We start from the raw sequence: 57,671 nt of genomic DNA on the forward strand, positions 1-57,671 counted from the left end.
GGATCAAACTCTCCAATAAAGTTAGTTTGTCTAGCATCTAAAAATAAAAATTGACGTTTCACGTTGTTTGTTTCGTTTAGTTTTCAAAGTTCAATATCGCGTTTCAGCGACTTTCATAATATATCATAGTATATTATTTTCGTCAACAAGTTTTTCAAGATAACTTGTATCTCTCATTTGCTGACTCTGCCTATTATATATAGTTTCTTATTGCTATGCAAGTATTATTATAAAAAAATAAAGAGAAGGGAGAATCCCCTCTCTTATTCTTCAGAAGAAACCTCTTCACTAGTTTCTTCTTCTTCATCCTTTTGCGCTTTTGCTACTGTTGCTACCTCTTGCTCATCCTCTAATCGAATTAGACGAACACCTTGTGTATTACGTCCCATTTGAGAGATTTGATCAACCGGCATACGAATAATAACACCCGCGGCTGTAATTAACATAATGTCTTCTTCACCTGTTACAGATTTAACTGCTACTAATTTACCGTTCTTATCTGTAATGTTACAAGTTTTCAGACCTTTACCACCACGACTTTGTAGTCGATATTCTTCAACTGGAGTACGCTTACCGTACCCGTTTTTCGTTACGATTAAGACATTCGTATCTTCTTCAACAATTTCCATACCTACTACTTGGTCCTCTTCGCCTAGTGTAATAGCTTTTACACCAGCTGCATTACGGCCCATAGAACGCACATCTTGTTCATTGAAGCGAATTAACATACCGTTGCTTGTCCCTACGATAATATCTTTATCGCCAGATGTTAAACGTACAGAAATCACTTCATCTTCTTCACGAAGCGAAATTGCAATTAAACCGTTCGTACGTATATTTGCAAATGATGAAAGTGGCGTTCTCTTAGAAATACCTTGTTTCGTTGTAAAGAATAAGAACTGGTCATCACCAAACTCACGAATTGGAATAATGGCATTGATCCACTCACCCTTATCTACCCCTAATAGGTTAATAATCGGTAGCCCTTTCGCAGTACGGCTATACTCTGGAATTTCATATCCTTTCGTACGGTATACTTTACCCTTGTTTGTAAAGAATAAAATATGATCATGAGTGGACGTTGTTAATAATTGTTCAACAAAGTCATCATCATTCGTACCCATTCCTTGTACACCACGTCCCCCACGGTTCTGTGTTTTGTACGTAGAAGCTGGCAACCTCTTAATATAACCGTTATGAGTTAACGTAATCGCAATGTTTTGCTCAGGAATTAAATCTTCATCTTCAATAAATTCCATACCGCCAATTGTAATTTCTGTTCGTCTCTTATCATTGAAACGTTCTTTTACTTCTATTAATTCTTCACGAATAATCTCAAGAACTTTCTCTTCATCTGCTAAAATCGCTTTTAATTCAGCAATTAACTGCATTAAGTCTTGATACTCTTGCTCGATTTTTTCACGTTCTAATCCAGTTAAGCGTTGCAGACGCATGTCTAAAATCGCTTGCGCTTGTTTCTCACTTAAACCGAAACGTTCCATTAAGCCCTGCTTTGCAATATCTGCCGTTTTTGAACTACGAATTAACGTAATAACTTCATCAAGATGATCTAAAGCAATTCGTAATCCTTCTAAAATATGAGCACGTGCCTCTGCTTTTTCTAATTCATAAGCAGTACGTCTACGGATTACTACCTTCTGGTGCTCCAAATAATGATATAAGTTTTGTTTTAAATTTAGTACTTGAGGCTCTCCATTTACAAGAGATAACATATTAATACCAAAACTTGTTTGAAGCGCTGTATGTTTATATAAATTATTTAATAGTACATTAGCATTAGCATCACGACGTACTTCCATAACGATACGCATACCATTACGATCTGATTCATCACGTAAATCTGTAATGCCTTCAATTTTCTTATCGCGAACTAATTCTGCGATTTTTTCAATTAATCGTGCCTTATTAACTTGATAAGGTAGTTCCGTTACGATAATAGATTGTTTACCGTTTGACTTCTCTTCAATTTCAACCTTAGCACGAAGCATAATAGAACCGCGACCTGTTTCGTAAGCTCTTCGAATTCCACTTCGCCCTAAAATTAAACCTGCCGTCGGAAAGTCTGGTCCAGGAATATATTCCATCAATTCCGCGATAGTAATATCAGGGTTATGACTTAATGCCAGCACACCATCAATTACTTCGCCAAGCTGATGCGGCGGGATATTTGTTGCCATACCAACAGCAATACCTGTCGTACCGTTTACTAATAAATTAGGGAAACGCGCTGGTAATACAATCGGCTCTCTTTCCGAACCATCGTAGTTATCTTGATAATCAATTGTATTTTTTGAAATATCACGTATTAATTCCATAGAAATCTTAGACATTCTTGCCTCTGTATAACGCATTGCCGCTGCTGAATCTCCATCTACAGAACCGAAGTTACCATGCCCATCAACAAGCATATAACGTTGACTGAAATCTTGCGCCATACGTACCATCGTTTCATAAACAGCTGAATCACCGTGGGGGTGATACTTACCAATTACTTCACCAACAATACGTGCTGATTTCTTATACGCTTTATCAGCTGTAATTCCTAAATCATTCATCGCATATAAAACCCTACGATGCACAGGTTTTAATCCATCACGAACATCTGGTAATGCACGAGATACGATAACACTCATTGCGTAATCTAAAAATGAGGTACGCATTTCATGACTAATATTAATTTCTCGAATTCGTGCTTGTTGTTGATTGTCTGACATCAACGAGCACCTCCTCTTACATTTCCGTTACACATACATTGATTTATATGTAGAAGACAGGAATACTTAGATTCCTGTCATTACTCATTTAAATATCAAGGTTTTTCACGTATTTTGCATTCTCTTGGATAAAGTTACGACGTGGTTCCACTTTATCACCCATTAAAATTTCAAACGTTTCGTCTGCTTCTATTGCATCTTGAAGAGAAACTTGAAGTAACGAACGTACTTCTGGATCCATTGTCGTCTCCCATAGCTGAGTTGGATTCATTTCTCCAAGACCTTTATAACGTTGAATTCCTGGTTTCGGCTGGGCTGGTAGCTCAGCTAATATCTTTTCAAGTTCTTTATCGTTATAAGCATATTGAATTTTTTTACCTTGTTGTACTTTAAACAAAGGTGGCTGCGCAATATATATATAGCCACACTCAATGATTTGACGCATATAACGATAGAAGAACGTTAATAATAGGGTACGAATATGCGCACCATCAACATCGGCATCGGTCATAATAATAACTTTATGATAGCGTGCTTTTTCAATATCGAAGTCTCCACCGATATTTGTACCGATCGCCGTAATAATTGTACGAACTTCATCATTTGATAAAATTTTATCTAAGCGTGCTTTTTCAACATTAATAATTTTACCTTTCAGCGGTAAAATCGCTTGGAAATGACGATCGCGTCCTTGTTTTGCAGATCCACCCGCAGAGTCACCCTCTACGATATAAATTTCACTAATTGCTGGATCTTTAGAAGAACAGTCTGCCAATTTCCCTGGTAAACTTGAAACTTCTAAAGCACTCTTTCGGCGAGTTAGCTCACGAGCCTTTTTAGCTGCTACACGCGCACGAGCTGCCATCGTTCCTTTATCTACAACTTTACGTGCAACATTGGGATTTTCCAGTAAGAACTTTTCAAAAGCCTCTGAGAATACTGACTCCGTAATCGTTCTCGCTTCACTATTTCCAAGTTTCGTCTTCGTTTGCCCTTCGAATTGTGGATTTGGATGTTTAATTGACACGATTGCTGTTAAACCTTCACGAACATCTTCACCAGTTAAATTACTATCCGCATCTTTTAAAATGTTATTTTTACGGCCATAATCGTTAATCACACGTGTTAGGGCAGTTTTAAATCCTACCTCATGTGTACCACCTTCATACGTATGAATATTATTTGTAAATGAGTAAATATGATTTGTATATCCTTCGTTATATTGAAGCGCAACTTCAACTTGAATACCATCTTTTGAACCCTCTACATATACAGGCTCTTCATGAATTGGTTGTTTTGAACGATTTAAATGTTCAACATATGATTTAATTCCACCTTCATAGTGGAACTCTTTCTTTTGTTTATGTTCACGTTTATCTTCAATCGTTAATTTAATATTACGATTTAAAAACGCCAACTCACGCATACGAGTCGCTAGCGTATCAAATTCATATTCTGTCGTCTCTTTAAAAATTTCTGGATCCGGTTTAAAGCGAGTTATTGTTCCAGTTTTATCTGTATCACCGATGACTTTTAAATCTGCAACCGGAATACCTCTTTCGTATTTTTGGTAATGAATTTTACCGTCACGATGTACAAATACTTCTAGTTCTGTTGACAAGGCATTTACAACAGATGCACCAACACCATGCAAACCACCAGAAACCTTATAACCGCCACCGCCAAATTTACCACCAGCGTGGAGGACAGTCATAATAACCTCAACTGCAGGACGTCCCATTTTTTCTTGTATACCAACTGGGATACCACGGCCATTATCCGTTACAAGAATACTATTATCTTCTTCAATACTAACGTTAATTTCATCGCAATATCCTGCTAATGCTTCATCGATACTATTATCAACAATTTCCCATACAAGGTGGTGAAGTCCTTTCCCACTCGTAGATCCAATATACATACCTGGACGTTTCCGAACTGCCTCTAGTCCTTCAAGTACCTGTATCTGACTTTCATCATATGCATTTTCTTGCATTTGTTTTTGTTCCATTGACACAAAGATCACCTACTTTTCCATTTAAACAGGGGTTTATGCCCTATCTATTTCACAATCTACCGTGCCGTTCGTTACATGAATTGTTTTCGCGTCTTTCAATGTTTCGTGTTCAATTCCGTCGACACTCGTCGTTGTAACAAATGTTTGCACCTTTCCTTGAATTGTATTTAACAGATGTGATTGACGATAATCGTCTAATTCTGATAAAACATCATCCAGCAAAAGGATTGGATATTCTTTAACCTCTGAATAAATCAATTCAATTTCAGCTAATTTTAGGGATAGTGCAGTCGTTCGTTGTTGTCCTTGCGAACCAAAGACTTGAACATTTTTACTATTAACGAAGAATTGTAAATCATCACGATGAGGACCAATTAAAGTCGTACCACGGAAAATTTCACGTTGTTTCACAGATTGAAAACTTTCATAGTATACTTCTTTTATTTTCGACAAATCCATTGATTCTGATACATCTACACTCGGTTTATAAATAATTTCTAATTCTTCTAATCCACGGCTTATACCACGATGAATTGGGGCTGCCCATTCTTGCAGTAAATGTAAAAAATCAAAACGCTTTTGCAATATTTTTGCACCGTGTTCAATCAGTTGCAGTGTAAATACATCCAACATCGTTTCCTCATTTTTACTATTCCCTTGCATTTTTTTTAGCAAGTGGTTTCGTTGCGTGAGCACTTTTTGATATTGACTTAATTCATATAAATAAACAGGAGCTATTTGTCCTAATTCCATATCTAAAAAGCGTCTTCTTACTTGAGGGCTTCCTTTTACAAGATTTAAATCTTCCGGGGCAAACATGACAACATTCATTTCGCCAATATATTGACTCAACTTTTGTTGTTCAAGTTGATTTAATTTTGCCTTTTTACCTTTTTTCGAAATATTTAATTCTAAAGACAAAGAACTATTTCTCTTTTGTAATTTCCCTTTAATTTGACCGAAATCTTCATCCCAACGGATAAGCTCGCGGTCATTGGAGGTTCTATGAGATTTCGCCATCGCTAACACATAAATAGCTTCCATCAAATTTGTTTTCCCTTGCGCATTTTCGCCGATAATTACATTCACTTTATCTTCAAAGGAAAGCTCTAATTTTTCATAATTGCGATAGTTTTTTAATTGTATTTCTGAAATAAACAAAGGGCTCCCCCTTTATGCCTGAACTTGGAAAGTTCCGCTACCCGGAATTTCAATAATATCGTTCGCATATAACTTGCGACCTCTTCTGTTTTCAAGTTCTTGATTCACGTACACTTCATATTCTTGTAAAAACCATTTTACAGCGCCACCTGTATCGATTACATCAGCTAACTTTAAAAATTGTCCTAGTGTAATATACTCTGTTGAAATTTTAATACGTTTCATAAAATCGCTCACTTTCTCAAAGTGTTCATTCTTTCATTGTACTAAATAAACTAGCATTAGGAAAGTAATACCCCAAAATCAAATAAGGGCTACTAGCATCTTTAAACTAGCAACCCTTATTTTCTATCTAGTAAGTACGAACTGGTAAAATTAATTGAGTAATTGAATCATCATTTACTGTACGAATTAAGAATGGTCTCATTGCCCCAGTAAAGCTAATCTTAATCTCTGTACTATCTAAAGCTTTTAATGCATCCATCATATATTTTGCACTAAAAGATATTTTTAATTCTTCTCCATCTACGTTTTCACATTGAACTTCTTCCACTACTTTTCCGATTTCCGGAGAATTAGAAGAGATTTCCAACATTTTTTGTTCTAACGTTGATAATTTTACAACATTATTGCGGCCGTCCCTTGCTAATAGTGAAGCACGATCAATGGCCTGTAGAAATTCTTTTGTATTCACAAAAATATCCGTCTTACTCTCTGCTGGAATTAGACGTGTTGTATCAGGATAATTTCCTTCTAACAATCTTGAGAAGAATAATAAATGTTTTGTACGGAATAATACTTGATACTCCGTAATAACGATATCTACCATTTCTTCCGACTCATCTAGAATTTTACTTAATTCATTTAGGCTCTTACCTGGAATTACAACATTTGCTTGAAACGCATCTGCAATATTATATCCTTCGATTTTTGCTTTTCGAAGTGCTAGTCTGTGACTATCTGTTGCAATACAAATTAATTCGCTGTTATATACCTTCCAGTTTACACCTGTCAAGATCGGTCTTGTTTCCGAAGTAGAAACTGCAAATACAGTTTGTCTAATCATATGTTTAAGTAAGTCTGTTGGAATCTTAAAAACATGATGCTCTTCAATCTGTGGTAATAATGGATATTCAGCAGAATCTAAACCATTCAAGTTAAACTCTGATTTTCCAGATTTTATTTTTGTCATAAAATGATTTTCCACAGAAATTTCGACAGTGTCTTTCGGTAGTTTTTTTACGATCTCACTAAAATATTTTGCTTGTAAAACAATACTTCCTGATTGTCCGATTTCTACAATCTCTTTTCCGTCCTCTTCGACTGGAATAAACGATTCAATAGAGATGTTTGCATCGCTTCCTGTTAATGTAACCCCTTCTTCAGTAGCGACAACTTTAATTCCTGTAAGAATTGGAATTGTTGTACGAGAAGAAACAGCCTTCATTACATCCTGTACACTTCTTACAAGATAGTCTTTTTGTATTGTAAAACGCATAAAGAAAAACCTCCGGTAAGTATAAGATTTTATTTAATTAATAAAGATAAAAAATAGTAGTAATAGTAATAGGGCTTGTGGATATGTGGATAACCCCGTTAAAAGATGTAAAAACAGTCTATCTACATGTGGATAGACTGTGCGTAAAACAAGGAGAGTTATTCACACTATTCAGCTACTACTTTAAAATATCATTAATTTCTTCGACTTGCTTTTGCAATTGCGTATCCGTTTTTAGTAGCTTAGAAATTTTTTCATGGGCATGGATAACGGTTGTATGGTCACGTCCACCAAATTCTTCACCTATTTTAGGTAAAGAGGAATCTGTAAGTTCGCGTGATAAATACATTGCAATTTGACGAGGAAACGCAACTGATTTTGTACGCTTTTTCGCTTTAAAATCTTCTAATTTTACTTGGTAAACGCCCCCGACAGCTTTTTGGATATCATAAATAGAAATAATTTTTGGTTTAGAATTTGGAATAATATCTTTAAGTGCTTCAGCTGCTAAATCAGCATTAATATCTTTGTTAATTAAAGATGAATAAGCTACAACTCGGATGAGCGCACCTTCTAATTCACGAATGTTTGAATCGATTTGATTTGCGATATACAGCATAACCTCGTTTGGTATATCAAGTCCTTCAGCTTTTGCTTTTTTACGTAAAATCGCAATTCGCGTTTCTAAATCTGGTGGCGTAATGTCCGTAATGAGTCCCCATTCAAAGCGAGAACGAAGACGATCTTCTAAAGTTGGAATTTCTTTTGGTGGCCGATCACTTGAAATTACAATTTGTTTGCTTTCTTCGTGTAATGCATTAAATGTATGGAAAAACTCTTCTTGAGTTTGTTCTTTTCCAGCAAGAAATTGAATATCATCTATCAATAAAACATCTACATTGCGATATTTATTACGAAAATCGACAGCTTTATTATCACGAATAGAGTTAATGAATTCATTTGTAAATTTTTCGGATGATAAATATACAACTTTCGCGTTTGGATTGTGTTCAATTACATAATGACCGATCGCATGCATTAAATGCGTCTTTCCAAGCCCAACGCCCCCGTAAATAAAGAGAGGATTATATGCTTTAGCTGGAGCCTCGGCTACAGCTAATGAAGCAGCGTGGGCAAAACGGTTACCAGAGCCAATAACAAATGTATCAAATGTATATTTTGGATTTAACATGCTCTGTGGTAAATGAGTAGAATCATCTTGTGCTCGATTTTTTTTAATAGGAGGAAGATCGATATCCTCTTCAGCTTGACTTTGGGGAATAATAAAGCGAATAGCCAATTTTGCCCCTGTTAAATCATAAAGTGTTTCCGAAATGAGTTCTGAGTAATGAGATTCTAGCCAATCACGAGCAAATTCATTTGGAGCTGTAATCGTTAATACGTCTTTCTTTAAGTTATGTGCTGTTGTTGACTTCAACCACGTTTCATAACTAGGTTTACTGACCTTTTTTTCAAGTTCTTTTAAGGCACTATTCCATAAATCAGAGATGTTTTCCAAAGGTGTCCCTCCTTTACTAAGATGGTAAAAGAATAAGGTTGCGCAACAAATGTACAACCCAATAAATAGTAAATGTATATTTATACGAAACGTCTTTTAAAACCTAAAAACGTCGTTTGTATATGAGATAGGGTTTTCGACAAAAAAAGCAAATGTGGACAACTATTTACCCACATGTGATTAAAACTGTCCACATGTTATACACAAATTGTGGATAAAATAAACATGTGGGAAACTTATTCAAAGTGAAAACACAACTATAATATCAAAAAAAAGTAGCTATAGCAATGAAATTAAGAAAGTTATCCACAAAATCAATACCTTGTGGAATAAACTTGTCCACAATACGATATACTGTGTAAAAGTAAGAAAAAAGTTTGTGGATATAAAAAACAGAAAAAAACATTTATCCACAAGGAAATATAGGGACTGTGAAAAAGAATGTGAACAGGTTCAAAATGAATATTTGATGAAAATTTCGAGAACCATTGACATTTTCCTAGTTGATTAACTATAATTTATAAGACTGTCTTTAACAGATATTCCTCAGGGAGGTGTCATATAATGAAAAGAACTTACCAACCAAATAAACGTAAGCGCAGCAAAGTACATGGTTTCCGCAGCCGTATGAGCACAGCGAACGGACGTAAAGTGCTAGCAGCTCGTCGTCGTAAAGGAAGAAAAGTATTATCTGCGTAGACCACTGATCGTTCAGTGGTCTTTTTTTCTAATAATAGTGAATTTCCGCTGATGAAATACAGGAGTGTCAATTGATATGAAGAAAAAAAATCGTATAAAGAAGAATGATGAATTCCAGGAGGTTTTTCAAAAAGGAAAATCAAATGCGAACCGTCAATTTGTTGTATACCAACTAAATAAAGAAGAACAGCCAAATTTTCGCATCGGCCTTTCTGTTAGCAAGAAGATAGGAAACGCAGTAGTTCGTAATCGAATTAAGCGTATGATCCGTCAGTCCATTACAGAATTGAAAGATGAGATAGATTCTGGAAAAGATTTTGTTATAATAGCAAGGAAGCCTTGTGCAGAGATGACATATGAAGAAGTAAAGAAAAGCTTAATTCATGTCTTTAAACGCTCTGGTATGAAAAGAATAAAAAAGTAGCGTAAGGAAATGAATTACACTATATACATACCGAAACAAGGAGGAGCAGGCTTTGAAAAAGAAAATAGGTTTACTGGCCATGGTTATTACATTAATGGCAATTGCTACCGGCTGTAGTGAAACGGGTCAGCCGATTACATCGAAGAGCACTGGGATTTGGAATGAATATTTCGTATACCCGCTTTCTCAGTTAATCACGTATTTTGCGACATGGCTTGGTGATAATTACGGTTTAGCGATCGTTATTACGACCCTTATTATTCGTTTTGCATTATTACCATTAATGATTAAGCAAACGAAGAGTACGAAAGCTATGCAGGCGTTACAACCAGAAATGGTAAAGTTAAAAGAGAAATATAGCTCGAAAGACCAAGCAACACAGCAAAAATTACAACAAGAAATGATGCAGCTATATCAAAAAAATGGTGTAAATCCATTAGCCGGTTGTTTACCAATATTTGTTCAGATGCCTATTTTATTCGCATTTTATCATGCGATTATGAGAACATCAGAAATTAGTAAACATACATTTTTATGGTTTGATTTAGGACAGGCAGACCCTTACTATATCTTACCGGTTGTTGCAGCGATTACGACATTTATTCAGCAAAAGCTTGCAATGGCAGGAACTGCTGGTCAAAATCCACAAATGGCAATGATGATTTGGCTTATGCCGATTATGATTTTAATCTTTGCAATTAACTTCCCAGCGGCATTATCACTTTACTGGGTTGTTGGTAATATCTTTGGTATCGCTCAAATGTACTTTATCAAAGGGCCAGAAATTAAGGCTAGTAAGGCTGGAGGATCAGGTAAGTGAGTGTAATTACTGCTAAAGGACAAACAGTCGAGCTGGCAGTAGAAGATGCTTTAAGGCAATTAAACACTTCAAAAGATCAAGTTGATATAAATATTATCGATGAGGGTAAAAGGGGATTCCTAGGCTTATTTGGGAATCGTCCTGCAGTAGTAGAAGTTGTATTGAAGAAAGATCCCATTCAAGAATGTGAAGAGTATTTAAAAAATGTTATTCGCAACATGGGTGTGGAAGTCGAGATTAGTAAAATTGTAAAGGGACGCGAAGTTGAATTTACAATTTCTGGTGATAATGTAGGTGTTTTAATTGGAAAAAGAGGTAATACGTTGAACTCTTTACAGTATTTGACAAAACTTGTCGCGAATCGCCATACGAAACAGTATATTGGTATCACACTAGATGCTGAAAATTATCGTAGTAAAAGAAAAAGTACGTTAGAATCGCTTTCTTATCGATTAGCAAAACAAGTGTCTAAAACGAAAAAAAGAGTTGTTTTAGAGCCGATGCCATCTTTTGAACGAAAAATTATCCATCAAGCATTATCTAATCATCAAGATATCAATACAACTTCTGAAGGAAATGAACCACATCGGCATGTTGTAATATCTTCCAAATGACCGGTTACTCAAATGAGTGCCGGTTTTTTTGAGGGGAAAACAGATGTGGATAACTAAAAACACTAAACTTATCCACTGTGAATAAGTTTAGTGTTTTTTACATGAGGACATAATAAAATGAGTTATTATTCTTTTGTAGATAGGTTCGTTATGGTATTCTAATAATTTAGTGAAGAAAATAATCGTGTTGAAATAGAGATAAATAAGCAAGTGAGGTGAAAGGACATGGAATTTGATACAATTGCTGCGATTTCCACAGCGCTTGGAGAGGGCGCAATTGCCATTGTTCGAGTAAGTGGGGATGATGCGGTTGAAAAAGTTAATCGTATTTTTAAAGGGAAGGACTTAACAGAGGTTCCTTCTCACACAATTCATTATGGTCATATTGTTGATTTAGATACAAATCAAGTTATTGAAGAAGTTATGGTGTCTATTATGCGTGCACCAAGAACTTTTACACGCGAAAATATAGTAGAAATTAACTGCCACGGTGGACTTGTTTCGGTAAATAAAGTATTGCAGCTTATTTTAGCGCAAGGAGTACGACTAGCAGAGCCTGGTGAATTTACAAAACGTGCTTTTTTAAATGGTCGTATTGATTTATCACAAGCAGAAGCTGTCATGGACTTAATCCGTGCAAAAACAGATCGTGCAATGAACGTAGCGATTAATCAAATGGAGGGGCGATTATCTAAATTAATTGGCCGCCTGCGTCAGGACATATTAGAAACGCTAGCTCATGTTGAGGTAAACATAGATTACCCAGAATATGATGATGTGGAAGAGATGACACATAATATTTTAATTGAGAAAGCGACACATGTTCGTGCTGAAATTGCAAAAATATTAGAAACATCGAAGCAAGGGAAGATTTTACGTGAAGGTATTGCTACTGCAATCATCGGTAGACCTAACGTTGGGAAGTCATCGCTATTAAATAGTCTCGTTCAAGAGAAAAAGGCAATTGTAACTGATATTGCAGGAACAACTCGTGATGTTATTGAAGAGTACGTTAATGTGCGTGGTGTACCACTTAAACTTATAGACACAGCCGGGATTCGTGAAACGGAAGATGTTGTTGAACGAATTGGGGTAGAACGTTCAAAAGAAATGATGAGCCAAGCAGATTTAGTGTTAATTGTCGTAAATTATAGTGAGGCTTTAACAAATGAAGATGAAGATTTATTCCGTGCGGTACAAGGAAAAGATTTCATTGTTATTGTGAATAAGACGGATTTACCGCAAGGAATTGATATGGAACGTGTTGCAGAATTGGCTGCGGGAAATCGTGTTATTACAACATCCTTAATCGAGGAGCAAGGAATAGATGAGCTTGAACAGGCGATAGCTGAGCTATTCTTTGAAGGAACAATTGATTCTGCAGATATGACATATGTTTCTAACGCAAGGCATATCGGACTATTAACACAAGCAGAAAAGACAATTGGAGATGCAATTGAGGCAATAGAAAATGGTGTTCCGATTGATATGGTACAAATTGATTTAACGAGAACGTGGGAAATACTTGGTGAAATTACTGGTGATACTGTCCATGAAAGCTTAATTGACCAGTTGTTCTCTCAATTTTGTTTAGGAAAATAATATGGCGATGTTTCAGAAAGATAGAGATTATTAGGAGGAATAAATAATGGGATACAATGCCGGTTCATACGATGTTATAGTAATCGGTGCAGGTCATGCAGGATGTGAAGCTGGTCTTGCGGCAGCACGAATGGGCTCCAAAACATTAATGTTAACAATTAATTTAGATATGGTAGCGTTTATGCCATGTAACCCTTCTGTTGGTGGACCAGCAAAAGGGATTGTTGTTCGTGAAATTGATGCATTAGGCGGAGAAATGGGACGCAATATTGATAAAACGCATATTCAAATGCGTATGTTAAATACAGGTAAAGGACCAGCTGTACGTGCACTTCGAGCACAAGCAGATAAGTTCTCTTACCAACATGAATTAAAGAAAACAATTGAAGAAACACCAAATTTAACTTTGTTCCAAGGAATGGTAGAGCGTTTAATCGTTGAAGATGGCGTATGTAAAGGGGTAATTACGCAAGCGGGTGCTGAATATACAGCAAAAACAGTCGTAATTACAACTGGAACATTTTTACGTGGTGAGATTATTATGGGTGATTTAAAATATTCGAGCGGTCCAAATAATCAGCAACCATCTATTACATTATCTGAGCATTTAGAGGAGCTTGGATTTGATCTTGTTAGATTTAAAACAGGTACGCCTCCTCGTGTAAACAGCAATACAATTGACTACAGTAAAACAGAAATTCAACCGGGTGATGATAAACCACGTGCGTTCTCTTTTGAAACGACGAAATTTATTATGGATCAAATTCCATGTTGGTTGACATATACAAGTACGGAAACACATCGTTTAATAGATGAAAATTTACATCGTTCAGCTATGTATTCTGGTATGATTAAAGGAACAGGACCTAGATACTGTCCTTCTATTGAAGATAAAGTAGTAAGATTTAATGATAAACCACGTCATCAAATTTTCTTAGAGCCAGAGGGACGCAATACGCAAGAAGTATACGTACAAGGTCTATCTACAAGCTTACCAGAAGATGTACAGCGTGACATGCTTAGAACAATCCCGGGGCTGGAAAATGTCGAAATGATGCGTACAGGTTATGCAATTGAGTATGATGCAATTGTGCCAACGCAATTATGGCCAACACTTGAAACGAAAAACATTAAAAATTTATATACAGCAGGACAAATTAACGGAACTTCTGGTTACGAAGAAGCGGCAGGACAAGGGCTTATGGCTGGAATTAATGCGGCATGTCGATCTTTAGGTAAAAAAGAAGTTATTTTAGGGCGCGAGGATGCTTATATTGGTGTCTTAATTGATGATCTTGTAACGAAAGGTACAAATGAACCATATCGTTTATTAACATCTCGTGCAGAGTACCGTCTATTATTACGCCATGATAATGCGGATCTTCGTTTAACTGAAGTTGGTCGTGAAATCGGATTAATTAAAGAAGAGCGCTATGAGCGATTTACAAATAAAAAGTTACAAATTGAACAGGAAAAGGAACGTTTAGGTAGCATTATTATTAAACCACGTCCTGAAGTTCAAGAATTAATTCGTAGCATTGGTGGAAGTGAATTGAAAGACGGAATACGTGCAAGTGACTTATTACGTCGTCCAGAGATGACATATGAGCATATTCATCTTTTAGTACCAAGCGAAGTAGAATTAAGTGATGAAGTTACGGAACAAGTTGAAATTCAGACTAAGTACGAAGGATATATTGAAAAATCATTACAGCAAGTAGAGCGTATGAAGAAAATGGAAAACAAAAAAATCCCTGTGGATATTGATTATGATGCAATTTCTAGCCTTGCTTCAGAAGCTAGACAGAAATTGAAAGATGTTCGTCCACTTTCAATGGGGCAGGCTTCACGTATTTCTGGCGTAAATCCAGCAGATATTTCCATTTTACTTGTGTATATTGAACAAGGAAAAATTGCGCGCGTATCGAACCAATAAATAGTAAGGAGCTATCGCTAGATGAACATAGAACAATTTCAATCTATGCTAGAAGAGAAGGGTATTACCCTCTCTTCTAGGCAGTTAGAGCAGTTCAAAATCTACTTTGAAACATTAGTAGAGTGGAATGAAAAAATGAACTTAACGGCTATTACGGAAAAAGAAGAAGTATACTTAAAACACTTTTTTGATTCTATTACAGCTGCTTTTTATTATGATTTTTCAAAACCATTCTCAATTTGTGATGTTGGTGCAGGGGCTGGATTCCCAAGTATTCCTTTAAAAATCTGTTTCCCGCACTTAAAAGTAACAATTGTAGACTCATTGCAAAAACGTATTAATTTCTTAAATCATTTAGCACAAAAGCTAGAATTAAGTGACGTTGCATTTTGTCACGATCGTGCTGAAACATTTGGGAAAAAAGAAGGTGTACGTGAATCGTACGATATTGTAATGGCACGTGCAGTTGCCCGTCTTTCTGTATTAAGTGAGCTATGTTTACCACTAGTAAAAGTTGGAGGAACATTCATTGCGATGAAGGGTGCAGCAGCAAACGAAGAAATTGAAAATGGCAAGTATGCTTTAGAGGTGCTTGGCGGAGAGTTAAAAGAGATGTCTACGTTCCAATTACCGTTTGAAGAAAGTGAACGTAATATTTTATTAATCGAGAAAAAGCGCAAGACACCAAAGAAATATCCACGCAAACCGGGAACACCCAATAAATTACCTATTGAAAAATAAATCTTATTAGACGTAAGATTAAATTATATAAATGAAAACGTAAATGTTTCATAGGAAACATTTTATGTAGAATAGTCAATAGGCCTAAAAGGTGGTGGAATATGTATGAAAAATACGTTTTCTCGTTTATTTGGCTTTGGAGATAAAGAGAGCGAATTCGAATTACAAGACGAAAGCCATGAAGAAATAGATAAAAAGGTATATGAAGAAATACAAGAAATTCCGATCGTAAATATTACTCCTAATCGTTATCAACCACGAACGGTTTTTGACGATGCACGTATCGACGAGTTGGCATTAACGATTCGTACACACGGGCTCATTCAGCCGATTGTTGTGAGGCAGTATGAGGATGATAAGTACGAGATTATTGCTGGAGAAAGACGTTTTCGCGCAGCAACGAAGTTAGGCTGGGAAAAGGTCCCTGCGATCATAAAGAACTTAAATGATACAGAGACGGCTTCTGTAGCGTTAATTGAAAATTTGCAACGTGAGGAATTAACAGCAATCGAGGAAGCTGTGGCATATCAAAAGCTGATTGAGTTACATAATTTAACGCAAGAAGCATTGGCACAACGACTTGGAAAAGGACAATCTACAATCGCAAATAAGTTGCGATTGTTAAAGTTGCCTGAAGAAATAAAAAGTGCATTGTTAGAAAAAAGTATTACAGAACGTCATGCTCGTGCTCTCATTCCTTTAAAAAATGAGGAATTACAACTGAAAGTTTTACAAGAAATTGTGGAAAAACAACTCAATGTAAAACAAACAGAGGAACGAATCGCGAAATTACTAGAAGAAGTAAAACCGAAGCGCAAGGCGAAGCAAAAAGCAGTAAGCCGAGACGCGAGAATTGCTATGAATACAATTAGGCAATCATTACAAATGGTGGCTGACAGTGGTTTAAATGTTAATTCTGAGGAAGAAGAATTTGATGAGTACTATCAAATTACGATTAAAGTTCCGAAGAAAAAATAATAATGATGTGTTAGAGACCTTATCCTACTGGAGAGGTCTCTTTTGCTATATTTTCTTGTTAATGAAGAAGGAGTTTAGAAATAAATTTTGAAGTTTAATAAGGACGGAAAAGAAAAACTTTTATTTCATGTTACAATAAACGTAATTGTTACTAGAATAAGATAGAAAGGTTGAAAGTAGGTGACATCATGGGAAAAATCATTGCTATTGCTAATCAAAAAGGCGGTGTTGGAAAAACAACAACATCTGTTAATTTAGGGGCTGGATTGGCGCAAGTAGGTAAGAAAGTCCTTCTCGTAGATATTGATGCTCAAGGAAATGCAACGACTGGTGTGGGAATTGAAAAGTCAGAATTAGACCAATGTATTTACAATGTTCTTGTGGAAGATGCAGATGTTCAGGGAGTTATACGGAAAACCGCAACTGAAAACTTAGATGTTCTACCCGCTACAATTCAATTGGCTGGTGCTGAAATTGAATTGGTACCGACTATTTCCCGGGAAGTACGTTTGCAAAGGGCATTACAGCCAGTTCGTGATGAATATGATTACATTATTATCGACTGTCCCCCGTCTTTAGGGTTATTAACGATTAATGCATTAACAGCAGCAGATTCTGTTATTATTCCTGTTCAGTGTGAATATTACGCACTCGAAGGATTAAGTCAGCTATTAAATACAGTTCGACTTGTACAAAAACATTTAAATAAAGATCTAGCAATTCAAGGTGTATTGTTAACAATGCTAGATGCCCGTACAAATTTAGGGATTCAAGTTATAGATGAAGTGAAGAAATACTTTAGGGATAAAGTATACCGTTCCATTATTCCACGTAATGTTCGCTTAAGTGAGGCACCAAGTCATGGGAAACCGATTATGCAGTATGACGCTAAATCAAGAGGGGCAGAAGTATATATAGATTTAGCAGAGGAAGTGATTGCAGGTGGCTAAAGGTTTAGGAAGAGGGATTAATGTGTTTTTTCCTGATTTAGATGTGAAAGAAGAAGAAACGATTCAGGAGATTATCGTAACTGAATTAAGGCCGAATCCATACCAACCGCGTAAGCACTTTAATAAAGCTGCGATTGAGGAATTAGCGGCTTCTATTAAAGAACATGGCATATTACAACCGTTAATTGCTAGAAAGAGTATTAAAGGATATGAAATTGTTGCAGGTGAAAGAAGATATCGTGCTGCCAAAGAGGCTGGACTTGAAAAGGTACCTGCCGTTGTAAGGCAATTAAACGAGCAGCAAATGATGGAATTTGCTTTGTTAGAAAACTTACAACGAGAAGATTTAAATCCGATGGAAGAGGCAATGGCATACCAGATGTTAATGAATGAGCTAAATGTAACGCAAGAACAATTAGCGAAACGTCTTGGTAAAAGTAGACCTTACATTGCAAACTATACTCGGTTATTAAGCCTCCCTTCTTTCGTACAAGATATGATTGCAAATGGTCAACTTTCAATGGCTCATGGGAGAACTTTACTTACAATCAAAGATGAAGAACAATTGAAGTCCTTATTGAAACGCATTGAAAAAGAAGGATTAAATGTTCGTCAATTAGAGAAAATCGTCCAAGAGATTAATCAACACGTTTCACGTGAAACAAAACAAGTGAAAAAAGAGCGAAATATATTTTTCGTAGAACGTGAAACGTTCTTAAGAGAAAAGTTTGGCACAGATGTGAAAATTAAAGAGACGAAAAAAGAAAAAGGTAAAATCGAAATTGAATTTTTTAATAAAGAAGATTTAAATCGTATTTTAGAATTATTATCACATAAAAATTAAAAAGCAAACCATCTTATTATTTATAGATGGTTTGCTTTTTTTAATGCAGATAATTTTTGATCCGTCTCTTTTATACTTTGTGCGATTACATCGGCCATTTTCATCACTAAACTTAATCTCGTATTTTGAAGAACAAAAAACTCCATAAAACCATTTAAATTGACGATGCCGTGTATATGCAAATCACCAACTGCAGGTAATTTCTTATTCATCGCAGCACCAGGTTTACTAGGTCCTTTTCCAGTAGTAATTGAACCGATATTTTGAGACTTTCCTAAACATGCATCAACGGCAATTATAAAGGAAGTAGGATTTTCTTTCTGTATATTTTGAATTTTCTCTTCTAGATTCAGTGCATGCACTGGTTCATCTAGTGTGCCGAACACTTGGAAGTTTTTGATTTCTACTTGTTCTAGCTTAGTGCCAACTAATGGGCCGAGTGCATCACCGGTGGAACGATCTGTTCCGATACAAACGAGAATAAGTGGTATATTAGTTTGAATAGGAATATGGGAAAGCAAGAAGTTACTGATTGTCTCGGAGGCTTCTAAGTCTTGGTGCATAACATTTTGAGTTTCTTTTTCGAAAAAAGGTAAGCGAAAACTTCCAATATTCATGAAGCACCCATCCTTTTAATAAATTTTCAAAATATGTTATATGGCGAATAAAATGGAAAACTATAAGTGCGTACTTTTTGCAAAATGTAAATGAAAACGGAAATAATAGTACTAGTATATATATATTCGTTCCATTTTATACCTGGATAGAAGTTAACAAATGCAATTAAAGTTATAAATTTTTTCAGCAATCAGAGAGACTTCTGATACAATAAGAAGAATAACTAAAAAGAAATTTTGGCTGGAGAGGTAGAGATACATGGATTTATTAACGAAGTGGTTTAATTCTACGAAACAGTATTTATTGGATGCTGATCGTTGGGCTCATATTGGAGTTGCGACATTAAAAATATGTATTATTTTAACAATTGGTGCAGTTGTTGTGCGAGTTGCAAGAGCGGTTGTACGAAATGCGTTTCGCATGGGGAGCCGTTCTCCAATCCAAATTTCAGAACGTCGTACAGTTACGGTAGCGAAATTACTTGAAAATATTGTAGCATACGTTGTTATGTTCATTATGCTAATTGCGATTTTAGGTGTGTTTGATATTAATGCATCAGGTTTATTAGCGGGTGCCGGGGTAATTGGTTTAGCAGTCGGATTTGGTGCTCAAAGTTTAGTGAAAGACGTTATTACAGGTTTATTTATTTTGCTAGAAGATCAGTTTTCAGTTGGCGATTATGTTAAAATCGGTCAATTTGAAGGAGTCGTTTTAGAAATTGGACTTCGTACAACGAAAGTAAAGAGTTGGACAGGTGAAATTCATACTTTACCAAACGGAAGTATTGTTCAAGTTACTAACTACTCAGTTAGTAATAGTGTAGCATTTGTTGATGTATCTATTTCATATGAGGCTGACATTGCGAAAGCAGAGCAAGTTATTGAGGATTTATTAGTAGAGTTACCTGCACAATACGAAAAAATGGTAACGACGCCTCAATTATTAGGTGTGCAAACATTAGCTGCATCAGAAGTTATATTACGCGTTATTGCTGAAGTAGAACCGATGCAACATGCAGTTATTGCAAGAGCACTTCGTAAAGAGATTAAAAATCGTCTAGATTTACATGGAATTGAAATTCCATATCCACGTATGGTTTTATATAATCGTGAAGAACTGGTTAGTGGAAAAGCACTTTAGTATCGAGAGGGGTTTGGAGAGTGGAGCAAAAGGAATATAACTTGTACGACGTTGTGGAAATGAAGAAAGCCCACCCATGTGGTGAGAATCGTTGGAAAATTATTCGTATGGGAATGGATATCCGCATTAAGTGCGAGGGATGTGACCATTCAGTAATGATTCCTCGAAGAGAGTTTGATCGTAAGGTGAAAAAAATACTTGTGAAGCACGAAGAATAGAGAAAAAGTAACAGTTGCAGTAGGTGGCTGTTGCTTTTTTCGTTTGGAGGAAACTTGTCATTTTTTTCGTTACTATCTATAATGATGAAAGATTGAGACATAGGAGTGAAAAATATGGGATTAACGGCTGGGATTGTTGGATTACCTAACGTAGGGAAGTCCACTTTATTTAATGCAATTACACAAGCAGGAGCAGAATCTGCGAACTATCCATTCTGTACAATTGATCCAAACGTAGGAATTGTAGAAGTACCAGATGAGCGTTTAAATAAATTAACGGAATTAGTAGAACCGAAAAAGACTGTTCCGACTGTATTTGAATTTACTGATATTGCAGGTATCGTAAAAGGTGCAAGTAAGGGCGAAGGGTTAGGAAATAAATTCTTATCTCACATTCGCCAAGTAGATGCAATTTGCCAAGTTGTTCGTTGTTTTGAAGACGAAAATATTACGCACGTTTCAGGAAAAGTAGATCCAATTGATGATATTGAAACAATCAACTTAGAGCTAATCTTAGCAGACTTAGAGTCTGTTGATAAACGTATCGAGCGTGTTGCGAAATTAGCAAGACAAAAAGATAAAGAAGCAGTATATGAGCATGAAATTTTAGTGCGTTTAAAAGAAGCTTTCGAAGAGGGGAAACCAGCTCGTACTGTTGAATTTACAGAAGAGCAAATGAAGATTGTTAAAGGCCTTCATTTACTTACAACGAAAGAAATGCTATACGTAGCAAACGTAAGTGAAGATGATATTATGGATCCTTCTGAAAATAAATACGTACAAATGGTAAAAGAATTTGCAGCAAATGAAAATTCACAAGTAATTGTTGTATGTGCAAAAATTGAATCAGAAATCGCTGAGTTAGATGAGGAAGAGAAAAAAGTATTCCTGGAAGAACTAGGCATTGAAGAATCTGGTTTAGATCAGTTAATCCGTGCTGCATATGACTTATTAGGACTTGCTACTTACTTCACAGCTGGTGTGCAAGAAGTGCGTGCATGGACGTTTAAACAAGGTATGAAAGCACCACAATGTGCGGGCGTAATTCATACAGATTTTGAGCGTGGGTTTATTCGCGCAGAAACAGTTTCTTATGATGATTTAATGACAAACGGTTCTATGACAGCTGCAAAAGAAGCTGGAAAAGTACGTTTAGAAGGAAAAGAGTATATCGTAAAAGACGGAGATGTTATGCACTTCCGTTTTAACGTTTAATTTAATATTTCCTAGGAAAAATAAAGATATGAACTTGGCAAATATATTATGTGTTTGCCAAGTTTTTTACGTATTGGTGAGTTGATTCATATAACTTACTATGATATAATCTAAACTCGTGAGTAATTACTATAAATTAATTGCTCCTTGCCCATTATGGGCCGTTTAGACCAAAAGGAGGTGAAAGTGTAATGAGAAAGTACGAAATTATGTACATCATTCGTCCTGGCGTTGAAGAAGAAGCTCAAAAAGCTTTAGTTGAACGTTTTGCAGGTGTTTTAACAAACAATGGTGCAGAAATCATTAACACGAAAGAGTGGGGTAAGCGTCGTTTAGCTTACGAAATCAACGACTTACGTGAAGGTTTCTACATGATCTTAAACGTGAACTCTAACGCAGAAGCGATTAACGAATTCGACCGTTTAGCTAAGATCAACGAAGATATCCTTCGTCATATCGTTGTTAAAGAAGAAGAAAAATAATTGATATATAAGGGAGAGTGGTTCGATTGATGAATCGTGTTATCCTCGTTGGTCGTTTAACTAAGGACCCTGACTTACGTTACACGCCCAATGGTGTTGCAGTAGCTACTTTTACGTTAGCTGTGAATCGCGCATTTGCGAATCAACAAGGTGAGCGTGAAGCTGACTTTATTAATTGTGTAATATGGCGTAAACAAGCAGAAAACGTGGCAAATTATTTGAAAAAAGGTAGCTTAGCAGGCGTAGACGGACGTCTTCAAACTCGTAATTACGATGGACAAGATGGTAAACGTGTATATGTAACAGAAGTTCTTGCGGAGAGCGTACAATTTTTAGAGCCGCGTAATGGCGGTGGGGAGCAACGTGGTTCATTCAATCAGCAACCATCAGGAGCTGGTTTCGGTAACCAAAGCTCTAACCCATTTGGTCAATCTAGTAATTCAGGCAACTCAGGTAACACTGGAAACTCTGGATTTACGAAGAATGACGATCCATTTTCGAATGTTGGTCAACCGATTGACATTTCGGACGACGATTTACCATTTTAATGGTATGAATCAGCTATTTTTAACAAAGAATGGAGGGAATAGACATGGCAGGACGCAAAGGTGGACGTGCGAAACGTCGTAAGGTGTGTTTCTTCACATCTAACGGCATCACTCGCATTGACTATAAAGATGTTGATTTATTAAAACGTTTCGTTTCTGAACGTGGTAAAATTTTACCTCGTCGTGTAACAGGAACAAGCGCAAAATACCAACGCAAACTTACAGTTGCAATTAAACGTGCTCGTCAAATGGCACTTTTACCATATGTTGGTGAATAATAGCGTATGAAATGCACAGTAGAGTCGGACTCTACTGTGCATTTTGCTATGCTTTTCTTTTTTGAAAGAGAGGTTAAATCATGAAACAAACAAAATTTATTACTGAAGGCGCAGCGTTATTAGCTATATACGCGATATTATTGCTTGTGTCTTTATACGTTCCGGTTTTAGGTACAGTTGTAACTTTCGCATTACCATTACCGTTTATATTGTTTACGATAAAATATAGGTTATCCAATGCTTTTATAATTTTTACAGCTGCGCTTTTTATTACCGTTATTGTGAGCCAGCCCTTGAATCTAGTGAAGACAATAATGTTTGGATTGATAGGGATTGTTTTAGGATCCATGTATAAAAAAAGAAAAAAGCCAATAGAGATCTTGATGGCAGGAACCCTTGCATATTTAATTGGTTTTGTGCTCATTTATGTTGCAAGTATAAAGTTTTTTAACATAGATTTAATGAAGCAAATACAAAATATGTTTAATGAAGGTATGGCGCAAAGTGAAAAGATGGTAAGCGCTGCAGGTATGCCAATTAGTAAAGAACAAAAAGAGTTATTTGGACAATTCAATGAGATATTACAAACACTATTCCCGAGTTTACTTGTAATGGTTTCTGTTTGTTTTTCTTGGATTACAGTGCTCCTATCGGGTAGTGTCTTGAGGAAGTTAAAGTATGACGTTATATCTTGGCCTAAATTTAAAGATATACAATTGCCAAAGAGCATTGTCTGGTATTACGTTATATTTATTTTGTTGGCAACTTTTATAAAGGTAGAACCAGCATCATATTTATATATGGTATTTTCCAACCTATATGTCATATTTGCACTATTGCTCGTACTGCAAGGTCTGACATTTATCACCTTTTTAGCGCATAGAAAAGGATTTACTAAAGGTGTTCCTATTATTAGTTTTATTGTATGCATGTTTATTCCGATGATGTTTCCTCTTGTAACAATCTTAGGTATAATTGACTTAGGGATTTCATTGCGTTCTAAAATAGGGGGATAAAATAATATTCCTTATACTATTTTAATCTGTAAAACTAACTGGAAGGTGAGTTAGTTTTACTTTATAGGAGTTGTATACATGCCTGAATTTTATAAGAAACAGTGGTTTTTATATCCTGTTTATGTATTGGCATTTTTTGTATTTGTGCTAATTTCACTCCTCTGTTACTTTCATTTAATTATGGGAATATCATCCTTTTTTATCTTTTGTATTGTACTTTTTGTCGTTATACGATTCGAACTTACTTTCCAAAGAAATTTTGAAAAACATACGACAGATATGATTACAAGGGTAAAGAAAGTGAGTAATGAAGCATTTAACCAAATGCCAATTGGTATTTTGTTATACAATAAGGATTATGGGATTGATTGGGCAAATCCTTATTTATCATCATGTTTGGGACAGCATGCATTAGCCGGTTGGCACCTTTACGATGTATCAGAAACATTACTCCTTTTTATTAAGGGGGAAACTTCTGACGATATAGTTTCTTTAAATAATCGAAAGTTCCGTGTTTTTGTAAGGAAAGAAGAAAAGCTAATTTATTTCTTTGATGTAACGGAACAAACAGAAATTGAAAAGATGTATGAAGATCAACGCACTGTTTTAGCTGTTATTTATTTAGATAACTATGATGAAGTTACACAAGGATTAGATGATCAATTACGTACGAATATAACAAGTCTTGTGACGTCACGTCTAAATGAATGGGCTGTTAAGTATGGCGCTTATTTAAAACGTGCATCTTCAGAGAGGTTCTTCGTTGTACTAAATGAAAGTATTTTAGCACAAATGGAGAAAGGCAAGTTTAACATTTTAGATCAAGTGCGTGAAGAAACATCTAAAAGGAATATACCACTTACGTTAAGTGTGGGTGTCGGATCGGGTGATATGCCTTTATCAGAGCTTGGAGCAATGGCTCAATCTGGTTTAGACCTTGCGCTTGGACGTGGTGGGGATCAAGTAGCTATTAAACAAGCGACAGGTAAAGTTAAATTTTACGGCGGTAAAACAAATCCAGTTGAAAAGCGTACTCGTGTACGTGCTAGAGTTATTTCGCATGCATTGAAGGATTTAGTATTAGAAAGTAGTAATGTCATTATAATGGGACATAGGGCCCCTGATATGGATGCAATTGGTGCTGCGATTGGTATTTTAAAGGTAGCTCAATTAAATGAGCGCAAAGGATATATTGTGTTAGATGAAAATGATTCCGATAAGGGAATTAAACGTCTGATGGATAAAGTGAAACAAAATGAAGAACTATGGTCTCATTTTATTACCCCAGATCAAGCGATGGAATTTGCAAATGATGAGTCCTTACTTGTTGTTGTGGATACACATAAGCCTTCTATGGTGATGGAGGAAAAACTGGTTCGTAAAATTGAAAATGTAGTGGTGATTGACCATCATCGTCGTGGAGAAGATTTTATTGAAGATCCATTACTTGTTTACATGGAACCATATGCTTCTTCGACGGCAGAACTTGTTACAGAATTACTTGAGTATCAACCGAAAAATTTAAAGATGACAATGTTAGAAGCGACGGCATTGTTAGCTGGTATTATTGTTGATACGAAAAGTTTTACGTTCCGGACGGGTGCTCGTACGTTTGATGCAGCTTCTTATTTACGCTCGCATGGTGCAGATACTGTACTTGTACAAGAATTGTTAAAAGAAGATATGAATCAGTATTTACGAGTTGCAAAAGCTATTAAAAATGCGTACATTTATAAAAATGGAATTGCTATTGCAAAAGTTGATAGTGATGACTATTACGATCAAGTGCTTATTGCACAATCAGCGGACACGCTATTAACGATGACGGGTATTATTGCATCATTTGTTATAGCGAAACGTGGGGAGAATTTCATTGGAATTAGCGGCAGGTCTTTAGGTGAAGTGAATGTGCAGCTAATTATGGAGAATCTAGGAGGTGGCGGGCATTTGACGAATGCAGCCACACAAATGAAAAATGTTACAGTAGATGAAGCTGAGGAGAAGCTTCGATTTGTTATTGATGACTATTTACAGGGAGGCACACAATCATGAAAGTAATTTTTCTAAAAGACGTAAAAGGTAAAGGTAAAAAAGGAGAAATAAAAAACGTACCAGATGGTTATGCAAATAACTTTTTACTAAAACAAGGATTAGCTGCTGAAGCGACAAACAGCAGTATGAAAACTTTAGAAGCTCAAAAGCGTAAAGAAGAAAAAGATGCAGCAGCAGAGCTTGAGAATGCAAAAGAGCTGAAAGAAACTTTAGAGAAATTAACTGTGGAACTGAAGGCGAAATCTGGAGAAGGTGGCCGTTTATTTGGTTCTATCACAAGCAAACAAATCGTAGACGCAATGCAAAAATCACATAAAATCAAACTTGATAAACGTAAATTTGAAATGGATGATGCAATTCGTGCATTAGGTTATACAAATGTGACTGTAAAATTGCATCCGCAAGTAACAGCAAAAGTAAAAGTTCATGTTAGTGAACAATAAAAATAAATTAAACAAGGAGGATTGCGTATGAGTGATGTAATGGCTGATCGTACCCCTCCGCATAATATAGAAGCTGAGCAGGCAGTCTTAGGTGCCATATTGATTGATCAAGATGCGTTAACGTCAGCATCAGAACTATTGGTACCTGACTCATTTTATCGAACGAAACATCAAAAGATCTTTGAAGTGATGCTTGGCTTGTCTGATAAGGGAGAGCCAATTGACTTAGTAATGATGACGTCAGCGATGGCTGATCAAGGATTACTAGAAGAAGTTGGTGGGGTTTCTTACTTAGCAGAGTTAGCAGAGATTGTTCCAACTGCTGCTAACGTAGAGTATTATGCACGAATCATCGCTGAAAAGGCGCTTTTACGTCGTTTAATTCGAACGGCGACTCATATCGTGTCTGATGGATATGAGAGAGAAGATGATGTGGACGGTCTTTTAAATGAGGCTGAGAAAAAAATATTAGAAGTATCTCATCAAACGAACGCTAAAGCATTCCAGAATATTAAAGACGTTCTTGTGGATGCTTACGATAAAATCGAACTTTTGCATAATCAAAAAGGTGAAGTTACAGGAATACCAACTGGATTTACTGAATTAGATAAGATGACCGCAGGTTTCCAACGAAATGATTTAATCATAGTAGCGGCGCGTCCGTCAGTAGGGAAAACTGCATTTTCATTAAATATCGCACAAAACGTAGCGACGAAAACGGATGAAAATGTAGCGATCTTTAGTTTGGAGATGGGCTCTGATCAGCTTGTTATGCGTATGCTTTGTGCAGAAGGTAATATTGATGCGCAAAGACTTCGTACTGGGTCATTAACTTCTGATGATTGGGCGAAGTTAACAATGGCGATGGGAAGCCTTTCAAATGCCGGTATATATATTGATGATACACCAGGGATTAAGGTAAATGAGATTCGAGCAAAATGCCGTAGATTAAAGCAGGAACAAGGTCTTGGGATGGTTTTAATTGACTATTTACAGCTTATTCAGGGAAGTGGGAAGTCGGGCGAGAACCGTCAGCAGGAAGTATCTGAGATTTCGCGTACATTAAAAGGGATTGCGCGTGAATTACAAGTGCCTGTTATTGCCCTTTCACAGTTATCCCGTGGTGTTGAATCTCGTCAAGATAAACGCCCTATGATGTCTGATATTCGTGAATCGGGGAGTATTGAGCAGGATGCTGATATTGTAGCATTCTTGTATCGTGAAGATTACTATGACCGTGAAACGGAAAATAAAAATACGATTGAAATTATCATCGCAAAACAACGTAATGGTCCGGTAGGTTCAGTAGAGCTTGCGTTTGTTAAAGAATTTAATAAGTTCGTTAACTTAGAACGACGCTTTGAGGATGGGGCATAAAGGCAGTATAAAAAAGAAACACATTTCTTATAATAAGATGTGTTTCTTTTTTTATAGAGTAAAGATAAGGCTTTCATAAGGCGAAAATATAATTCTTACGAACGAAAATGATTTTTAATAAAAAAATGTTCGCTTTTTTGGTTGACTTCTTTTTCGGTTTTGGTACAATTATATTGTTTGAATAGATCGTTTGAAAATTGCGGAGGTGCTTTAATAATGTCTTCAGTAGTAGTTGTAGGAACACAATGGGGCGACGAAGGAAAAGGTAAAATCACTGATTTTCTTTCTGAGCATGCGGAAGTAGTTGCAAGATATCAAGGTGGAAATAACGCGGGACATACAATTGTTTTCGGCGGAGTTAAATATAAGTTACACTTAATTCCATCTGGTATTTTCTATAAAGAGAAAATTTGTGTAATCGGAAATGGCTTAGTAGTAGATCCAAAAGCATTACTTGAAGAGTTAAAATACTTACACGACCGTGGTGTAAGTACTGATAATTTACGTGTAAGTAACCGTGCACACGTTATTTTACCTTATCATTTAAAACAAGATGAGTTAGAAGAGGCTAGTAAAGGTGATAACAAAATCGGTACAACGAAAAAAGGTATCGGTCCTGCATATATGGATAAAGCTGCTCGTATTGGTATCCGTATGGCTGATCTTTTAGACCGTGAAGCATTTAAAGAGAAGCTTGAGCGCAATTTAGTAGAGAAAAATCGTTTATTTGAAAAAATGTACGATACAGAAGGTTTCAGCGTAGAAGAAATCTTTGAAGAGTACTTCGAATATGGACAACAAATCGCACAATATGTATGCGACACATCTGTTGTATTAAATGATGCACTAGATAACAATCACCGTGTATTATTTGAAGGTGCACAAGGTGTTATGCTTGATATTGACCACGGTACGTACCCATTTGTTACATCTTCTAACCCGATTGCTGGTGGTGTAACAGTTGGAACTGGAGTTGGTCCGGCGAAAGTTACTCGCGTTGTAGGTGTATGTAAAGCATATACAAGCCGTGTTGGTGATGGTCCATTCCCTACTGAACTTAATGATGAAATTGGTCATCAAATTCGTGAAGTTGGTCGTGAATACGGAACAACAACTGGTCGCCCACGCCGTGTAGGTTGGTTCGATAGCGTTGTTGTAAGACATGCGCGTCGTGTTAGTGGTTTAACGGATTTATCATTAAACTCTATTGATGTATTAACAGGTATTCCAACTCTTAAAATCTGTGTTGCTTACAAATATAACGGAGAAGTTATAGATGAAGTTCCAGCAAACTTAAACATTTTAGCGAAATGTGAGCCTGTATATGAAGAGCTTCCAGGTTGGGAAGAAGATATTACTGGTGTGAAATCATTAGATGAGCTTCCTGAAAATGCAAGAAAATACGTAGAGCGTGTTTCTGAATTAACAGGAATCCAATTATCTATGTTCTCAGTTGGACCAGATCGTAACCAAACGAATATCGTTCGTAACGTATACGAAGTTTAATTGATATTTTTAAGAAAAACTCATGTCAGCATGAGTTTTTTCTTATCTTTTATAAAAAAACAAAAAAAGTATTGCAAAAGTGAAAGATGATATGTTATGATACATCTTGTCGTCACGAAAATATGACGTTGGTGAGTATGAGCCATTAGCTCAGTTGGTAGAGCATCTGACTTTTAATCAGAGGGTCGAAGGTTCGAATCCTTCATGGCTCACCATTTTATTTTTCGTGGCCCGTTGGTCAAGTGGTTAAGACACCGCCCTTTCACGGCGGTAACACGGGTTCGAATCCCGTACGGGTCATGTTTTTTTATGTTTATTTTTGGTCCCGTGGTGTAGTGGTTAACATGCCTGCCTGTCACGCAGGAGATCGCCGGTTCGACCCCGGTCGGGACCGCCACTTTTGTTTATACCACCATTAGTGGTTTTATATATAGTTTTGGCTCGGTAGCTCAGTCGGTAGAGCAGAGGACTGAAAATCCTCGTGTCGGCGGTTCGATTCCGTCCCGAGCCACTCTCAGGATATTAAGTGGGCCCACTTAATATCCTTTTTATTTTGTGTAGTTTTACAAATGTGGGTAGTTATTTTACAATAGGATGAGGAGCCTCTAGCAGTTGAAGCTAGAGGTTTTTCTGTAGATCGTATAGGATTCCGTGTAAAGGTGGATCATACATGAGTCTATGAGAATAGAGGAGAGAACACTTAAATAAAGGTTGCTGTCATATAGGGATATACTATAGAAACATCAATATATTTAAGAATCATTGACCATATTTTTATGAGGAGGAAATAGACGATGATGGGAAAGAAAATTTTAGTAGTTGATGATGAAAAGCCGATTGCAGACATTTTGAAGTTCAACCTAGAAAAAGAGGGTTTTGAAATTGTAATGGCACATGATGGTGATGAAGCAATTGAGAAAGCTAATGAAGAACAGCCAGATATGGTTTTATTAGATATTATGCTACCAGGAAAAGATGGTTTAGAGGTTTGTCGTGAAATACGTAAAAACTCAGAAATGCCGATTATTATGCTTACAGCGAAGGACTCTGAAATTGATAAGGTATTAGGGCTTGAGCTTGGAGCAGATGATTATGTAACGAAGCCATTTAGTACGAGGGAATTACTTGCTCGTGTGAAGGCGAATTTACGCCGCCATCAACAAGGTGGTGCAGCAGAAAAAGAAGAAAATACTGAAATGGTTATTGGACCAATTATTATTAATCCAAATGCTTATAGTGTAACAAAGCGTGAGGAAAATATTGAGCTTACACATCGTGAATTTGAATTGCTACATTATTTAGCAAAACATTTAGGACAAGTTATGACACGTGAACATTTATTGCAAACAGTTTGGGGTTATGATTATTTTGGAGATGTGCGTACAGTGGATGTAACAGTACGTCGTTTACGTGAAAAAATTGAAGATAATCCAAGTCATCCTACTTTAATTGTAACTAGACGTGGGGTAGGGTATTACTTGCGTGACCCAGAGCAGGAATAATATATGAAAAAGGTTGGTTTTTTTCAATCCATTCATTTAAAGTTTGTGCTCATATATATGCTATTAATATTAATAGCGATGCAAGTAATCGGTGTATATTTCGTAAGAGAATTAGAAAAAAGTCTTGTACAAGGCTTTAAGGATTCCCTGACACAACAAACGAATTTACTATCGTATAATTTAAAGCAAGAATTTACAAAAAGTCGTGAAAAAACAGATCCAGAATCATTAGATGACGCTATAAAAAATTCGATTCAAAAGTTTGCATCGGATCGTAAGAAAGATATTCAAGAAGTAAGTGTATTTGATTCTAATAGAAAATTAATGGCGATTTCAGACACGGCTAAGCAAAATAAGATAGGCAGAACATCGACAGATATAGCTGTTCAACGGGTAATTGTACAAAATAAACTAGAATCAAAAATTGAGAAAGATGGAGGAACTGGCCATCGAGTTCAAGTGATGATTACTCCTATTCAAAGCGATAAAGCTGGGGAGGTACTTGGTGTCATTCGTATTGTTGCATCTATGGAAGATGTATACAAACAAATGAAGGATATAAATCAAATTTTTGCTACCGGAACAGTGATTGCTTTGTTAGTAACGGCTGTACTTGGGATTTTACTAGCTCAAACAATTACAAGACCAATTTCAGATATGCGAAGGCAAGCAATTGAAATGGCAAAAGGAAATTATTCGAGAAAAGTAAAGGTCCATAGTCATGATGAAATTGGCCAATTAGCATTATCTTTCAATAATTTATCAAAAAAGCTACAACAAGCTCGTTCTTCAACAGAAAGCGAAAGACGTAAATTATCATCTGTTTTATCACATATGACAGATGGAGTAATTGCTACTGACCGAAAAGGGGATATTATTTTATTAAATGACCCTGCGGAAAAGATGCTAAATGTTTCGCGTGAAACGGCGCTGGATCAATCGGTTTTAGAAGTATTGGGGATAGAGGAAGAATTTACGCTCGATCATTTATACGAAGAGCCTGATTCTGTTTTATTAGATTTTAGTACGAGAAATGAACCATACATTTTACGTGCTAGTTTCTCTGTTATTCAAAAAGAGACGGGGAAGGCAAATGGTTTAATTGCTGTATTATACGATGTAACGGAGCAGGAGCGTATAGAAGGGGAACGCCGCGAGTTTGTGGCGAACGTCTCTCATGAATTAAGAACACCATTAACAACGATGCGTAGTTACTTAGAAGCGCTGACAGATGGTGCATGGCAAGATCCAAATATTGCACCGCAATTTTTAACAGTTACACAAGAGGAAACAGAAAGAATGATAAGGCTTGTAAATGCGCTGCTGCAACTATCTAAGCTTGATAGTACAGAACATCGTTTGATGAAAGAGTGGGTCGACTTTACTGACTTCTTTAATAATGTTATTGATCGCTTTGAAATGTCTAAAGAGCAAAATGTAAGTTTCAAACGATCTTTCTCTAAAAAATCTAGATTTATTGATATGGATACGGACAAAATTACACAAGTGTTGTATAACATTATTTCTAACGCATTAAAGTATTCGCCAGAAGGTGGAACAGTAACATATCGCTTACGTGATCGAGGGGAGTTATTAGAGATTAGTGTAAGTGACCAAGGTATGGGTATTCCGAAAGAAAACGTAGATAAAATCTTCGAACGTTTTTATCGTGTGGATAAAGCCCGTTCAAGACAAATGGGTGGTACAGGTCTTGGATTAGCGATTGCAAAAGAAATGATTGAGGCACATGGTGGTTCTATTTGGGCGAAGAGTGAGGAAGGAAAAGGAACGACGATTTATTTCACACTGCCACTGGCACCAGATGAAGAGGACGATTGGGAATGAGTATGGAAAACTTTAAAACGATAGTTCTAATTAATTTAGTTGTTATTAGTCTATTTTTAACTTTTAATTTATGGACATATGTTCCCGATTCCACTTCTGTGCAAAATACAAAATTTGTTCAAGGTAATGAAGAGATAAATCCGATAAAGATTTCAGGAGTTGTTCGCCCATCCTCTGTTATTGTTCATAAAGAAAAAAATCATTACGTAAGTGAGAATACGAACAACGTGAACTCACTTTATAAAATTCTTGAAAATGGAGAATTACATGATTTTAGGGAAATAACAGGCACAGTTCCTAAAGGGGATTTTCTTTCTTATGTACACGGAGAAGAAAAGATTGAATTTGTTTTTCCTACAAATGTGCCACTTGAGACGATTAAAGACATGTTCAATATTAAAGATAAAAATTTAGAATCTAATAGAAGTTTTAATCGCATTGTAATCGATCCTTCTCGAAGCAAGGACCAAGAAATTAAAGTTAATTTTATTTCTTATGATAATCCTCGTAGAATATATCAAGCGATGTTGAGTGGTGCTTATGTAAAGGATGTTATAAACGACCAAAATCGATTTATTACATTAGCAAAACCATATTTTGAATATCAAGTAAATGATACGAAAAAACTGTTTTTACCAGATGGAATTACGGAATTAAATCAGATAGAGTATTTTGTGTCTGGGTTAGATGTGGATTCATTTAAAAATGTTTTATTTAGTGATCCGCGTTATTTAAGTCCTATTACCGAGAAATCAAAGGAAACATTTACAGATGGTATTCGATCTATGGAAATTGATAAGTTGAATTTAATGTTGAAATATAAAAATTCCGCAGTATATAGTGATAAAGTTACAGATAATGCGATGCTTTTGAAGAAAAGCTTCGACTTTGTAAGTGGGCACAGTGGTAACTTAAATTCTTATCGTCTTGATTATATTAATAAGGGGAAAACCTCATTCCGTTTATACGAGGGCGGTTTACCTGTATTTAATGCAGATGGAATGGCTGAATTAAAACAAGCATGGGGTTCAGGCGAAATCATGCAGTATGAGAGATCTCTTTTTGATTTCAATATTCCTTTACCTAGTACACCCACTTCTCTTGCATCAGGTCGTACAGTGATGACATCATTAGAGAATAATCCGGAAATTGACAAAAATTCAATTCAGGATGTTGGTATTGGTTATAAAATGTCATTGAAATCTTCCGTGAACGGAGGTCCTGTGAACGGAGGAGAGATCAGTATTTTACAGCCGATATGGTATGTAAAATGTGATGAAGAGGGTAAACAAAAAATATATGAGTGGAGTGAGGGAGGACTAAATGGATTGGGATCGAATTAAAACGATATTTATTGTGACCTTTTTTGTTTTAGACCTCTTTCTTATCTTTCAGTTCATTCAAAAGCAAGATAGTAATCAGTTGGAAATTGTGACAGAAACAAAAATTGATCAACAATTAAAAGAATCTAAAATTACTATGGGGAGTTTTCCTAAAGAGCCGAAAAAAGAGTCATTTATTATGGCGAAAAATAAAAACTTTAAAGAAGAAGATGTGCAATCTTTAAAAAATCAAACAGCGCATCTGCAAAATGAATATACGATAGAAGGTAAGTTGAAAGAGCCATTTTTAAATGCAAAATCATTATCTAAGGATAAATATAATGATTTCTTAAAAAACAGTGTCCTTGATGGGCAGAAATACGAATTTGGAGCAATGAAAGACTCTAAAATTTATTTCTTCCAAAAGTATAAGGATAAGCCGATTTTCCACAATAATCATGCAATGATTGTTGTGGATTTAAATGAAAAAAACGAGCTTGTTTCGTATACACAAACAATGTTAACGGATTTGAAGGAAATGGGCGAAAGTGAAAAAACGAAAGAACAAGAAATTATCACTGCTCAAACAGCTTTGGAAAATATATATTTAAAAAATAAAATTGCAGAAAATACGCACGTGAAAGAGGCGCAGATTGGATATGCGGCTCTAGCTGAATCATCTTCTAATATACAAGTGCTAGCTCCAACTTGGAACTTAAAGACAGAGCAGAAAAAGGACTTTTTTGTGAATGCAATTGAAGGACAAGTTATGGAATTAGGGGAAACTCAAGTGCCGGAAGAACATAATGGAGTGAGAAAGAATGAGTATGCATTTTAGTGTGCTTGCAAGTGGAAGTACAGGGAATATGCTATATGTAGGAACGGATGAAAAAAAATTACTCGTCGATGCAGGTTTAAGTGGTAAAGCAACAGAGGCTTTATTTAAACAAGCAGAACTGAATATAAATGATGTATCAGGTATTCTTGTCACACATGAGCATAGTGACCATATTAAAGGATTAGGTGTATTGGCGCGTAAATATGATTTACCAGTTTATGCGAACGAGAAAACATGGAATGCAATGGAACATTTAATAGGAAATATCCCAACTGAGCAAAAGTTCATTTTCTCAGTTGGGGATGTGAAAACGTTCGGTGATATTGAGGTCGAGTCATTTGGAGTTTCCCATGATGCGGCAGAGCCGATGTTTTATGCTTTTCATAACAATAATAGAAAATTAGCCCTTATTACAGATACAGGATACGTGAGTGACCGTATGAAAGGTGTTATTAAGGGAGCTAATGCTTTCGTATTTGAAAGTAATCATGATGTGGAAATGCTTCGTATGGGACGTTATCCGTGGAGCATTAAAAGACGTATTTTAAGCGACGTTGGTCACGTTTGTAATGAGGATGCTGCGTTAGCGATGGCAGATGTAATTACAGATGAGACAAAACATATTTATTTAGCACATTTAAGCTTAGATAACAATATGAAAGAACTAGCGCGTATGTCAGTATCGCAAGTGTTAGAGGAAAAAGGATTTGGAGTGGGAGAATCCTTTGAAATTCATGATACAGATCCAAAAATGCCTACGAAAATTCAATACGTATAATTCTTCATTTTAGTAAACAATAAAGGTGAATATAGTTGTTTTCAGGAAGATAGGTGAACAAATATGTCCTTTATTGATGAAGAAAAGTATCGTATAAAACGTGCAGGTAAAAAGAAGCATAAAGGTATTGTCATTTCTAGCATAGCAGGAACAATTGTAGGGGCTTCATTATTTGCATTTGGGGCGCCTTTATTTTCGAATCATGCTGGCGCGCTTCCGCAAGCTGAAGCAAGTGGAAGTAACATGGCTGAAGCTCAAGGGATTAAACAGGTTAGCTTTGTAGACGCTGTTGATCGCGCTTCTGAAGCTGTTGTTGGTATTATTAATATTCAACGAGACAATTTTTCAGAGGCAGATTCAGAAGCCGGTACAGGATCTGGTGTCATTTATAAAAAGACAGATGGACAAGCTTACATTGTAACAAATAACCATGTCGTTGCTGGAGCAAATCGTATTGAAGTAAGTCTAAGTGACGGTAAGAAGGTCCCAGGGAAAGTATTAGGAACCGATGTAGTCACAGATTTAGCTGTACTAGAAATAGATGCGAAGCATGTGAAAAAAATAATTGAGATTGGCGATTCTAATAAAGTTCGTCGAGGAGAACCGGTCATTGCGATTGGAAATCCACTCGGACTGCAATTTTCTGGGACCGTTACACAAGGCATTATTTCAGCTAACGAGCGTATTGTTCCTGTAGACTTAGACCAAGATGGTCATTACGATTGGCAAGTAGAAGTATTACAAACAGATGCAGCGATTAATCCAGGTAATAGTGGTGGTGCACTTGTAAATGCGGCAGGACAATTAGTTGGTATTAACTCAATGAAAATTGCTGCAAAAGAAGTGGAAGGAATCGGATTAGCTATTCCGGTTACTAGAGCCGTTCCGATTATGAATGAACTTGAGAAGTACGGGAAAGTAAGAAGACCTTATGTTGGAATTGAACTTAGATCATTAAATGAGATTCCGAATTATTATTGGTCCAAAACATTACATTTACCAGGCAATGTAGCAGAGGGAGTTTGCATTTTAGATGTGAAAAGTCCTTCACCAGGCGCGGATGCTGGTTTGCGAGAACATGATGTTATTGTAGCGGTAGATGGAAAACCAGTAAACGATATTATTGGGTTCCGTACGGCCTTATATGATAAAAAAATTAATGATAAAATGACTCTTACGTTTTATCGTGGTACAAAAAGAGCAACAACAACGGTGAAATTAGGCATTCAAAAATATTAAAAACAGGAGGGCCTACCTCCTGTTTTCTATTGTAGAAAAGTGAGGTGAAGAATATGAATTTACCTTGTTGTTTAGAACATGTTGAATTAGCGTTAGATATTATTGTTGATGAATGTGAAGTTGCACCGGTTATTAACAATGTGGATAACTCAGAAAAAGAGAAAAAAACATGTGAATTTTGTCAAAATGAGGCGACATATGTTGTATCGAACACAGATTCTCACACAATATGTGGGTAACATTTGTGGATATGTGGATAAGTTATGTGGATAACATGTTTGTAAGGTGGGGAATAAATGTGAATATCTCGATTATTTCAATCGGAAAATTAAAGGAAAAGTATTTAAAACAAGGTATAGCAGAATATTTAAAACGATTATCTGCGTACGCAAAAGTAGAAGTAATTGAATTGCCAGATGAAAAAGCACCAGAAAATTTAAGTGAAGCCGAGATGTTAATTGTAAAAGAAAAAGAAGGTATACGTATACTGGATAAAATTTCTGATGATACGCACGTGATCGCATTAGCGATAGAAGGAAAACAAAAGTCATCAGAAGAATTTGCAGTAAGCCTAGATCGTCTTGCTACATATGGAAAGAGTAAAGTTGCCTTTGTAATTGGTGGATCACTTGGACTAAGTTCAGAAGTAATGAAGCGTTCCAATGAATCTCTTTCTTTTTCAAAAATGACATTACCACACCAATTAATGCGATTAGTATTGCTTGAGCAAGTGTATAGAGCGTTTCGTATTAATCGTGGTGAACCATATCATAAGTAAATTTCCATTTGTATATAAAAAGAGTAAAAAAGACCATTGGATAAAAATCACCGATGGTCTTTTAAATATTAATAGGTGGTATGCAGATTTCCTAAAATAAGTATGTTTCTATTTCTAAAAAAGTATGCTGTAATATGAAGAGGAAAAAATTATAAGTAGTCAGAGAAGTGAGGAATTAAAGGTGAAGAAGTTTAAGAAGTTTTACTTAGAGATTACAAGTGTATGTAATCTTGCGTGCAGCTTTTGTCCGCCGACGGAAAGGCAGAAGCAATTCATTTCTGTGGAGGATTTTGCTAAAAGATTAGACCAAATTAAACCTCACACAGACTACATTTATTTGCACGTGAAGGGTGAGCCGTTGCTCCATCCAAAAATAGATCAACTGTTAGATTTAAGCCATGAAAAAGGATTTAAAGTTAATATTACAACGAACGGAACGTTAATTAATAAGAGAAGGCATAGACTGTTAAATAAGCCTGCTCTAAGACAAATGAACTTTTCCCTGCACAGTTTTGATGGACATCCAGGTTCGCAAGATAAAGAGGGCTATGTAAGAAGTATACTTGCCTTCATTAGGGAAGCAACAAGTCAATCAGATTTAATTGTTTCGCTAAGGTTATGGAATTTAACTCAGGATAATAAGACAAATGCTGAAATCCAGAAAAATAGAGAGCTATTATCCATAATTGAAAATGAGTTTGATCTGCCTTATCAAATTGAAGAGAAGCTTACACCAGGAAAAGGTATAAAAATTGCGGAACGTGTCTTTATTAATCAAGATTATGAATTTCAATGGCCGGCATTGCATGAAGAAGAGGATGATGGAAAAGGATTCTGTCATGGTCTTCGAAATCAAGCGGGTATTTTAGCAAATGGAACGGTTATTCCTTGCTGTTTAGACGGTGAAGGGATTATTAATCTTGGGAATATTAATAATGATTCATTTTCTAACATTATAGAAGGTGAAAGAGCAACAAACATTGTCGATGGATTTTCGAAAAGAGTTGCAGTCGAAGAGTTATGTAGGAAATGTGGATACCGTAAAAGGTTTGGAAAGTAAATATGAAATAAGCCCTCATAAAGAAGCGAGGGCTTATTTTTTTATTCTTGATAAGAACGCTCTAATTCATCAATTAAGGAGCCAACGTAAGAAACAGCTTTACGGATTGCATCTGGTTTTGACATATTTACTCCGGCATGTTTCATTAATTCAAGTGGTTTCATTGTACCACCAGCGCGAAGTACATCTAACCAGCGATCAACGGCAGGCTGCCCTTCTTCTTTAATCATTTGGGCTACTGCGGTAGATGCAGTTAGACCTGCGGAATACGTGTAAGAATATAAGCCCATGTAATAATGAGGTTGGCGCATCCAAGTTAAGCCGGCACCTTCATCGATTTCTACAGAATCCCCCCAGAATGTAGAAAGGACATTTGTTTTTATTTCGGTTAAACTTTTAGCTGTAAGTGCTTGTCCTTCTCCTGCTAGAGTATATACTCTTCGTTGGTATTCGCCCTCAAGTAAGTGAGTAACAAAGTTATGATAATATGTGCCAAGTAGTTGTAGAATGACCCACCTGCGCATTCTCTTATCGTTAGTTGTTGCAAGTAAATGTTGGGCTAGTAATAATTCATTCATTGTTGATGGTGCTTCAACAAAGTACATAGATGGACGTACATTCATAATGCGCTGGTTTTTATTTGCTAAATAAAAATGCCCAGCATGACCAAATTCATGTGCTAATGTGAAGCATCCGCGCATCGTATTTTGCCATGTAATTAAAATATATGGATGAGAACCATATGGACTTGAACAAAATGCTCCTGTTGATTTGCCTACATTATCTGCAAGATCTACCCATCTTTCTTTGAAGCCTTTTTCGATAATGGAACTATATTCATCTCCTAATACTTTTAAAGAATCTTGAATGAGTTTGCCTGCTTCTTCGTAAGTAATTGCTGGATTAAATTCAGGATCTAAAGGTGCATGTAAGTCGCAGAAAAGCATTTGATCGAGTCCTAATACTTTCTTTTTTAAATCTGCAAAACGGCGCATATGAGGCGCTAATTCTTTATAAATAATATCAAGTTGATTGTTATACATTTCAAGTGGAACTTTTTGCGGCTCTAAAAGCATATGAGTAACGGATTCATATTTGCGTAAACGAGAAAGTGTCACTTGTTTTTTTACTTCAGTAGCATATGTTGTGGCAACTGTATTTTTATATCGCTTCAAAGTGGAAACAAACGATTCATATGCTTTTCTACGTATGTATGCGCTTGGAGAGAATTCATAATTGCTTTCAAATAATGCAAATGACAAAGGGAATTCGTTTCCTTGTTCGTCTTGTATAGGATTGAAATCCATATCGGCCAATTTAGTCATGCCGTAAATTTTGTATGGAGAACTATGAACTTCGCCAAGTGCAGCAAGTGCTTCTTCTGTTTCAGGTGAAAGAGTGTGCTGCCTTTTGCTCAGCACTTCTAGTAATGATTTACGAAAAGGGTTGAGTTTTATCTCCTCAATTAAATATTTTTCAATCGTGCCTTCTTCAAATGAGAGAATTTCATTATGAATAAAGGATAGTGCTGTATGTACTTTCGTTCCTAGAGCAGAAACTTTGGAAGAGTTCGCTTGAATAACTGGATCTGTCCGATCAGCAGATTCTTTTAGGTTTGCATATGAGCTCAGTTTTGTTAATTTCATTAAAAGCTCTTCCTCTATAAGTAAGCAATTTAGTAAAGTAGTGGAGCTAGTATGCAAGCGTCCTTTAAATGCATCAAGTTTCTGTATATCATTTTCTAATACGTTTAATGCAGTGTGCCACTCGGCATCAGATTTATACAAATCAGAAAGATCCCATGTTAGTTCAGTAGGAACTTCTGCGCGAATAAGGCGATTTTCAATTACATTTTTCATTTATTATAGCCCCCTTATTTTAAGTATTTAAAAATATGATACTAGAAAATTCAGTAAAATAAAAATATTTAACGGTTTTATACATAAAAAAGAAGGACAGGCATACACATGCTTGTCCTTCGAGCTGAATATAAGAATTAATATACTTTATCACCGTTGAAAATAGAGTTTTTCACGACAACATAATCTACAGTACGAATAGCATCTAATTTTGTTCCACCAGCGTAAGAGATGGAAGATTGAAGATCTTGTTCCATTTCGATTAAAGTGTCTTCTAAAGAACCTTTATGCTCCACGAACATTTTCTTACCTTCAACGTTTTTCTTCTCACCTTTTTGGAATTCAGAAGCTGAACCGAAGTATTCTTTATAAAGCTTTCCATCTTTTTCGATTGTTTCCCCTGGAGACTCTTCATGACCAGCGAATAGAGAACCGACCATAACCATAGTCGCCCCAAATCGAATAGATTTAGCTACATCACCGTGTGTACGAATACCACCGTCAGCAATAATCGGCTTACTTGCAGCTTTTGCACACCAGCGAAGTGCAGCTAACTGCCAACCACCAGTTCCAAAGCCTGTTTTAATTTTAGTAATACAGACTTTACCGGGTCCAATACCAACTTTTGTTGCGTCAGCGCCAGCGTGTTCTAATTCTCTTACCGCTTCTGGAGTTCCAACGTTTCCAGCGATAACAAAGCTTTCTGGTAAATGTTTTTTAATATGTTGAATCATGTTGATCACAGCATTAGAGTGACCGTGTGCGATATCGATTGTAATGTATTCAGGTGAAAGTTGCTCAACGGCTAATTGTTGTACGAATTCGTATTCGTCTTCTTTAACACCAACGCTGATTGAAGCAATTAATCCACGTGATTGCATATCTCTAATGAATGAGATTCGTTTCTCTGGTTGGAAACGATGCATGATATAGAAGTAATTATTTTCAGCTAAATAAGTTGCGATTCTTTCATCTATAATCGTTTGCATATTTGCAGGTACGACAGGTAATTTAAATTTATGTTTTCCTAAAGTGACAGTTGTATCACATTCAGATCGACTGTTTACAATACATTTTGCAGGAATTAATTGAATATCTTCATAGTCAAAAACGTTTTCCATCATTTACACCCCTAAAATACGAATATTTTATTTGTTTTGTTTGAAAATGTTCGTCCAAAGGATAATTTACATTATTTTCACTAATAAGTCAAAGGTTTTAATGTTTATATAAAAAAATTAAGTTGATTTAAGTCTACTGTAGGCTTATATCGTCAAAATTTGTTTTAACATAACATGATTTAATGTAAAATTATGTGTGGTATAGGAAAAATCAAATATGTAAATTTAGGAGAGCTGTTAATGAAACGATTAGTGTATATGGACTGGTTGCGTGTGTTAGCGACAATCGCAGTAGTTACAATTCATGTCTCCGCTGGTTATGTTTCCACATTGGATGCAAATAACGTTTCGCGTTGGTTGTCTGGGAATCTTTTTGAGTCACTTTCACGCGCTAGCGTTCCAATCTTTGTGATGATTAGTGGAGCTTTATTATTAAAGGGTACGAAAGATATTTCTATTGGAGAATTTATACAGAAACGTGCAAGTAAGGTAATTATACCTTTTGTAGCTTGGAGTGTTTTATTTTATTTATACGGAGCTTATGCAGGATATTTCCCACGTTCTATAAAACAGGGGATAAAATATTTTCTAACAGATAGTATTGGTGGACATTTATGGTTCATGTACATGATTGTAGGGATATACTTAATTACACCTTTACTGAAAATTTTTGTGAAGAATGCTCAAAAGAAAGAGATAGAGTATTTTTTAATTTTATGGTTATATGCATCTGTTGTCGTTAATTTGGCAAAATATTATTATCCTATCAACTTTAATATTGAATTATTTTACGTTACAAATTATGTAGGCTATTTCCTGCTTGGTTATTATTTATCCAATTATGATATTGTGAAAAAGTGGAGGAATTTTGCTTACATTGGAGGAATTGTAGGATTTATTATTACATTCTTTGTTACATATTATTATACAGTTCAGGCAAACGGACAATTGGATCAGTTTTGGTATGGATACTTTTCTCCAGGTGTTGTACTTATGGCAATTAGCTTATTTGTATTTTTCAAATATTCTTTCGGAAATTCAGAAAAAAAATTACCATTTGTATTACGCGGTATAAATCAAGCGAGCCTTGGTATTTATATCCTTCACTTTTTCTTATTAAATAACTATCTGTACAGAGTATTTCCAAAGGTGAATGAACATGCACATGCAATATTGGCAATACCTATTAATGTAACAATTACAATTGTTCTTAGTATGGTAATTACTTTAGTATTGCAAAGAATACCAGTTGTAAAAAAATTAGTTCCATAAAAGATGAATACAATTTAGAGGGGCAGACTTATAATTAAGGCTGTCCTTTATTATTTAAGAATTATACGTAGATAAATTGAAACTTAAATGAATTGAAAACATTGATTTAATATAGTATCTTGGTATAACTTGACGTTAGATATGGAGAGTATAGTTATTTAAATATAAAATTCAAATGAGGTTAGTATATGAGTAAAAAGGAATTTAGTAATTATGCATTAAGTAAAGAAATAATACGAGCACTTACTGGTTTAGGATATGAACATCCAACAGAAGTGCAAGGAGAGGTTATTCCAGTTGCATTGAAAAAGAAGGATCTTGTTGTAAAATCGCAAACTGGAAGTGGAAAAACAGCTTCATTCGGTATTCCACTTTGTGAAATGGTGGAATGGGAAGAGAATAAGCCACAAGCATTAGTTTTGACGCCGACGAGAGAACTTGCTGTTCAAGTGAAAGAAGATATTACGAATATAGGCCGCTTCAAAAGAATTAAGGCTGCGGCCGTTTATGGTAAGTCTCCATTTGCACGTCAAAAATTAGAGTTAAAACAAAAGACACATATCGTAGTGGGGACTCCTGGCCGTGTGTTAGATCATATTGAAAAAGGTACCCTTTCTTTAGAATGTCTGAAGTATTTAGTCATTGATGAAGCAGATGAAATGCTAAATATGGGCTTTATTGATCAAGTAGAGGCAATTATTGATGAATTACCTACAAAGCGAATGACAATGCTATTTTCGGCAACACTTCCAGAAGATGTTGAAAAGTTATCCCGTACGTATATGGATTCGCCAACGCATATTGAAATTAAGGCTGCCGGGATTACCACAGACAAAATTGAACATACACTTTTTGAGACGAGAGAAGAGGAGAAGCTTTCACTTCTTAAAGATGTAACAACAATTGAGAATCCAGATAGTTGTATTATTTTTTGCCGTACACAAGAAAATGTAGATCACGTATTTAGACAGTTAAACCGTGTTAACTATCCTTGTGACAAAATACATGGTGGTATGGTGCAAGAAGATCGTTTTGAAGTTATGGACGATTTTAGAAAAGGAAAGTTCCGTTATTTAGTAGCGACAGACGTAGCTGCTAGAGGAATTGATATTGATAATATTACACATGTTATTAACTATGATATTCCGTTAGAAAAAGAAAGTTATGTACATCGTACGGGAAGAACGGGACGAGCTGGCAATAAAGGAAAAGCTATTACATTCATAACTCCGTATGAAAATAGATTTTTAGAAGAAATTGAGGCGTACATCGGCTTTGAAATTCCAAAGGCATATGCACCTTCAAAAGAAGAGGTTATGAAAGGGAAGGCAGTATTTGAGGAAAAAATACATGCTAAACCAATTATAAAGAAAGATAAAAGTGCAGACTTAAACAAAGGGATTATGAAGCTGTACTTTAATGGTGGGAAGAAAAAGAAAATTAGAGCGGTAGATTTTGTCGGCACAATTGCTAAAATTAAAGGTGTTACAGCAGAAGATATAGGAATTATTACGATACAGGACAATGTTTCTTACGTTGAAATATTAAATGGAAAAGGACCAATTGTTTTAAAGACCATGAAAACTACAACGATTAAAGGGAAACAATTAAAAGTCCATGAAGCAATTAAGTAAATAAAAAAACTATCCACTGTAACAGGTGGATAGTTTTTTTATTTACGATTCTTTTAAATCGTCCACTAACTTCTCTGCCAATCGTCTATACATATTACTCATCGTCACGAAGGATGTTAGTAATAAAAACTTTTCTAGCTTTTGATCTTCTAAGGAGGAAATCTCATTTACTTCCCTAATACGGTTATTTACGTCCTGGTTAAAGGTTTCCACATTGGTTTCAGTAAGAGCAAGATAATCTTTATAGAGAGTATTTAATTCGAATGTATCATCGTTTAGTAAAGGTACATTTATATTTTCTAAGGAGCTTTTTATGTCATTAATGGAAAGGGCTCCTTTTAATTGGTAAATCAAGCTAATTAAAATCATATGCTCTTTTGAATACTTTTTATTTTTAATAGGGATGAATAGTTTCCCTTTTGCGTAATTGTTAATCATTGTTTTTGTTAATACTTTTTCATCATCAGTTCTTGTTGTATCCGCATAAGTATTCTCAAATAGTTGAACAACTTGGTCTACATATAAGTCGACATTTGGGATATCCTCAAGTTTAATATTTTTTTCTAAATGTAATGATTCAAGTAATTTATTTATATTTTCCACGTAAAACCCCTCACTTTTATCACTTAGTGGAACTGAATGTTTAGTATATCTTTAAATATGGTATTACGAAACAAGTGAATTGTAAATGTTGACTAGTATAAATAATGTGTATATAATTACATGTAGTTATTAAAACTACATGTAATTATATGAGGGGTGTTTATATGAATGCTTATGTAAGAGAACCGGTTAATGCATTTACTCACTTAGGAGGAGCTGTATTAGCATTTATTGCATTATTAGCTATGCTTGTGAAAGTTTCTGTTAAGATGCCATCTTTTGCTGCAATTACAGCTGTTATTTTATTCGGTATTGGGATGATGGTCCTTTATATGGCATCAGCTGTGTATCATAGTGTTGTAGCCAGTGAGCGTGTTATTTATTTCTTTAGGAAGTTAGATCATTCTATGATTTTTATATTAATTGCAGGTACATATGCACCCTTTTGCTTAATTACATTAAGTTCGGCAAATGGTTTACTACTATTTTGTTTGGTTTATGCAACTGCGATTTGTGGTATTGTTTTTAAAATGTTTTGGTTTAATTGCCCAAGATGGTTATCGACAGGAATTTATCTTCTGATGGGTTGGTTAATTGTTCTATTCTTTGCACCGCTAGCTGAGAATTTAAGTACAGGAGGTATCCTTTTCTTAATACTTGGAGGTATTTTTTATACAATTGGTGGGTTTATTTACGGTGCTAAGCCAAAATGGTTGGAGTTTAAATATATGGGACACCATGAAATTTTTCATGTTTTCGTATTATTAGGAAGCCTGGCACACTTTTTAAGTGTATATTGTTACGTAATTTAACAAATCAGAACGTTTGGATAGCTTTTACTAAAATTTTTGGGTAATAAAAAATGATATAGAAAAATATAGATGTTGAAGAGCTACATAACTTAAAGGTTATGTAGCTTTTTATATAAAAGAAAATTTAAAATATTTAGAATTTATATCTTGGAATATGATAGGATAGATGTGTATTGAGATTATAAAATTTTATAATTGATGATAAGTGGGGGACTATATATATGGCGATACTTATAACGGGTGGAGCAGGATATATTGGTAGTCATACGTGTATAGAATTATTAAATAATAATTATAAAATTATAGTCGTAGATAATCTTTCAAATAGTTCAATAGAGTCTTTAAATCGAGTAAAAGAAATAACAGGGAAACAATTTAAATTTTATAATGAAAGTGTTTTAAATCGTGAAAAAATGAATGAGATTTTTTTTGAAAATAACATTGAAGCAGTTATTCATTTTGCTGGCTTCAAAGCAGTTGGGGAATCTACTACAATTCCGCTTACATATTATTATAATAATATTATAAGTACGATTATATTATGTGATGTAATGCAAAAACATAATGTGAAAAAATTTATTTTTAGTTCGTCTGCAACTGTATATGGAATTCCAAAAACATCACCAATTACGGAAGAATTTCCATTAAGCGTGACAAATCCATATGGGCAAACAAAGTTAATGATAGAGCAAATTATGCGTGATGTTGCAAAAGCTGATGGTGAATGGAGTATCGCGTTACTTCGTTATTTCAACCCATTTGGGGCGCATCAAAGTGGTCGTATTGGAGAAGATCCAAATGGGATTCCTAATAATTTAATGCCATATGTAACACAAGTAGCGGTAGGGAAGTTAAAGGAATTAAATATATTTGGAAATGACTATCCAACAAAAGACGGGACAGGTGTTCGTGATTATATTCACGTTGTTGACCTTGCAAAAGGACATGTAAAGGCACTTGAGAAAGTGCTTGAAACTACAGGAATAGATGCATATAACCTTGGTACAGGGAAAGGGTATAGTGTATTGGAGATGGTTAATGCTTTTGAGAAGGTTTCGGGCAAAAAAATACCTTATAAAATTATCGGGCGTCGTCCTGGGGACGTAGCGATATGTTTTGCTGATGTATCTAAAGCGAAGCGAGAATTAGGATGGGAAGCGGAATATGGATTAGAAGAAATGTGTTTAGATTCTTGGAGATGGCAGGTAAATAATAAAAATGGCTATCAAATGATTTAAGGAGGATACTTTATTTTTATTGTATTTATGTATAATAAAGGAACCAAAGGTCAGTAATAGTTTTCGTTGAGGAAAAGAAAATGAAAGAGAGTATTACTGACCATAGCACTTCAATAGGAATTTAATCTATTGAATGCTTTTATAAATTGGTGATTTGGAAAGAGAACTTAATGAATTCGAACAAGTTGTTTATGATATACGGTATTACCTTCTTGGCTTGCGTATGGCGGTATGCTTCGTCCAAAACAATTTGCGATAATATTGGAGTGGCTAGGATAAGAAATACGAATTTCATACAAGTCAACAGCGTCACCTAAATCAGCATAAAAAACTGCTAAGTTGTTCCCTTGTAAAATATATGGAAATACTACTTCCGCATTTTCACCAATTAGTACAGGTAATTTTACAGGATTAGAATAGTTAGACCAATCCCAAACCTCTATACTTACATAGTGTGCGTAAAATGCATCTAAATTTACAATGTTTACTACTGCTGAAACAGTTGCAGGCTCTCTTGTTAATACACCTGTGGAGTGAAAAACAGGTTGATTTGGATAATGAAGAGGCATAAATATCAAACCTTCCTTAAAATGATATGATTGTACTATATTTTATGCTAGGCATTAGTAGAATGAGATAGGGAAAATGTATCATTCTATTCATTTTTTATAGAAATTAAAAACGTATGATTGAAAAGTATTCCAACACTTGTATCCTTGTTAGAGTCCGTTTATAATCAAGGAATCCTATTGCATATTTTGATAGGGTTATTTATTATTGAAAGCGTTTTAAGTTTGTTCTTTTTTAAGGTAGGAAGTCTGACTTATTCAGATGAAAAATTATGTATGTAGTTTTAAATGGGAAGAAAAATAATATAGGTATCACTTTAAAGTGTGGGGAGGTTAAAAGTGTGAAAAGATAAGATTTTCACACGAATATATATGGGTTATGTAGGATTATTACTTTCAGGTGCAGCTTTATTTTTAAATAGTCTTGTTATATTAGGAAAAGCAGAGATGAAAAGCGCAGGTGTTTTTAATTTATTTGTGGGGGCATTACAAATTATCATTCCGTTCTATTTGATTATGATTTCTGATCAAAGTAATTGGACGGTATATTCATATGCAGCTACCTTTTTATTTGGATTAACCTATTTATATGTAGGTGTTACTTTTATAAAGGGAATGGATAGTAGTGGTCTAGGATGGTTCTGTATTTGGGTAGCGATTATTGCTTTATTCTATATGGTCGTTTCATTTGTTCAATTCAACGATGTTGTTAATGCGTTAACATGGTTTATGTGGGCATTACTTTGGTATTTATTCTTTGTATTAAATACACAAAAAAAGAATATCAATCAATATCTTGGAAGAATTGCTTTCGTACAATCATGGGTAACATTGACACTGCCTTCACTCTTTTATTTTATGGGAGTTTGGGGAGAGGGATTTGTATATGAACTATGGGTTTATGTATCAGTAATTTCTATTTTATATTTCTGTTATTGTATTTTTAAATATCGAGTACGTTAATGCGTCATATGTAGAAAAAACATGGAATCGTTAAACTGATTCCATGTTTTTTTATTTTAGCATTTATAATAAGGGAGGTAGTATTTTACAATTTATGAAAACGGGGATGATGAAGGTGAAAAAAGTATTGGTACTAGGGGGAACAAGATTTTTTGGTAAACATTTAGTAGAAGTACTGTTGCAAGCTGGACATGATGTAACGATTGCGACGAGGGGAGTTACTAAAGATTCCTTTGGAAGTGCAGTAAAAAGAATTATCGTAGATAGAGAAGACGAAAAAGAACTAGCAAAGCGTTTAGAAGGTAAAAGTTATGATATTGTATACGATAATTTATGCTATAGCTCAAATGCAGCGAAGAGAGCATGTGAAGTGTTAAAAGGAAAAACTAAGAAGTATATTATGACATCTTCAATGGCTGTCTATGAGCCTGCGCTAGGTCTGTTAGAAGAGGACTTTAATCCATATGAGTATGCAATCACGTATGGAGATAGGAATGATTTTAATTATAGTGAAGGTAAGAGATTAGCTGAGGCAGTTGTATTTCAACATGCAGCATTCCCAGTTGTTGCAGTGCGTTTTCCAGTTGTTATTGGAGAAAATGATTATACGAAAAGATTACAATTTTACGTTGAACATGTTGTGAAACAAGAGCCTATCGTTGTGGATCATGTAGATGGAGATTTGGCATTTATACATGAGAAAGAAGCAGGAAAGTTTTTAGCTTGGTGTGGGATGGAAAACATAGAAGGGCCGATTAATGCTTGTAGCAACGGGGTAGTTTCTACCAGAGAAGTTATTCGTTTCATAGAAGAAAATACGGGGATAAAAGCTCTCATTCAAGAAGTAGGAGATAATAAAGCGCCTTATAATGAAGTAATTAATTGTACGTTACATAATGAAAAGGCTCGTGAATTGGGATTTCCATTCCGAGAGTTGAAACTAGAAATGAAAAATATTTTACGCCATTACATAAATACAATGAAGTAATCATAAATCCCCCGGTGGCAATCCGGGGGATTCTGGAGGATTTCGACAATACTGATTTTACATTACCAAATTTACCTTATACGCACGACTAATGTTTTTGTGATTGAATTGCTTGTAAATATTTCTCGTTTACCCGGTCCCAGTTCACTGTATGCCACCAGTTGGTAACAAACTCTGGGCGCCGATTTTGATACTTTAAATAATAGGCATGTTCCCATACATCAATGACGAGTAACGGGATCTTCCCTTCTTGCAAAGGTGTATCTTGATTCGGTGTACTCATAACAGAAAGTTCTTCACCGTCAAGAACAAGCCATCCATATCCACTTCCAAAACGACTAATGGCCGCTTTGGACAGTTGGTCTTTTAAGTTGTCAAAGGTATTGAAATAATAATCAATTCCTTTTGCAACGTCTCCATTAGGCTCGCCGCCACCTCGAGGGCTCATCACTTCCCAAAAAAGACTATGACAATAATGACCACCACCGTTATTTCTAACTGCTGTAATAATTTCCATTGGTAAATCATCCAAATTACATAGTAACTCTTCTAAAGATTTATTATGTAATTCAGTATAGTTTTCTAAAGCAGCATTTAAATTGTTTACATATGTCGCATGGTGCTTTCCGTGATGAATAGAAAGTGTATTGCTATCAATATATGGCTCTAATTCATCATAGTCATATGAAAGCTTTGGCAATTGAAATGAAGACATAATATTACCTCCTTTCTAGTTTAAAAGTTGGTCTAGGTAAAAATATTTTACCTGAGTCAAAAATACACTTATTTTTCATAGAAGTCAAGAGGGATTTCTATAATTTTCTGAAAATATTACAATAAAAGTAACACTTTCACTTTCGTTTGTGACTATTATCCTTTTTGCTTATACTGTAAATTAGTAGCGTTTGTTGAAATAGAAGGAGATTGTTTATGAGTAAAACGAAACAATTAATAGAGGAAGCGAGTAATTTTATTACTACTTGCTATAAAGAGCTTAATAAAGAGCAATTCATAGAAGAGCGTATAAAAGAAATTCACATGGAAATAGAGAGAACGGGAACGTATGAGCATACGTTTGAAGAACTTGTTCATGGTTCGCGAATGGCATGGCGTAATAGTAATAGATGTATTGGAAGGCTATTCTGGAGTAAGATGCACATATTAGATGCACGTGAAGTGAATGATGAAGAAGGTGTATATAATGCGTTAATTCATCACATTAAATATGCAACGAACGACGGGAAAGTTAAACCGACAATTACAATTTTTAAGCAATATGAAAGTGAAGAAAATAATATACGAATTTATAATCATCAATTAATTCGATATGCAGGATATAAAACAGAAATGGGAGTAATCGGTGATTCTCATTCCGCTACATTTACGGATTTTTGTCAGGAACTTGGCTGGCAAGGAGAAGGTACGAATTTTGATGTATTACCGCTTGTATTTTCTGTTGATGGAAAAGAGCCTATATATAAAGAAATTCCAAAAGAAGAAGTAAAAGAAGTACCAATTGAGCATCCAGATTACCCAATCTCATCTTTAGAAGTGAAATGGTATGGAGTGCCGATGATTTCAGATATGCGTTTAGAGATTGGTGGTATTTCTTATACGGCAGCTCCGTTTAATGGATGGTATATGGGGACGGAAATTGGAGCTCGGAACTTAGCTGATCAGGATCGTTATAATTTACTTCCAGCAGTTGCAGAAATGATGAATTTAGATACATCAAGAAATAGCACGTTATGGAAAGACAAGGCATTAATTGAGTTGAACATTGCTGTATTATATTCATTTAAAAAACAAGGAATTAGTATTGTTGACCACCATACTGCTGCACAACAATTTCAGCAATTTGAGAAGCAAGAAGCTGCCTGTGGTCGCGTTGTAACAGGAAATTGGGTATGGTTAATACCGCCATTATCGCCAGCTGCCACTCATATTTATCATAAACCGTATCCGAATGATATTTTGAAGCCAAATTTCTTTCATAAATAATATTTAGTATAGGGGGATTTCCTGTAAAATATAAAATTTTTTTAATTACTGTTATGTAGCAAATGGAAGCCTTTACTCTCGGTTATTTTTGGCAGGAGCTTTTTGAACCAGGGAGTTCCTTATGTTATAATCAAATTTCTGTTTCGAAGACCTTATAGACATATAAGGTCTTTTGTTTTGCTTTTTTATGTAAGAGGAATAGAATGTTTCTTTTACATAAGGGATTTAGCATATTTTTAGGGACAACATAAGTATGTGGAAAATTGATGAATTATTATATTTATATAGTAATTGTGTTTTGGATTTAAACAAGAAAACATAATAAAGTTGTTTTTTTAGATTGCTGAGGAAGGAGGATGTGTAAATGAGGATGAAGAATCAAAAAACAGATTGGCCTGTATTTCTTATTAGTGGTGGTTCGCTTTTATTATTTGTAATCGCAGTTTTCTTAAATAAAGCTTATGTAGAGGGAGCTATTAATCGCAGTTTTGCATTTTCAATTAAGTACTTCGGGGCTTTTTGGCAGATTTTATTGTTAGGTACATTTATTGTTGCGATGTGTATGGCATTCTCGAAATATGGGAAGGTCAAACTAGGTAATTTAGAAAAACCTGAGATTAGTACGGCAAAGTGGCTTGCTATTATTATGTCTACACTACTTGCCGGAGGTGGCGTTTTTTGGGCAGCGGCAGAGCCAATGTACCATTTGATGACGGTGCCACCAATACATGAAGGTATATCTGCTGGAACGAAAGAAGCAGTCATGCCTGCTTTAGCACAAAGTTATATGCATTGGGGATTTTTAGCTTGGACGATTTTAGGTACAATTAGTGCGGTAGTTATGATGTATGGACATTATCATAAAGGTATGCCGTTAAAACCTCGTACGCTTTTATATCCTATTTTTGGAGAGAAATTGCGAAAGAGTTTGCTTGGAACGATGATTGATGCATTTGCAATTATTGCAGTAGCTGCAGGAACAATTGGTCCGATCGGATTTTTAGGCTTACAAGCAAGTTATGGCTTACAAGCATTATTCGGAATTTCCGACGTGTTTACTACTCAATTAGCAATTATTATTTGTGTGGTAGCTGTTTCTACTATATCTGCGGTAACGGGTATTGATAAAGGGATTCAAATAATAAGTGATTTAAATGTTAAACTAGCGATTTTATTGATGGTGTTTGTGTTATTCTTTGGACCAGGTGGATTTATTATTGATTCATTTGTTTCTTCGTTTGGGTTTTATATAAATGAGTTTATACCAATGAGCACATACCGCGGGGATACAGGTTGGTTAGGATCTTGGACAATCTTTTTCTGGGGATGGTTTATTGGATATGGACCAATGATGGCAATTTTAGTGAGTCGAATTTCAAGAGGGAGAACGATTCGCGAAATCATCGTTGCAATTGGAATTATTGCACCTATTATTACAACGTTCTGGTTCACTATATTGGGGGGATCGGGTGTATTTTATGAATTAATGAAGCCTGGATCTATCTCGAATGCTTTAAGTGAATCTGGTATGCCAGCAGCTATGATTGCAATTACAGAGCAACTGCCACTATCTAATATTATTGGACCGGCATTTCTTTTATTAACAATTTTATTTGTAGTAACAACAGGAGATTCAATGGCTTATTCCATTTCAATGGCAGTGACTGGAGATGGAGATCCTAGAATTAGCTTGCGAATTTTTTGGTCGCTTATTATGGGAGCAGTTGCAGCAATTCTTTTATATATGGGAGAAGGAAGCATTAATGCATTACAATCTTTCATTGTAGTGACAGCTGTTCCGGTATCAATTTTGTTATTCCCGATGCTGTGGCTGGCACCTAAAGTTGCAGGAGAATTAGCATTGAAGCAAGGCATTGTACAAGAAAAAGATAAAACTGCTTTCTTATTCCAGAAAGCTAGTAAATCAAAATAAATGATAAATAAACACTGAAAAGAGGAAGCATTTTAAATGAGATGCTTCCTCTTTTTCGTTTAGTCTAATACTTTTCCCTTTGTTTCTGGCACACATAATAACATTGTAATTAATCCGATTGGATAGATGATGAAAATTAAGGATAATGCTCCAAGTAAATTTCCGCCTGTAGCGAGTAAACCGATAATAACAGGGCCAAATCCAGCTAAACCACGTCCTGTACCGAAAATAAAGTTTTCCGCTGTAGAGCGAGCTTCGGCGGGATAGTTTTCAGCTAAAATGGCTCCGAATCCGCCCATCATTCCATTTGCAAAGAATCCGAGCAATGCACTTCCCCATAATAATAATGTTGAATCTGTGAATAGGAAGAAGTAAATAAGACAGTATATAGTACCACCGATATAATAGATTGCAAAAGTTTTACGACGACCAATTTTATCAGCCAGAATACCAAAGGTTGCAATTCCAATGAGCATGCCAATCGTAGAGATGAACATCCAACCGCTCGCCTTTGCTAATGTATAGTTATATTTATTTGCTAAAATAGTTGGCATCCATGTGAAAATCCCATAATATCCGAAGTTCTGGATAAACGACATAATAATAAGACCAATTGTTGTTATTGTTACTTTTTTATTTGCAAATAACTTTTTAAGTGGGAATTTTTTTAGTTGTTTTAGATGTTCTGCTTCAGTAGTTGTTAAAATACCATCAGCTTCTTTTTGTAACAATTCCTTTTTGTAGCGTTGTTTTTGCTCCCATATTTTCGGTTCACTTAAACTTTTACGTACATAAACAGCTAGTAAAGCTGGAATTAGTCCGAATAAGAAAACAGCTCTCCACCCAAAATGCGGGACAATAAATGCTGGAAGAAGTGAAGCTACTAAAACACCAAATTGCCATCCAAGTGCAACGACCGATGTTGCCTTAGCACGCATTTCTTTTGACCATGTTTCAGTTACGATGGCCATTCCAATTCCGAATTCACCACCAACTCCCATTCCAACTAAAAAGCGAAGAATTAATAATTGCCAGTAATCTGTTGCGAAATAAATGAGTGCTGTTGCTAGTGAAAATAGTAAGATGGTGAAGGCCATTGTACGGATACGACCAAATAAATCAGCGATAAACCCAAATAAATAAGAACCAATTAGCATACCAATTGTCGTAGCTAATGTTAAGTTTCCACCTTCAACAGGGCTTAAATGAAACTCTTTTAAAATATAGACGAGTACGAAAGATAAGAGCAGCATATCTAAACCTTCTGCGGCGTATCCTAGTGCAGAACCAAACAGTGTTTTATATCTTTTCTCTTTCGTCTCCTCTGTTGTTTGTACATCAGTGGTGATGTTCATTATTATTCCTCCTTATTTTCTTCTACAGTCGCTATGGAAGAATAACAAAAGGCCTTCTCACCTGATATGATGAGAAGGCCAAAAAAGCATACGTATCTCTAAAAAAGAACATACGTATATTGTATTCCGACTTCCTTCTCAACCTCACGGGGTTGGGTTAAAGGACTGTATGATATTACTTTATTTTTAGCACTCTTCTATTACATTGTCAAATAAAGAGGAGATTTCCATGTGTAAAATATTTCAAAAAGCATTTCATTCTTCTTGACGCCTACTTCGTTATTTTCCCATAATAAAACTAACTAAATAAAAAGGAATGAATCAAAGATGTTAAATTTAGTACTCATGATGATTGAACGCGTCGGACTTATCGTTATTTTAGGATTTTTACTCTCTCATATTAAAACGTTTAGGCGCCTTCTCCATAGGCAGGACGGATATGTAGATAAGCTTAAGCTTATTTGTATTTTTTCTGTGTTTACAATTGTAAGCAATTACACTGGTATTGAAATAGCTGGAAATACGATTATGAATGAAAATTGGCTACAAGGTGTTTCTTCATCAAGTACCATTGCGAATACACGTATTATGGGTGTGGGTATTAGTGGTTTACTTGGTGGACCAATCGTAGGAGTTGGGGTAGGAGTTATCGCTGGTATTCATCGTTATATGCTCGGTGGTACGACAGCGCTAAGTTGTGCAATTTCTTCTATTTTAGCAGGGATTATAACAGGGTATATCGGATACATTTTCAAAAAATATAACCGTACAATTACACCTAAGTTTTCAGCAATTTTAAGTGTTGTTATCGTTTCTTTAGAAATGATTATGATCCTATTAATTGTAGAGGATGGAATTAGTATTGTGAAAACAATTGCGATACCAATGATCCTTGTAAATAGTTTTGGAAGTTTTATTTTACTTTCTATGATACAAGCTATTTTGCGTCAGGAAGAGAACGCAAAGGCACTTCAGACCCATAAGGTATTACGTATTGCTGATAAAACGTTACCGTATTTTCGCCAAGGCTTAACAGAAGAATCGTGTAAGCATGTGGCACAAATTATTCACCGCTTTACAGGAACAGATGCGGTATCCTTAACAGATACAGAGAAAATATTAGCTCATGTTGGATTAGCATCAGATCACCATATTCCTTCACATAGTTTGATAACTGGTTTATCGAAAGAAGTGTTAAACACAGGGAAAATAATGAAAGCAAAATCACGTGAGGTTATTAATTGTCAACATGAAGGTTGTCCCTTGCAAGCGGCGATCGTTATTCCACTCACTTCACATGGAAATACGATAGGGACATTAAAACTGTATTTCAAAAATCCTAACCAGTTAAGTCGTGTGGAAGAGGAATTAGCAGAAGGGTTGGCAAAAATATTCTCTACACAACTTGAATTAGGTGAAGCTGAATTGCAAAGCAAATTATTGCAAGATGCGGAGATAAAAGCATTACAAGCACAAATTAACCCGCACTTTTTATTTAATGCGATTAATACAGTATCAGCTTTATGCCGAACCGATGTAGAAAAAGCAAGGAAGTTATTATTACAGCTTAGTGTGTATTTCCGCTGTAATTTGCAAGGGGCACGTCAGTTATTGATTCCACTAGAACAAGAATTAAACCATGTACAGGCATACTTATCACTAGAACAAGCAAGGTTCCCAAATAAGTATGGAGTAAAGCTGTATATTGAGGAAGAGCTAAAGACAACTCTAGTACCACCATTTGTTCTTCAATTATTGGTTGAAAATGCATTGCGGCACGCTTTTCCAAAGAAACAACCAGTATGCGAAGTAGAAGTGCATGTGTTTGAAAGAGAAGGTATGGTTCACTTTGAAGTGAAGGATAATGGGCAGGGAATTGAGATAGAACGTTTAGAACAATTAGGGAAAATGGTAGTTTCATCAAAGAAAGGGACTGGAACAGCTTTATATAATATTAATGAACGTCTAGTCGGTTTATTTGGGAAAGACACGATGCTTCATATTCAAAGTGAATTAAATAAGGGGACGGAGGTTACCTTTATAATTCCAAAAAAAGTAGGGGAGGAAGAACGGGTTGTTAAAAGTATTAGTAGTTGATGATGAGATGTTAGCACGTGATGAGCTAAAATATTTATTAGAAAGAACGAAAGAAGTTGAGATAATTGGTGAGGCTGATTGTGTGGAAGACGCATTAGAGGAACTAATGAACCATAAACCAGATATTGTATTTCTGGATATTCAATTATCCGATGATAATGGATTTGAAATCGCAAATATATTAAAAAAGATGAAAAATCCCCCTGCGATTGTATTTGCAACGGCCTATGATCAATACGCATTACAAGCATTTGAAGTAGATGCGTTAGATTATATTTTAAAACCATTCGATGAAGAACGCATTGTACAGACATTAAAGAAATATAAAAAGCAAAAACAAGCGAAAATAGAAACGAAGCAAGAAATAAAGGGGACAGATGTAACAGCAGAGATGCATAAATTAGCACTGCCAATTGAGGAATCAATCGTACTT

53 protein-coding genes and 4 tRNA genes (1 of these 57 running past the window's edge) are annotated in these 57,671 nt (G+C 35.5%); 44 read left to right on the forward strand and 13 right to left on the reverse strand.

What is annotated here, in order from left to right; genetic code table 11:
* Positions 1–263: 263 nt before the first annotated feature.
* From gyrA to dnaA, 6 genes are all read right to left on the reverse strand, one after another.
* On the reverse strand, positions 264–2,735 hold the full coding sequence (gene gyrA / locus JDS81_RS17325; protein ID WP_097954051.1) for a DNA gyrase subunit A: 2,472 nt from the start codon (positions 2,733–2,735) through the stop codon (positions 264–266).
* Between the two features lie 88 nt (positions 2,736–2,823).
* A complete protein-coding gene (gene gyrB, locus JDS81_RS17330; RefSeq protein WP_000435980.1) occupies positions 2,824–4,746 on the reverse strand; it encodes a DNA topoisomerase (ATP-hydrolyzing) subunit B in 1,923 nt (640 codons plus the stop codon).
* Between the two features lie 39 nt (positions 4,747–4,785).
* Complete coding sequence (gene recF / locus JDS81_RS17335; RefSeq protein WP_000470741.1) at positions 4,786–5,913, reverse strand: DNA replication/repair protein RecF; 1,128 nt, start codon at positions 5,911–5,913, stop codon at positions 4,786–4,788.
* 12 nt (positions 5,914–5,925) lie between these two features.
* Complete coding sequence (gene yaaA / locus JDS81_RS17340; protein WP_000821369.1) at positions 5,926–6,138, reverse strand: S4 domain-containing protein YaaA; 213 nt, start codon at positions 6,136–6,138, stop codon at positions 5,926–5,928.
* Positions 6,139–6,265: 127 nt separating this feature from the next.
* Positions 6,266–7,411, reverse strand: coding sequence for a DNA polymerase III subunit beta (gene dnaN, locus JDS81_RS17345; protein WP_001212897.1), 1,146 nt, complete (start codon positions 7,409–7,411; stop codon positions 6,266–6,268).
* 178 nt (positions 7,412–7,589) lie between these two features.
* Complete coding sequence (gene dnaA / locus JDS81_RS17350) at positions 7,590–8,930, reverse strand: chromosomal replication initiator protein DnaA (protein ID WP_000428014.1); 1,341 nt, start codon at positions 8,928–8,930, stop codon at positions 7,590–7,592.
* A 564-nt stretch (positions 8,931–9,494) separates the two neighbouring features.
* Here dnaA and rpmH point away from each other — a divergent pair.
* The 10 genes from rpmH (at position 9,495) to spo0J (ending at position 18,538) form a co-directional block, all read left to right on the forward strand.
* Positions 9,495–9,629 carry a 50S ribosomal protein L34 gene (rpmH, locus tag JDS81_RS17355; RefSeq protein WP_000831901.1) on the forward strand — a complete coding sequence of 45 codons (135 nt, stop codon included), beginning with the start codon at positions 9,495–9,497 and terminating at the stop codon, positions 9,627–9,629.
* A 76-nt stretch (positions 9,630–9,705) separates the two neighbouring features.
* Complete coding sequence (gene rnpA / locus JDS81_RS17360) at positions 9,706–10,053, forward strand: ribonuclease P protein component (protein ID WP_000728892.1); 348 nt, start codon at positions 9,706–9,708, stop codon at positions 10,051–10,053.
* A 52-nt stretch (positions 10,054–10,105) separates the two neighbouring features.
* Positions 10,106–10,873 (forward strand): YidC family membrane integrase SpoIIIJ, encoded by a 768-nt coding sequence (spoIIIJ, locus tag JDS81_RS17365; RefSeq protein WP_000726765.1) that lies wholly within the window; start codon positions 10,106–10,108, stop codon positions 10,871–10,873.
* A complete protein-coding gene (gene jag / locus JDS81_RS17370; RefSeq protein ID WP_000111507.1) occupies positions 10,870–11,487 on the forward strand; it encodes an RNA-binding cell elongation regulator Jag/EloR in 618 nt (205 codons plus the stop codon). Before spoIIIJ ends, jag begins: the two co-directional genes overlap by 4 nt.
* A 225-nt stretch (positions 11,488–11,712) precedes the next feature.
* Positions 11,713–13,089 carry a tRNA uridine-5-carboxymethylaminomethyl(34) synthesis GTPase MnmE gene (gene mnmE / locus JDS81_RS17375; protein ID WP_000393771.1) on the forward strand — a complete coding sequence of 459 codons (1,377 nt, stop codon included), beginning with the start codon at positions 11,713–11,715 and terminating at the stop codon, positions 13,087–13,089.
* Between the two features lie 46 nt (positions 13,090–13,135).
* A complete protein-coding gene (gene mnmG / locus JDS81_RS17380; protein ID WP_000541048.1) occupies positions 13,136–15,025 on the forward strand; it encodes a tRNA uridine-5-carboxymethylaminomethyl(34) synthesis enzyme MnmG in 1,890 nt (629 codons plus the stop codon).
* Positions 15,026–15,046: 21 nt separating this feature from the next.
* Positions 15,047–15,766: a 16S rRNA (guanine(527)-N(7))-methyltransferase RsmG gene (gene rsmG / locus JDS81_RS17385; RefSeq protein WP_001019628.1), complete on the forward strand. Its 720-nt coding sequence runs from the start codon at positions 15,047–15,049 to the stop codon at positions 15,764–15,766.
* A 105-nt stretch (positions 15,767–15,871) separates the two neighbouring features.
* Positions 15,872–16,744, forward strand: coding sequence for a nucleoid occlusion protein (gene noc / locus JDS81_RS17390; protein ID WP_000799019.1), 873 nt, complete (start codon positions 15,872–15,874; stop codon positions 16,742–16,744).
* 188 nt (positions 16,745–16,932) lie between these two features.
* Positions 16,933–17,694 (forward strand): sporulation initiation inhibitor protein Soj, encoded by a 762-nt coding sequence (gene soj / locus JDS81_RS17395; RefSeq protein ID WP_000516116.1) that lies wholly within the window; start codon positions 16,933–16,935, stop codon positions 17,692–17,694.
* Entirely contained in the window at positions 17,687–18,538 is an 852-nt protein-coding gene (gene spo0J, locus JDS81_RS17400; protein WP_001051819.1) for a stage 0 sporulation protein Spo0J, read from the forward strand. The genes soj and spo0J overlap by 8 nt, the downstream gene beginning before the upstream one ends.
* A gap of 20 nt (positions 18,539–18,558) precedes the next feature.
* Here the strand turns inward: spo0J and yyaC are convergent, their stop codons facing one another.
* A complete protein-coding gene (gene yyaC, locus JDS81_RS17405; RefSeq protein WP_001020736.1) occupies positions 18,559–19,155 on the reverse strand; it encodes a spore protease YyaC in 597 nt (198 codons plus the stop codon).
* Positions 19,156–19,414: 259 nt separating this feature from the next.
* On the opposite strand from yyaC, the gene JDS81_RS17410 reads away from it, so the two are divergent.
* From JDS81_RS17410 to JDS81_RS17525, 24 genes are all read left to right on the forward strand, one after another.
* Positions 19,415–20,296 carry a mechanosensitive ion channel family protein gene (locus JDS81_RS17410; protein WP_000365116.1) on the forward strand — a complete coding sequence of 294 codons (882 nt, stop codon included), beginning with the start codon at positions 19,415–19,417 and terminating at the stop codon, positions 20,294–20,296.
* A gap of 20 nt (positions 20,297–20,316) precedes the next feature.
* Complete coding sequence (locus JDS81_RS17415; RefSeq protein ID WP_000435485.1) at positions 20,317–20,514, forward strand: DUF951 domain-containing protein; 198 nt, start codon at positions 20,317–20,319, stop codon at positions 20,512–20,514.
* 114 nt (positions 20,515–20,628) lie between these two features.
* The gene (ychF, locus tag JDS81_RS17420; RefSeq protein WP_000524664.1) at positions 20,629–21,729 is read left to right on the forward strand and encodes a redox-regulated ATPase YchF; all 1,101 of its coding nucleotides are present in this window, start codon (positions 20,629–20,631) and stop codon (positions 21,727–21,729) included.
* Between the two features lie 191 nt (positions 21,730–21,920).
* Positions 21,921–22,211, forward strand: a complete 291-nt coding sequence (rpsF, locus tag JDS81_RS17425) for a 30S ribosomal protein S6 (RefSeq protein WP_001233781.1) — start codon at positions 21,921–21,923, stop codon at positions 22,209–22,211.
* Between the two features lie 26 nt (positions 22,212–22,237).
* Entirely contained in the window at positions 22,238–22,759 is a 522-nt protein-coding gene (ssb, locus tag JDS81_RS17430; RefSeq protein WP_000981965.1) for a single-stranded DNA-binding protein, read from the forward strand.
* A 44-nt stretch (positions 22,760–22,803) separates the two neighbouring features.
* Positions 22,804–23,037 (forward strand): 30S ribosomal protein S18, encoded by a 234-nt coding sequence (rpsR, locus tag JDS81_RS17435; protein ID WP_000918874.1) that lies wholly within the window; start codon positions 22,804–22,806, stop codon positions 23,035–23,037.
* A gap of 80 nt (positions 23,038–23,117) precedes the next feature.
* Entirely contained in the window at positions 23,118–24,053 is a 936-nt protein-coding gene (locus JDS81_RS17440; RefSeq protein WP_000814849.1) for a YybS family protein, read from the forward strand.
* Between the two features lie 78 nt (positions 24,054–24,131).
* A complete protein-coding gene (locus JDS81_RS17445) occupies positions 24,132–26,105 on the forward strand; it encodes a DHH family phosphoesterase (protein WP_001113907.1) in 1,974 nt (657 codons plus the stop codon).
* On the forward strand, positions 26,102–26,548 hold the full coding sequence (rplI, locus tag JDS81_RS17450) for a 50S ribosomal protein L9 (RefSeq protein WP_000864222.1): 447 nt from the start codon (positions 26,102–26,104) through the stop codon (positions 26,546–26,548). Before JDS81_RS17445 ends, rplI begins: the two co-directional genes overlap by 4 nt.
* A gap of 27 nt (positions 26,549–26,575) precedes the next feature.
* Positions 26,576–27,925 carry a replicative DNA helicase gene (gene dnaB / locus JDS81_RS17455; RefSeq protein ID WP_001286243.1) on the forward strand — a complete coding sequence of 450 codons (1,350 nt, stop codon included), beginning with the start codon at positions 26,576–26,578 and terminating at the stop codon, positions 27,923–27,925.
* 216 nt (positions 27,926–28,141) lie between these two features.
* The gene (locus JDS81_RS17460) at positions 28,142–29,431 is read left to right on the forward strand and encodes an adenylosuccinate synthase (RefSeq protein WP_000100232.1); all 1,290 of its coding nucleotides are present in this window, start codon (positions 28,142–28,144) and stop codon (positions 29,429–29,431) included.
* A gap of 139 nt (positions 29,432–29,570) precedes the next feature.
* A tRNA-Lys gene (locus JDS81_RS17465) sits at positions 29,571–29,646 on the forward strand.
* Between the two features lie 13 nt (positions 29,647–29,659).
* Positions 29,660–29,731 (forward strand) — tRNA-Glu (locus JDS81_RS17470).
* A 21-nt stretch (positions 29,732–29,752) separates the two neighbouring features.
* Positions 29,753–29,828: transfer RNA gene (locus JDS81_RS17475), tRNA-Asp, on the forward strand.
* A 41-nt stretch (positions 29,829–29,869) separates the two neighbouring features.
* Positions 29,870–29,942 (forward strand) — tRNA-Phe (locus tag JDS81_RS17480).
* A 283-nt stretch (positions 29,943–30,225) separates the two neighbouring features.
* Positions 30,226–30,933 (forward strand): cell wall metabolism DNA-binding response regulator WalR, encoded by a 708-nt coding sequence (gene walR / locus JDS81_RS17485; RefSeq protein WP_000971864.1) that lies wholly within the window; start codon positions 30,226–30,228, stop codon positions 30,931–30,933.
* Between the two features lie 3 nt (positions 30,934–30,936).
* Positions 30,937–32,778: a cell wall metabolism sensor histidine kinase WalK gene (gene walK, locus JDS81_RS17490; protein WP_097954052.1), complete on the forward strand. Its 1,842-nt coding sequence runs from the start codon at positions 30,937–30,939 to the stop codon at positions 32,776–32,778.
* On the forward strand, positions 32,775–34,121 hold the full coding sequence (locus JDS81_RS17495) for a YycH family regulatory protein (protein WP_000061574.1): 1,347 nt from the start codon (positions 32,775–32,777) through the stop codon (positions 34,119–34,121). Before walK ends, JDS81_RS17495 begins: the two co-directional genes overlap by 4 nt.
* Positions 34,102–34,938 carry a two-component system regulatory protein YycI gene (locus JDS81_RS17500; RefSeq protein WP_000383715.1) on the forward strand — a complete coding sequence of 279 codons (837 nt, stop codon included), beginning with the start codon at positions 34,102–34,104 and terminating at the stop codon, positions 34,936–34,938. The genes JDS81_RS17495 and JDS81_RS17500 overlap by 20 nt, the downstream gene beginning before the upstream one ends.
* Positions 34,922–35,716 (forward strand): MBL fold metallo-hydrolase, encoded by a 795-nt coding sequence (locus tag JDS81_RS17505; RefSeq protein ID WP_000061688.1) that lies wholly within the window; start codon positions 34,922–34,924, stop codon positions 35,714–35,716. Before JDS81_RS17500 ends, JDS81_RS17505 begins: the two co-directional genes overlap by 17 nt.
* A 63-nt stretch (positions 35,717–35,779) precedes the next feature.
* On the forward strand, positions 35,780–36,955 hold the full coding sequence (locus JDS81_RS17510) for a S1C family serine protease (RefSeq protein WP_000008023.1): 1,176 nt from the start codon (positions 35,780–35,782) through the stop codon (positions 36,953–36,955).
* A 53-nt stretch (positions 36,956–37,008) separates the two neighbouring features.
* Positions 37,009–37,194, forward strand: a complete 186-nt coding sequence (locus JDS81_RS17515) for a CxxH/CxxC protein (protein WP_001052827.1) — start codon at positions 37,009–37,011, stop codon at positions 37,192–37,194.
* Positions 37,195–37,253: 59 nt separating this feature from the next.
* Positions 37,254–37,733, forward strand: a complete 480-nt coding sequence (gene rlmH, locus JDS81_RS17520; RefSeq protein WP_001027003.1) for a 23S rRNA (pseudouridine(1915)-N(3))-methyltransferase RlmH — start codon at positions 37,254–37,256, stop codon at positions 37,731–37,733.
* Between the two features lie 181 nt (positions 37,734–37,914).
* Positions 37,915–38,793 (forward strand): radical SAM/SPASM domain-containing protein, encoded by an 879-nt coding sequence (locus JDS81_RS17525; protein WP_000713626.1) that lies wholly within the window; start codon positions 37,915–37,917, stop codon positions 38,791–38,793.
* A gap of 41 nt (positions 38,794–38,834) precedes the next feature.
* Here JDS81_RS17525 and pepF read toward each other — a convergent pair whose 3' ends face one another.
* Both pepF and guaC read right to left on the reverse strand, forming a co-directional pair.
* Positions 38,835–40,652, reverse strand: a complete 1,818-nt coding sequence (gene pepF / locus JDS81_RS17530) for an oligoendopeptidase F (protein WP_097954053.1) — start codon at positions 40,650–40,652, stop codon at positions 38,835–38,837.
* A 137-nt stretch (positions 40,653–40,789) separates the two neighbouring features.
* Positions 40,790–41,773: a GMP reductase gene (gene guaC, locus JDS81_RS17535; protein WP_097954054.1), complete on the reverse strand. Its 984-nt coding sequence runs from the start codon at positions 41,771–41,773 to the stop codon at positions 40,790–40,792.
* 240 nt (positions 41,774–42,013) lie between these two features.
* On the opposite strand from guaC, the gene JDS81_RS17540 reads away from it, so the two are divergent.
* Both JDS81_RS17540 and dbpA read left to right on the forward strand, forming a co-directional pair.
* Positions 42,014–43,045: an acyltransferase gene (locus tag JDS81_RS17540; protein ID WP_000827024.1), complete on the forward strand. Its 1,032-nt coding sequence runs from the start codon at positions 42,014–42,016 to the stop codon at positions 43,043–43,045.
* 188 nt (positions 43,046–43,233) lie between these two features.
* Positions 43,234–44,679, forward strand: coding sequence for an ATP-dependent RNA helicase DbpA (dbpA, locus tag JDS81_RS17545; protein WP_000037210.1), 1,446 nt, complete (start codon positions 43,234–43,236; stop codon positions 44,677–44,679).
* A 42-nt stretch (positions 44,680–44,721) separates the two neighbouring features.
* Here the strand turns inward: dbpA and JDS81_RS17550 are convergent, their stop codons facing one another.
* A complete protein-coding gene (locus JDS81_RS17550; protein WP_000427895.1) occupies positions 44,722–45,282 on the reverse strand; it encodes a DUF1836 domain-containing protein in 561 nt (186 codons plus the stop codon).
* 164 nt (positions 45,283–45,446) lie between these two features.
* Between JDS81_RS17550 and trhA the strand changes: the two genes are divergently transcribed.
* Both trhA and galE read left to right on the forward strand, forming a co-directional pair.
* Complete coding sequence (trhA, locus tag JDS81_RS17555; protein ID WP_000995370.1) at positions 45,447–46,094, forward strand: PAQR family membrane homeostasis protein TrhA; 648 nt, start codon at positions 45,447–45,449, stop codon at positions 46,092–46,094.
* A 221-nt stretch (positions 46,095–46,315) separates the two neighbouring features.
* A complete protein-coding gene (gene galE / locus JDS81_RS17560; RefSeq protein WP_097954055.1) occupies positions 46,316–47,332 on the forward strand; it encodes a UDP-glucose 4-epimerase GalE in 1,017 nt (338 codons plus the stop codon).
* 167 nt (positions 47,333–47,499) lie between these two features.
* On the opposite strand, the gene JDS81_RS17565 is transcribed toward galE, so the two are convergent.
* Positions 47,500–47,901 (reverse strand): hypothetical protein, encoded by a 402-nt coding sequence (locus JDS81_RS17565; RefSeq protein ID WP_001128273.1) that lies wholly within the window; start codon positions 47,899–47,901, stop codon positions 47,500–47,502.
* 372 nt (positions 47,902–48,273) lie between these two features.
* Here JDS81_RS17565 and JDS81_RS17570 point away from each other — a divergent pair, with 372 nt between their 5' ends.
* Both JDS81_RS17570 and JDS81_RS17575 read left to right on the forward strand, forming a co-directional pair.
* Positions 48,274–48,864, forward strand: a complete 591-nt coding sequence (locus JDS81_RS17570; RefSeq protein ID WP_000542573.1) for an AmiS/UreI family transporter — start codon at positions 48,274–48,276, stop codon at positions 48,862–48,864.
* 94 nt (positions 48,865–48,958) lie between these two features.
* Complete coding sequence (locus JDS81_RS17575) at positions 48,959–49,852, forward strand: NAD-dependent epimerase/dehydratase family protein (protein ID WP_000847856.1); 894 nt, start codon at positions 48,959–48,961, stop codon at positions 49,850–49,852.
* Between the two features lie 88 nt (positions 49,853–49,940).
* On the opposite strand, the gene sodA is transcribed toward JDS81_RS17575, so the two are convergent.
* Positions 49,941–50,567: a superoxide dismutase [Mn] gene (gene sodA, locus JDS81_RS17580; RefSeq protein WP_000094052.1), complete on the reverse strand. Its 627-nt coding sequence runs from the start codon at positions 50,565–50,567 to the stop codon at positions 49,941–49,943.
* A 215-nt stretch (positions 50,568–50,782) separates the two neighbouring features.
* On the opposite strand from sodA, the gene JDS81_RS17585 reads away from it, so the two are divergent.
* Positions 50,783–51,853, forward strand: a complete 1,071-nt coding sequence (locus tag JDS81_RS17585; protein ID WP_000047638.1) for a nitric oxide synthase oxygenase — start codon at positions 50,783–50,785, stop codon at positions 51,851–51,853.
* A 364-nt stretch (positions 51,854–52,217) separates the two neighbouring features.
* A complete protein-coding gene (locus JDS81_RS17590; protein ID WP_097954056.1) occupies positions 52,218–53,786 on the forward strand; it encodes a BCCT family transporter in 1,569 nt (522 codons plus the stop codon).
* Between the two features lie 59 nt (positions 53,787–53,845).
* Here JDS81_RS17590 and JDS81_RS17595 read toward each other — a convergent pair whose 3' ends face one another.
* Entirely contained in the window at positions 53,846–55,141 is a 1,296-nt protein-coding gene (locus tag JDS81_RS17595) for an MFS transporter (protein ID WP_097954057.1), read from the reverse strand.
* Positions 55,142–55,468: 327 nt separating this feature from the next.
* On the opposite strand from JDS81_RS17595, the gene lytS reads away from it, so the two are divergent.
* The gene (gene lytS, locus JDS81_RS17600) at positions 55,469–57,238 is read left to right on the forward strand and encodes a two-component system sensor histidine kinase LytS (protein WP_000933602.1); all 1,770 of its coding nucleotides are present in this window, start codon (positions 55,469–55,471) and stop codon (positions 57,236–57,238) included.
* On the forward strand, positions 57,216–57,671 hold the 5' portion of the coding sequence (locus tag JDS81_RS17605; RefSeq protein WP_000921837.1) for a LytR/AlgR family response regulator transcription factor. The gene runs 285 nt beyond the window's last position; 456 of the gene's 741 nt are visible here — the first part of the coding sequence; the start codon lies at positions 57,216–57,218; its stop codon lies beyond the right edge, outside the window. Before lytS ends, JDS81_RS17605 begins: the two co-directional genes overlap by 23 nt.

Origin of the sequence: Bacillus cereus group sp. N31 (assembly GCF_016483245.1) — a bacterium.
GTDB classification, from domain to species: domain Bacteria; phylum Bacillota; class Bacilli; order Bacillales; family Bacillaceae_G; genus Bacillus_A; species Bacillus_A toyonensis.

Bases quoted from the DNA above. Each gene is read 5' to 3' on its own strand.
- mnmG (WP_000541048.1), top strand. From the start codon at position 13,136: ATGGGATACAATGCCGGTTCATACGATGTTATAGTAATCGGTGCAGGT.
- mnmE (WP_000393771.1), top strand. From the start codon at position 11,713: ATGGAATTTGATACAATTGCTGCGATTTCCACAGCGCTTGGAGAGGGC.
- pepF (WP_097954053.1), bottom strand. From the start codon at position 40,652: ATGAAAAATGTAATTGAAAATCGCCTTATTCGCGCAGAAGTTCCTACT.
- noc (WP_000799019.1), top strand. From the start codon at position 15,872: ATGAAAAATACGTTTTCTCGTTTATTTGGCTTTGGAGATAAAGAGAGC.
- gyrB (WP_000435980.1), bottom strand. From the start codon at position 4,746: ATGGAACAAAAACAAATGCAAGAAAATGCATATGATGAAAGTCAGATA.
- JDS81_RS17500 (WP_000383715.1), top strand. From the start codon at position 34,102: ATGGATTGGGATCGAATTAAAACGATATTTATTGTGACCTTTTTTGTT.
- rpsF (WP_001233781.1), top strand. From the start codon at position 21,921: ATGAGAAAGTACGAAATTATGTACATCATTCGTCCTGGCGTTGAAGAA.
- guaC (WP_097954054.1), bottom strand. From the start codon at position 41,773: ATGGAAAACGTTTTTGACTATGAAGATATTCAATTAATTCCTGCAAAA.
- yyaC (WP_001020736.1), bottom strand. From the start codon at position 19,155: ATGAATATTGGAAGTTTTCGCTTACCTTTTTTCGAAAAAGAAACTCAA.
- JDS81_RS17595 (WP_097954057.1), bottom strand. From the start codon at position 55,141: ATGAACATCACCACTGATGTACAAACAACAGAGGAGACGAAAGAGAAA.
- soj (WP_000516116.1), top strand. From the start codon at position 16,933: ATGGGAAAAATCATTGCTATTGCTAATCAAAAAGGCGGTGTTGGAAAA.
- dnaB (WP_001286243.1), top strand. From the start codon at position 26,576: ATGAGTGATGTAATGGCTGATCGTACCCCTCCGCATAATATAGAAGCT.
- JDS81_RS17410 (WP_000365116.1), top strand. From the start codon at position 19,415: ATGGATTTATTAACGAAGTGGTTTAATTCTACGAAACAGTATTTATTG.
- JDS81_RS17565 (WP_001128273.1), bottom strand. From the start codon at position 47,901: ATGCCTCTTCATTATCCAAATCAACCTGTTTTTCACTCCACAGGTGTA.
- ychF (WP_000524664.1), top strand. From the start codon at position 20,629: ATGGGATTAACGGCTGGGATTGTTGGATTACCTAACGTAGGGAAGTCC.
- walK (WP_097954052.1), top strand. From the start codon at position 30,937: ATGAAAAAGGTTGGTTTTTTTCAATCCATTCATTTAAAGTTTGTGCTC.
- sodA (WP_000094052.1), bottom strand. From the start codon at position 50,567: ATGTCTTCATTTCAATTGCCAAAGCTTTCATATGACTATGATGAATTA.
- JDS81_RS17515 (WP_001052827.1), top strand. From the start codon at position 37,009: ATGAATTTACCTTGTTGTTTAGAACATGTTGAATTAGCGTTAGATATT.
- galE (WP_097954055.1), top strand. From the start codon at position 46,316: ATGGCGATACTTATAACGGGTGGAGCAGGATATATTGGTAGTCATACG.
- dbpA (WP_000037210.1), top strand. From the start codon at position 43,234: ATGAGTAAAAAGGAATTTAGTAATTATGCATTAAGTAAAGAAATAATA.
- rpmH (WP_000831901.1), top strand. From the start codon at position 9,495: ATGAAAAGAACTTACCAACCAAATAAACGTAAGCGCAGCAAAGTACAT.
- JDS81_RS17590 (WP_097954056.1), top strand. From the start codon at position 52,218: ATGAGGATGAAGAATCAAAAAACAGATTGGCCTGTATTTCTTATTAGT.
- JDS81_RS17575 (WP_000847856.1), top strand. From the start codon at position 48,959: ATGAAAACGGGGATGATGAAGGTGAAAAAAGTATTGGTACTAGGGGGA.
- JDS81_RS17460 (WP_000100232.1), top strand. From the start codon at position 28,142: ATGTCTTCAGTAGTAGTTGTAGGAACACAATGGGGCGACGAAGGAAAA.
- JDS81_RS17495 (WP_000061574.1), top strand. From the start codon at position 32,775: ATGAGTATGGAAAACTTTAAAACGATAGTTCTAATTAATTTAGTTGTT.
- JDS81_RS17510 (WP_000008023.1), top strand. From the start codon at position 35,780: ATGTCCTTTATTGATGAAGAAAAGTATCGTATAAAACGTGCAGGTAAA.
- JDS81_RS17570 (WP_000542573.1), top strand. From the start codon at position 48,274: ATGGGTTATGTAGGATTATTACTTTCAGGTGCAGCTTTATTTTTAAAT.
- walR (WP_000971864.1), top strand. From the start codon at position 30,226: ATGATGGGAAAGAAAATTTTAGTAGTTGATGATGAAAAGCCGATTGCA.
- JDS81_RS17445 (WP_001113907.1), top strand. From the start codon at position 24,132: ATGCCTGAATTTTATAAGAAACAGTGGTTTTTATATCCTGTTTATGTA.
- rnpA (WP_000728892.1), top strand. From the start codon at position 9,706: ATGAAGAAAAAAAATCGTATAAAGAAGAATGATGAATTCCAGGAGGTT.
- dnaN (WP_001212897.1), bottom strand. From the start codon at position 7,411: ATGCGTTTTACAATACAAAAAGACTATCTTGTAAGAAGTGTACAGGAT.
- JDS81_RS17585 (WP_000047638.1), top strand. From the start codon at position 50,783: ATGAGTAAAACGAAACAATTAATAGAGGAAGCGAGTAATTTTATTACT.
- JDS81_RS17505 (WP_000061688.1), top strand. From the start codon at position 34,922: ATGAGTATGCATTTTAGTGTGCTTGCAAGTGGAAGTACAGGGAATATG.
- rplI (WP_000864222.1), top strand. From the start codon at position 26,102: ATGAAAGTAATTTTTCTAAAAGACGTAAAAGGTAAAGGTAAAAAAGGA.
- gyrA (WP_097954051.1), bottom strand. From the start codon at position 2,735: ATGTCAGACAATCAACAACAAGCACGAATTCGAGAAATTAATATTAGT.
- JDS81_RS17540 (WP_000827024.1), top strand. From the start codon at position 42,014: ATGAAACGATTAGTGTATATGGACTGGTTGCGTGTGTTAGCGACAATC.
- trhA (WP_000995370.1), top strand. From the start codon at position 45,447: ATGAATGCTTATGTAAGAGAACCGGTTAATGCATTTACTCACTTAGGA.
- yaaA (WP_000821369.1), bottom strand. From the start codon at position 6,138: ATGAAACGTATTAAAATTTCAACAGAGTATATTACACTAGGACAATTT.
- rpsR (WP_000918874.1), top strand. From the start codon at position 22,804: ATGGCAGGACGCAAAGGTGGACGTGCGAAACGTCGTAAGGTGTGTTTC.
- JDS81_RS17440 (WP_000814849.1), top strand. From the start codon at position 23,118: ATGAAACAAACAAAATTTATTACTGAAGGCGCAGCGTTATTAGCTATA.
- rsmG (WP_001019628.1), top strand. From the start codon at position 15,047: ATGAACATAGAACAATTTCAATCTATGCTAGAAGAGAAGGGTATTACC.
- lytS (WP_000933602.1), top strand. From the start codon at position 55,469: ATGTTAAATTTAGTACTCATGATGATTGAACGCGTCGGACTTATCGTT.